We start from the raw sequence: 56570 nt of genomic DNA on the forward strand, positions 1-56570 counted from the left end.
CACGTCCGCCGGGGTCCCCCTGGACATCGACGGCGACGACCTGCCCCTGCGCCACGAACCGGCGGTGGCACCGCTCCTGACGGCGCTCCGAGCAGTGGCGACCGCTGCGGCGGGAGCGGGCGAGGAGCCGGGCACCCAAGGGACAGGGGACGGCGAGGGCGAAGACGCCGACGCCGGCCTGCCGGCGGCCACCGCCTGGCTCGGCACCGAAACCGCCCTCACCCTCCTCACGTCCCCCCTCGCAGGCATGGACGCCGCCGATCTGCGTCGCCTCGGCCGCGCCCTGCGCGAGGAGGAGCGGGCCGCGGGCAATCCCGTACCGCCGCCCTCGGACGAACTCCTGGCCCGCGCGCTGGCCGAACCCGAACGCCTGGTCGCCCACGACCCGACGTACGCACGCGGTGCCCAGCGCCTCGGCGCGCTGCTCGGGAAGGCACGGGAGCGCCTCGCGGGCGGCGGCACGGCCGAGGAGGCCCTCTGGGACCTGTGGAACGGCACACCCTGGCCGGGACGGCTGGAGCGGGCCGCCCGGCGCGGCGGCGCGGCCGGACGCAACGCCGACCGCGACCTCGACGCCGTGTGCGCGCTGTTCGCGACCGCCGCGCGCGCCGAGGAGCGCACCGGCGGCCGCGGCGCCCTCAACTTCCTGGAGGAGATCGACGCCGAGGACATCGCCGCCGACACCCTCACCCGCCGAGCCGTGCGCCCCGACGCCGTACGCCTGATGACCGCGCACCGCTCCAAGGGTCTCCAATGGCGCCTCGTGGTCGTCGCAGGCGTCCAGGAGGGTCTGTGGCCCGACCTGCGCCGCCGGGGCTCCCTCCTGGAGGCCGACCGCATCGGCCGTGACGGCCTCGCCGAACCGCTCACCCCGGGAGCGCTGCTCGCCGAGGAGCGCAGACTGTTCTACGTGGCCGCCACGCGCGCGCGTGAACGCCTGGTCGTCACCGCGGTGAAGGCTCCCGCCGACGACGGCGACCAGCCCTCCCGCTTCGTCACCGAACTCGGCGTCGAACCCAAGGACGTGACGGGCCGCCCGCGCCGCCCCCTCTCTGTCGCCGCCCTCGTCGCCGAACTGCGCGCCACAACGGTCGACCCGCGCGTGTCCGCCTCCCTCAGGGAGGCCGCCGCCCGCCGTCTGGCCCGGCTCGCCGCGCTCACCGACGAGGAGGGCCGTCCACTCGTGCCGTCGGCCCACCCCTACCGGTGGTGGGGCATGTACGAGCCGACCGAGAGCAAGGTCCCCCTGCGCGACCGCGACCAGCCCGTCGTGCTCTCCGGCAGCGCCCTGGACCAACTCGCCAACACCTGCGCCCTGCAGTGGTTCCTGGGCCGCGAGGTGAAGGCCGACGCCCCCGCGACCGCAGCCCAGGGCTTCGGCAACGTGGTGCACGTTCTCGCCGACGAGGTCGCCTCCGGACACACTCCCGCAGACCTCGCCGTCCTCATGGAACGCCTCGACTCCGTGTGGAACGCGCTCGCCTTCGACGCGCCCTGGAAGTCGACGCAGGAGAAGGAGCACGCGCGCGTGGCGCTCGAACGCTTCCTGACGTGGCACGTCGACTCCAGTCGCACCGGCCGCACCCCCGTCGCCAGCGAGCACGACTTCGACGTGACCCTCGGGGCAGGCGACTACGAAGTGCGGATCCGCGGTTCCATGGACCGCGTCGAGACCGACGGCGAGGGCCGGGCCTACGTGGTCGACTTCAAGACCGGCAAACAGACGCCCACCGCCGCCGAGGTGGCCCGCCATCCCCAGCTCGCCGTCTACCAGCTCGCCGTCCGTGAAGGTGCCGTGGACGATGCCTTCGACGGTGTGCGCCCCGAACCGGGCGGCGCGGAACTCGTCCAGTTGCGCCAGGGCGCGGCGAAGAGGGACGGCGGCGAGACGCTGCCCAAGGTGCAGGCACAGACTCCCCTGGAGGAAGGGGCGGAGGGGGAGTGGGTCGGTGACCTGCTGGCCACCGCCGCGGGCAAGGTGCTCGACGAACGGTTCACCCCGACCACCGGCCAGCACTGCGCGCACTGCTCCTTCCGGGCGTCGTGCAGCGCCCGCCCGGAAGGCCGACACGTCGTCGAGTGACACCGGCCCTGCCCCTGGGAAGGGGGCGTCCGTACGGGCGTGATGTACGGCACCACCTGTGCCGACCTGCGCTTCCGCTGATCCGGAGGGCGAACCTGGCCTCGACTGTCAGTGGCCGCCGCTAGCCTCTCTGACGTGCCAGCCAGTATCAGCGACCCCGAGCAGCTCAAGGAGCTCCTCGGTATCCCGTTCACCCCGGAGCAGACGGCCTGCATCATCGCGCCGCCCGCCCCGCAGGTGATCGTGGCCGGAGCCGGATCCGGCAAGACGACGGTGATGGCGGCACGCGTGGTGTGGCTCGTCGGCACCGGCCAGGTCGCCCCAGAACAGGTGCTCGGCCTCACCTTCACCAACAAGGCCGCCGGTGAACTGGCCGAACGCGTCCGCAAGGCGCTCGTCAGGGCGGGCGTCACCGACCCGGACGTCATCGACCCCGACAACCCGCCCGGCGAACCGGCCATCTCCACCTATCACGCCTTCGCCGGCCGCCTTCTGAAGGACCACGGCCTGCGCATCGGCCTCGAACCCACCGCCCGCCTCCTGGCCGACGCGACCCGCTACCAGCTCGCCGCGCGCGTCCTGCGTGAAGCCCCGGGCCCCTACCCCGCGCTGACGCGCTCCTTCCCGGACCTCGTCAGCGACCTCCTGACCCTCGACGCCGAACTCGCCGAACACCTCGTCCGTCCCGAGGAACTGCGCGCGTACGACGGCGAACTGCTGCGCGCCCTGGAGGGCGCCAAACTCACCAACGCGGACCTGCGAAAGGTCCCCGAGACGGCCGCGGCCCGCCGCGAACTCGTCGAGCTGGTGACCCGTTACCGGGCTGCCAAGGGAGAGCGCGACCTCCTCGACTTCGGCGACCAGATCGCCCTCTCCGCCGCGCTCGCCCGGATCCCCGAAGTGGGCCGCGTCCTGCGCGACGAGTTCCGGGTGGTGCTCCTCGACGAGTACCAGGACACCTCCGTGGCCCAACGAGTCCTCCTGGCAGGCCTGTTCGGCGACGGCACCGGTCATCCGGTGACCGCGGTCGGCGACCCCTGCCAGGCGATCTACGGCTGGCGCGGCGCCTCCGTCGCCAACCTCGACGACTTCCCCGAGCACTTCGCCCACGCCGACGGCAGCTCGGCGGCCCGTCAGTCGCTCAGCGAGAACCGTCGCAGTGGAGGACGCCTCCTCGATCTCGCCAACGGCCTCGCGGAGCCCCTGCGCGCCATGCACGCGGGCGTGGAGGCACTCCGCCCCGCACCCGGCGCCGAACGCGACGGCCAGGTGCGCTGCGCGCTGCTGCACACCCACGCCGAGGAGATCGACTGGCTGGCCGACTCCATCGCCCACCTCGTACGCACCGGCAAGGCACCCGGTGAGATCGCCGTCCTGTGTCGCACCGCCACCGACTTCGCCGAGATCCAGGGAGCGCTGGTCGCCCGGGACATCCCCGTCGAGGTGGTCGGGCTCTCCGGGCTGCTGCACCTGCCCGAGGTCGCCGATCTGGTGTCCGTCTGCGAGGTGCTCCAGGACCCGGGGGCCAACGCCTCCCTGGTCCGGCTGCTGACCGGCCCCCGCTGGCGCATCGGCCCGCGCGACCTCGCCCTCCTGGGCCGCCGGGCCCGTCTTCTCGTGTCCCACGCGCGCGTGGGCGACGCCGACGACCCGGACCGTCGGCTCGCCGAGGCCGTGGAGGGGGTCGATCCCGCCGAGGTGATATCGCTGGCGGACGCCCTCGACACCTTCCTGGAGACACCCCTGAGAGGCCAGGGCGACGACGACGGGCTGCCCTTCTCGCCGGACGCGCGCGTGCGCTTCGCCCGGCTCGCCACCGAGCTGCGCGACCTGCGCCGCTCACTCGCCGACCCGCTGATGGACGTACTGCACCGCGTGCTCGCCGTCACCGGCCTGGAGGTGGAGCTGTCGGCGTCCCCGCATGCCCTGGCCGCCCGTCGCCGCGAGACCCTTTCCAACTTCCTGGACATCGCCGCCTCGTTCGCCGCCCACGAGAGCGAGGCGAGCCTGCTGGCCTTCCTCGGCTTCCTGCGCACGGCCGCGCAGTACGAGAAGGGCCTCGACAACGCCCTGCCCGGCGGCGAGAACACCGTCAAGGTGCTCACCGCCCACAAGTCCAAGGGCCTGGAGTGGGACGTCGTGGCCGTCCCCGGCCTGGTCACCGGCACTTTTCCCAGCGACCGGGGCCGCGAGAAATGGACCTCCCAGGCCAAGGTCCTGCCGCACGAACTGCGCGGCGACACCGCCACCCTGCCCGACATCGAGGCCTGGGACTCCCGGGGCATGAAGGCCTTCCAGGAGGCGATGAAGGACCACCAGCACACCGAGGAACTCCGCCTCGGCTACGTCACCTTCACCCGCCCACGCTCCCTCCTGCTCGGCTCAGGCCACTGGTGGGGGCCCTCCCAGAAGAAGCCTCGCGGCCCCTCCGACTTCCTGCGGGCCCTCCACGACCACTGCACAGCCGGACACGGCGAGATCGAGGTCTGGGCGGACGAACCGGAGGAGGACGAGGAGAATCCAGCCCTGCACGCGACGACCGCCGACCAACTCTGGCCCCTGCCCCTGGACGACGCCGCGTTCCGCCGCCGGCGGGCCGCCGCCGAGACGGTCCTCGCCCACCTGGAGACCCTCGCCTCCCACGAGGACGGTCATCCCTCGACCGCACACGAACCCGACGCGTACGACGACCCGGACTGGCCCCCGCCGCCGGACGACGAGCCTCCGTACGGGGACGACGGATCCTTCGACGACGGCCCCCTCGACGAAGACGCCGCTTCCCCCGCCGAGGACGACGGCGACTGGGACGCCTGGAGCACGGACCGTCCCGAAGCGCCCGCACAGACCCCACCGCCCGCGCCTGCGCGGGCGACGCACACCGGACACGATCGCCCGCCCGTCGTGCCCCACGCCCGCAGACATCCCGCCGAAGCGGATCTCACACCGGAGGAAGCTCGCGCCGTCGCCTCCTGGGACCGCGACCTCGACGCGCTCACCGGGGAACTGCTGCGCGCGCGGGAGAGCGTCACCGACGTCACCCTGCCTCCCACACTGACCGCCACCCAGCTGATGCTCCTGGCCGCCGACCCGGACGCCCTAGCGCAGGAACTCGCGCGCCCCATGCCACGCCCACCGCAGCCCGCTGCCCGCCGGGGAACCCGCTTCCACGCCTGGGTCGAGGCCCGCTTCGAGGAGCTGCGGCTCCCCCTGCTGGAACCCGAGGAACTCCCCGGCAGCGACGCCGAGATCGCCGACGAACGCGACCTGCAGACCCTCAAGGACGCCTTCGAGGACACCGCGTACGCACACCGCACGCCCTACCGGGTCGAGACCCCCTTCCAGCTCGACATCGCCGGCCGTGTCGTAAGGGGCCGGATCGACGCCGTCTACAAGGAAGGCGACGGCGCGGAAGCGACATACGAGATCATCGACTGGAAGACCCACCGCGCCCACACCGCAGACCCCCTCCAGCTCGCCGTCTACCGTCTGGCCTGGGCCGAGCAGCAGGGTGTTCCCCCGGAGGCAGTCGGCGCCGCCTTCCTGTACGTACGCAGTGGCGAGATCGTCCGGCCGGACGATCTCCCGGACCGGGCCGCGCTGGAGCGGCTGCTCCTGGACGAGCCTGCCGCGTTCGAAGTACCGGACGAGGATGTCAGCGCGGGCCGATAAGCTCATGACCATGAGCCAGGCCCCGGACAGCGCCGTCCGTACGTACATCGAGCAGCACCGCGTCGCCTTCCTCGACGACCTCGCCGAGTGGCTGCGTATCCCCTCCGTGTCGGCCCAGCCCGACCACGCCGCCGATGTACGCCGCAGCGCCGACTGGCTCGCCGCAAAACTCAGGGAAACCGGCTTCCCCACCGTCGAGGTCTGGGCGACACCGGGCGCCCCGGCGGTCTTCGCCGAGTGGCCCGCCGACGACCCCGCCGCCCCCACGGTCCTCGTCTACGGCCACCACGACGTGCAGCCCGCCGCCCTGGAGGACGGCTGGGACAGCGACCCCTTCGAACCGGTCGTCCGGGGAAACCGCCTCCGCGCGCGCGGGGCCGCCGACGACAAGGGCCAGGTGTTCTTCCACACACTCGGCGTCCGCGCCCACCTCGCCACCACCGGCCGCACCGCACCCGCAGTCCATCTGAAGATGCTCGTCGAGGGCGAGGAGGAGTCCGGATCCGTCCACTTCCGTTCCCTTGTCGAGGACCACGCCGACCGGCTCGCCGCCGACGCCGTGATCGTCTCCGACACCGGCATGTGGGCCGAAGACACCCCCACGGTGTGTACGGGCATGCGCGGCCTCGCCGAGTGCGAGATCCAGCTCCACGGCCCCGACCAGGACATCCACTCCGGCTCCTTCGGCGGCGCCGTGCCCAACCCGGCGACCGCCGTCGCCCGCCTCGTCGCCGCTCTGCACGACGAGCACGCGCGTGTGACGATCCCCGGTTTCTACGACGGCGTCACCGAACCCACCACCCGTGAGCGCGAACTCCTCGCCGAACTCCCCTTCGACGAGGAGCAGTGGCTGCGCACCGCCAAGTCGTACGCCACTCACGGCGAAGCAGGACACACCACCCTGGAGCGCGTCTGGACGCGTCCCACCGCCGAGGTCAACGGCATCGGCGGCGGCTACCAGGGTCCCGGCAGCAAGACGATCGTCCCGGCCTCCGCCATGGTGAAGCTCTCCTTCCGGCTGGTCGCCGGCCAGGACCCCGACCACATCGAGAAGATCGTCCGCGACTGGACCGCGACCCGCGTTCCCGCCGGGATCCGGCACGAGATCACGTTCGCGGCGGCCACCCGCCCGTGCCTGACCCCCCTCGACCACCCCGCCCTGCAGTCCGTCGTACGCGCCATGAGCCGAGCCTTCGACAAACCGGTCCGCTACACACGTGAAGGCGGCAGCGGCCCGGCCGCAGACCTCCAGGACGTCCTTGGTGCCCCCGTGCTCTTCCTGGGTATCTCCGTCCCCTCCGACGGCTGGCACGCCCCCAACGAGAAGGTGGAGATCGACCTGCTCCTCAAGGGCGTCGAGACCACCGCCTATCTGTGGGGCGACCTGGCAGGGAACTGGCGCCATGACTCCTGACGACCCGATGCCGACCGGACCGGCAGCCGCCCCGGGGGAGACCGGAAGCACCGCCCCGCCTCCGCGCAAACCCACCCGGAAACCCCCGCCCTCCAAACGTCCCCGCCCACGTCCCGCTGAACCGCCCGCCGAAATATCCGTTCCACCGGGGGAGTTGGAAGCACCTGTGACCACCTGGACCGACCACACCGCCGACCGTCCCATCTCGCTCACCGCCCCCAGCGGCATCGACCGGGCCGCGCACCACCGGCTCGACGAGGCCTGGCTCGCCGCAGCGTGGAGCCACCCCACGACCCGCTGCTTCGTGGTCTCCGGCGGCCAGGTACTCATCGACGAGACGTCCGAGGGGCGTACCGAACTCGTCATGACCCCCTCCTTCGAAGCCCCGCTCACCGAAGCGCACCGCTACTTCCTCGGCAACGACGACGACGGCACCAGCTACTTCGCCCTCCAGAAGGACGCCCTGCCCGGCCGCATGGACCAGTCCGCGCGCCCCGCGGGCCTGCGTGAGGCCGGCCTGCTCCTCTCGCCCCGCGACGCGGGCCTGATGGTGCACGCCGTCGCCCTGGAGAACTGGCAGCGCCTGCACCGCTTCTGCTCCCGCTGTGGCGAGCGCACCGTCATCGCCGCCGCCGGCCACATCCGCCGCTGCCAGGCTTGTGGCGCCGAGCACTACCCGCGTACCGACCCGGCCGTGATCATGGCTGTCACCGACGAGGAGGACCGCATCCTCCTCGGCCGCCAGGTCCACTGGCCCGAGGGCCGCTTCTCGACGCTCGCCGGTTTCGTCGAGCCCGGCGAGTCCATCGAACAGTCGGTCCGCCGCGAGGTGTTCGAGGAGGCCGGCATCCACGTCGGCCAGGTCGAGTACGTCGCCAGCCAGCCCTGGCCGTTCCCGTCCAGCCTCATGCTCGGCTTCATGGCCCGCGCCGTCTCCACCGACATCGAGGTCGACGGTGACGAGATCCACGAGGCCCGCTGGTTCTCCCGCGAGGAACTGCGCGCAGGCTTCGAATCCGGCGAGGTCCTCCCGCCGTACGGCATCTCGATCGCGGCCCGACTGATCGAACTCTGGTACGGCAAGCCGCTGCCGAAGCCGGGCAGCGTGCTCTGACGCACGAGGGCGGCCTCTGAGCCGGTTCCGCCGACGTCCCGGGCACGCGAAGACCCCCGCACGGCCGCTGGGCCGGTCGGGGGTCTCTGACACGCGGGGTCAGGCGCCGAGAGCCTGTTTCACCTGCGCGAGGCTCGGGTTCGTCATCACGACCTCCGGGCCGTCGTTGGAGGGAATCACCAGCACCGTCGGAACCGTCTGGTTGCCGCCGTTCGCCTTCTCCACGAACGCTGCGGAGTCCGGGTCGTGCTCGATGTTGATCTCGTTGTACGCGATGCCCTCGCGGTCCATCTGGCTCTTCAGCCGACGGCAGTATCCGCACCACGTGGTGCTGTACATCGTCACAGTGCCCGGCATGTCTCTCGCGCTCCTCAGCAGTTCGGGGGACGGGTGCTCGCTGTGGTGGAACGTACGCGGCCCGGCCGCCATTCCCGCAGGGCGTTCCGACAGGGCGTCCCGAGGCGGGTGCCTGCCGCATTTGTACGACTGCAAGGGGCTGCCTGTGGACAACCGGCTCACCCGTCTCCGGCGACCTGGCAGCATGGCCGTGTGACAGCAGCAACGCACTCCACCCTCTTCCCGCAGGTTCCGGACTCGGCCGACGCGGTGCTCGACGGACTCGATCCCGAGCAGCGCGAGGTGGCCACCGCCCTGCACGGTCCGGTGTGCGTGCTTGCGGGCGCCGGCACGGGAAAGACACGGGCGATCACCCACCGCATCGCCTACGGCGTCCGCGCCGGAGTGCTCCAGCCCTCCAGCGTGCTCGCCGTCACCTTCACCAACCGTGCCGCCGGTGAGATGCGCGGGCGCCTGCGCCAGCTCGGCGCCGGCGGAGTCCAGGCGCGCACCTTCCACTCGGCCGCGCTGCGCCAGCTCCAGTACTTCTGGCCGAAGGCTGTCGGTGGCGCCATGCCCCGACTCGTCGACCGCAAGATCCAGCTCGTCGCCGATGCCGCCGCCGCCTGCCGCATCCGCCTCGACCGGGGCGAACTGCGGGACGTCACCGCCGAGATCGAATGGTCCAAGGTCACTCAGACCGTCCCGGCCGACTACGTGCCCGCCGTCGCCAAGTCCGGCCGCGTCGCCCCCCGTGACCCGGCCGAGATCGCCCAGCTCTACGCCACCTACGAGGACCTCAAGCGGGACCGCTCCGTCATCGACTTCGAGGACGTCCTGCTGCTCACCGTCGCCGTGCTCCAGGACCGGCACGACATCGCCGAGCAGGTCCGCTCCCAGTACCAGCACTTCGTGGTCGACGAGTACCAGGACGTCAGCCCGCTCCAGCAGCGGCTGCTGGAGCTGTGGCTCGGGGAGAGGGACAACCTGTGCGTGGTCGGCGACGCCAGCCAGACGATCTATTCGTTCACAGGAGCAACTCCTGACCATCTGCTCGACTTCCGTATCCGCCACCCCGGCGCCACCGTCGTCAAGCTGGTCCGCGACTACCGCTCCACCCCCCAGGTCGTCCATCTCGCCAACGGCCTGCTCGCCCAGGCCCGGGGCCGCGCCGCGGAACACCGCCTGGAACTGATCTCCCAGCGCGACCCCGGACCCGAACCCGCCTACACCGAGTACGCCGACGAACCCGCCGAGGCCGAAGGCGCCGCCCGCCGCATCCGGGACCTCGTCGCCGGCGGCGTGCCGGCCAGTGAGATCGCCATCCTGGTTCGGACGAACGCCCAGTCCGAGACGTACGAACAGGCACTCGCCGACGCCGGAGTCCCCTACCAGCTGCGTGGCGCCGAACGGTTCTTCGACCGGCCCGAGGTGCGCAAGGCGATCAGCGCGCTGCGCGCCGCCGCCCGCTTCGGAGCCAACGACTCCCTCCTGGACGACGTCGTCGACCTGCCCTCCCAGGTGCGTGCCGTGCTGTCGGGGGAGGGCTGGACCAGTCAATCGCCGGCGGGATCCGGGGCCGTCAGGGAGCGCTGGGAGTCGCTGGCCGCACTGGTGAACCTCGCGCAGGACTTCACTACTGCGAAACCGGGCGCCACGCTCGCCGATCTTGTCGCCGAACTCGACGAGCGGGCGAACACCCAGCACGCCCCGACCGTGCAGGGCGTCACCCTCGCCTCGCTCCACTCGGCCAAGGGCCTGGAATGGGATGTCGTCTTCCTGGTCGGAGTCGCCGAGGGCATGATGCCGATCACCTACGCGAAGACCGATGAACAGATCGAGGAGGAACGCCGCCTCCTGTACGTCGGAGTGACCCGCGCGCGCGAACGCCTCCATGTCTCCTGGGCCCTCTCCCGTGCGCCCGGGGGGCGGCCGAACCGCCGCCCCAGCCGCTTCCTCGACGGCCTGCGCCCCGGTTCCGTCACCACTGGCGTCCGGACGGGCGCGGCCGGCTCCGGCGGCATCGTGCGCGGCTTCGGAGGCGGCCCCGAAGCAGCCCCGCGCAGGACGCAGAGAACCCCGGCCCGATGCCGGGTCTGCGGGCGCACGCTGACCGACGCGGGCGAGATGAAGCTGATGCGCTGCGACGAGTGCCCCTCCGACATGGACGAGGGCCTCTACGAGCGGCTCCGCGAGTGGCGGGCGGTCCAGGCGACGCGCAGCGGGCAGCCGGCCTTCTGTGTCTTCACCGACAGGACCCTGATGGCGATCGCGGAGACCGTCCCGGACGAAGCAGGGGAGCTGGCCCGCATCCCCGGCGTCGGAGTCCGCAAGCTCAACCGGTACGGATCCGATGTTCTGGCCATCTGTGCAGGTCAGGAAGTAGAGGGGGTGGACGGCAGTGACTGATTCAAACTCGTCGGAAAAATAGTTTGCGCATGCCCCGGGAATCCCCATAGGTTCTTAGCCACGGGAACAGAGTCTTCTCAGAAGCCCTGGCCCTGTGCTGTACTTCATAGTCGTATATCCGTTGGACTGGTTCACCCCAGTCCCCCAAGACGCCGAGAGGAGGCGAGTCCAGTGATCAGCATCTACACCAGCTCTGTCAGCACGGTCAAAATGACCGATCTCTCGACCGCTTCCCTGTGCATGCTCGGCGTCTCGGACCTGGGCACCGGTCTGTCCGGCATTCCTGCCGTCCGGCCGGCGTCCACCGTGTCTCTCGCGGCTCTCCCTGTCCGTGAGCGCAATGAGCGACCGAGCAAGGCACTGGAAGCAGGAGCAGTAGAGGCAAAGGCCCCGGCCTATGCCTTTGCGGCCGGTGCCGGATCCCTCAAGCAGACGACGCAGCACCACACGATGTGGGCCTTCCGTGGGCCAGAACCCTGGAGTGATCCAGCCTGATCGATCAGGCCGGCGCCTTCAGGGCCGCGGAACCCCATCCGGGATCCGCGGCCCTTCTGTTTTCCCCGAACGGGGACGACGGAGCGAAGGGGCCTCGGGACAAGAGAAAACCCGCCGGTACCAGCCGCACCCGGCCCAACAGGGCCGGAACGACCAGACGAGGAAAACAACCCGTGCAACTCGAAGCGCACGCCCCGTCAGTACCGCCTTCCGAAACGATCCCCCCGCCCGGCCTCACGGAGGACAGCACCTTGATCCCGCTCACTGCGCTCACCGCGCTCGACGACGCCATCGAGAACCTCGGCGTACCCGTCCCCTGCCGCTCCTACGACCCGGAGGTCTTCTTCGCCGAGTCGCCGGCCGATGTCGAGTACGCCAAGTCCCTCTGCCGCACCTGCCCGCTGATGGAGGCCTGCCTCGCCGGCGCCAAGGAGCGGCGTGAGCCCTGGGGCGTCTGGGGTGGCGAACTGTTCGTCCAGGGTGTCGTCGTGGCCCGCAAGCGGCCCCGTGGCCGTCCGCGCAAGAACCCGGTCACAGCATGAACATCACAGGAACGATCGACCGCCCCTTCACGCACGACCCCAAGAAGCAGGCCCCGATGACGCCGACCACCAGCGAGCCCGTCGGCTCCGCGACCCCGGACTTCACCACCACCGGTGCGAACGACTCGCGCCAGAACAGGACCCGAGAGATGCAACTCATCCCAGAAGCCTTGGCTCGTGCGCATATGCACGACCGCCTTCAGGAGGCCGAGCGGGAACGCCGCGCGCACCGCGTGGTGACCGCCCGTCGGCTCCAGCGCCGAGCCGAGCGCGCCTCGCTGCGTGCCCGCCGTGCGCTTGCCATGGCGGTCATGCAGTAACGACCACGGCAGCTCCGCAGTAACAGCAGCCGCCTCCCGCGGGGGCCGGTCCGTCAGAACGGACCGGCCCCCGCGGTGCGTTGTCCCCTCCCGGGCGCCGGTCGCGGCGATATCGTCGCCGGGTGACGAGTTTTCCCGGTAGCAGTGACGGTCCCGGTGGCGGTGACGACGGCGGTTCCTCGACGGACCCCCGACCCGTCGTCTGCGCCCACTGCGGTACGCGGGCCGAGGGCCCGCCGCTGACCTGGACCTGCTCGGTGGAGAACGGAACGCGCCACTACCTCTGCGACACGTGTGCCCGGGAGAACCTCAGGGCGATCGAGGGGCGGCTCGACTCGGCCTGGTGGTGAATCGGGCTCACGCCTCGGCAGCCGCGCACTCCTCCTCGGCCTCCGGCAGGAATCCCGGCAGCCACTCCTCCAGCTCCGCGCGCATGCGAACCGTCGCTCCCAGTTGGCACAGGACACCGATGGTGCTCAAGGTCACCCGGTGTATCAGCAGGTACGACGGGGGCAGGTTGAGGCGCTTGCCCAGTTGGTGTGCGGGGGAGCGAGGGTCGGCTATGCGGGCCGCCTGGCTGCGCATCCAGCCCCGGGTGAAGGTGAACTCGTCCGCCTGGGCCGGTTCGATGATCGGCAGAAGGTAGTCGAGTACCGCGTCGGGGTCCAGGTCGATCGAGTCCTTGACGAAACCCTCCGCGCGGAGGGCCTCGTAGACCGCCTCGGCCCGGCCGTCCAGGGTCAGGCGAAGGGAGTCGCCGATGGTGGCGGGCAGCCCGCCCGGGAGGCGGTCGACCGTACCGAAGTCCAGCACGCCCAGACGCCAGTCGTCCTTGCCCGCCGGCCCGCCGGGCAGCAAGCGGAAGTTGCCGGGGTGCGGGTCGGCGTGCAGGAGGCCGGTACGGGCGGGGCCCGAGAAGAGGAACCGGGCCAGCAGTTGGCCGGCGCGGTCGCGCTGCTCCCGCGTACCGCTGGTGATCACCTCCGACATCGGTATGCCGTCGATCCACTCCGTCACCAGGACCTGCTCGCACTGGTGGACGACAGCCGGTACCACGACGTCCGGATCGTCCGTGAACTCCTCCGCGTGGGTCCGCTGGGCCTGGGCCTCCAAGCCGTAGTCGAGCTCCTCCGAGACGCGGTCCCGGAGTTCGGCGATGAGCGGCTTGATGTCCATCCCGGGGATGAGGGGCCCCAACAGACGGGCGAAGCGGCTCAGCTGGTTCAGGTCGGAGAGCAGAGCCTCGCCGGCGCCCGGATACTGCACCTTGACCGCGACCTCGCGTCCGTCGTGCCACACCCCTCGGTGCACCTGGCCGATCGAGGCCGCGGCGGACGGCTTGTCCTGGAACTCGAGGAACAGGTCCTGCCAGTCCGCGCCGAGCCGTGCCTCCAGCACCGAGTGCACCGTGCGTGTCGGCATCGGCGGCGCCGCTTCCTGGAGCTTCGTCAGCGCCGCGCGGTAGGGGCCCGCGACCTCCTCCGGCAGGGCCGATTCGAAGACGGACAGGGCCTGTCCGAACTTCATCGCACCGCCCTTGAGCTCGCCGAGCACCTTGAACAACTGCTCTGCCGTGCGCTGCTGCAGTTCGCGGCCGACGATGTCCGCCGACTCGCCGACGATCCGTTTGCCGAGTCCCCAGGTCGCCCGCCCGGCGATGCCGAGCGGGAGCGCGGCGAGCTTGGCGGTACGGGTGACCGCCTTCCGGGGAAGATCAGACATGAGCCCTCCAAGTTCCGGACAGCCGCGCCGCGTGTGCCTTACGGCGTAACTCCGTCGACGGCCGTTGCTCGGCCATTGTCTCGTGCGACTCCCCGTCCTCCGAGGTGTGTTCCTCCTTCTTACTCTTCTCCTCGGCACCGCAGGGGCATGCAGGGTGTGCCCAGACCGGGCGGGCGTGCCAGTCGAGCCCGGGTACGGAGACCTCCCAGCGGGCGCCCGCGGTGGACGGGGTCCTGCCATCCAGGAAGGCGAGCGCGTGGCTCGCGGTCAGGCCCGCGACCGTAGTCGCCAGGGCCAGGTCACATGCTCTGACCTGGCGTGGACGTGCGGAACGCCACTGTGCCACCAGGCGCGGCCAGACAGGGTCCCGGTCGACTCGCCACCGCTCCAGGCAGCCCGCGCAGGCCGTCTCGCCCGGCAGGACCAGCGGGCCCACGATGCCGGTTCCCTCCACGACGCCCGCGTACAGATGCGGTGTGCCCGAGGTCACGAGTTGTTCTGCGGCTGCCGGGTCCGGGGCATGCACCGCGAGGTCGTCGCGAGGGGCGAGGATCACCAGGGAGAGCCCGGGGTCGTGCTCGTCGGGAGGCGACTGAGCGGCCGTACGCCGTGGTGCGCGGTCCGGGGCCGCGCGGCGGACCGCGCGCCGCGCTGACTCGTCGCGGCGTTCGCCGACGGAATCGACGGACAGGCCACCCGGCGCGACGTCCCACGGCTCGACCACGCCGCCGTCGCGCACATCGACATGGCCCACGCCCGCGCCCGCGAGCAGTGCGGCCACCACTGCGCCCACCCGGCCGGCGCCTCGGACCTGCACACGCAGCGACCGGCGAGCGGCCAGCCGTGCCATCGCCTCGCCCGGTGCCGGTGCGACGAGGGAGAGGGAGGCCAGATCGGGACCCAGCCGCTCCAGAACCTTCTTCTTGCCGCGCAGCGTCTCGACGGCCGGGCCGCCGCCTGTCGCGTCGTCGAGGAGACCGGCCTCGCTCAGCCGCTCCACCAGTCCGTCGACATGGGCGGCCGGCAGATCCATGCGATGCCCTTCGTCGTGGAGACGCGGCAGTCCGCGAGTGCCGTCGAGCAGGCTCAGGAAACTGCCCGTCGCCGTGTCCATCGGGCCGAGTGTCATCGCATGGGCTGGTGTCATCCCGAACTGCACCGTGTTCAGATCCCGCCAGCCGCTGCGCAGCGCGCCCTTCATCATCGGGTGAGTGACACGCGGGCGGGTCTCACCCGAGTGGCTCGTGGCAGGCAGCGCGACAGCTGTGCCCGACGCAGTTGCAGGTGTGGTGGTCGATCGCATGGCAGGCCCCCGTAGCCAGAGAGAATCCTCGTTCAAAGTCCTTGTTTGTCGGTGGATGTCAGTGCTCGTCCGCCGATGAATGCCAGCATGACCGGTCTGCTCATCGGGCGTCGAAAGTTGTCCACAGGTGGTGTGTGTTCGTCGTACAAATCAAACGCATGGTGGGGATCGCCGCCGAACCGTGCCGGAGTCAAGACTTCCCCCGTGTACAGCGGGTAACGTCGTGCCGTGCCCGCCGACCCACTGCACCGCGCCGGAAACCCACAGCGCAGTACGACGAGCCAGCCGCCGAGCGGCTCGGGGGCGAGCGCGATCGAGGTTCGCAGGAGCGACCGGCGACGCCGGACGGTCTCCGCGTACCGCGAGGGCGATCGCACCGTCGTGCTCATCCCCGCCCGGATGTCCGAGGCCGAGGAAAAGCGCTGGGTGACTGTCATGCTCGACAAACTGGCCGCCCAGGAGAGCAAGAACAAACGGGTGCCCGGTGACAGCGAGCTGGCCGAGCGCGCCGAGCAACTGTCGGCCCAGTACTTCGACGGCCGCGCCCGGCCCACCTCGGTGCGCTGGGTCACCAACCAGAACACGCGCTGGGGCTCGTGCACCCCGGCCGAGGGCAGCATCCGTCTGTCGCACCGGCTGCAGGGCATGCCCGAGTACGTCGTGGACTACGTCCTCCTCCATGAGCTGGCGCATCTGCTGGTGCCGGGGCACGGGCCCCGTTTCTGGCGGCTCCTGGACGCGTATCCACGGACCGAGCGGGCCCGTGGATACCTCGAAGGAGTGGTCGCCGCCGACCGGCTGCCGCATACGCCGTCCGCGCGCGGGGACTGACCTCCGGGCCGTGGGCGCGTGGTGGTGACGGGGCGTTGTGTACCGGGTTTGTACCGGCTCGGGTCACGTCCGGAATTAGCCGTTAGCCTGACCCGACGCATTCGGCATTCGGGATGGGGGACGGTCGGTACGCATGGCCAGGGAATTCCAACGCGGCCACAAGGCCAGGATCAGTGATCTCACAGCGGGCACGGATCTGTACGTAGGCGTACAGATCTCCGGACCGGGGCTGACCTTCGACATCAGCTGCTTCGGCCTCGACGCCGACGAGCGGCTCTCGGACGACCGGTACTTCGTCTTCTTCAACCAGCCGAAGTCCCCCGAGGAGTCCATCCAGATCCTGGGCGCCCAGGCGGGCGACACGGAGTCCTTCCGCGTCACGCTCGACCGGATCCCGCCGCAGATCCAGAAACTGTCGTTCACGGCCACACTCGACGGCGCCGGACAGATGTCGCAGGTCGCCCCCGGGTACATCCGCATCGTCGCAGGCGGCGAAGAGGTGGCCCGCTACTCCTTCAACGGCTCGGAGTTCACCACCGAGCGTGCCGTGATGCTGGGCGACTTCTACCTGAAGGACGTGTGGCGGTTCGCCGCGGTCGGACAGGGTTTCGACGGCGGCCTCGACGCGCTGCTGAAGAACTTCGGCGGAGAGGTCGCCGAGGAGGAGACCCCCGCTCCGCAGCAGGCCCAGACCGGAGCCGCTCCCGGCTTCGCGCCGCCCGCGTTCGGTGCTCCGGCGCCGGTTCCGGCCGCTCCGCAGCCCGCCGCCCAGGGTTTCGCGCCCCCTCCGGGAGCCACCGCGCCCCCGGCTCCGGCCCCCGCGCCGTCGATGCACGTGGCCCCCACCATTGTCGCGCCCCTGGCACCGCCCGGCGGCGCCCAGGTGCCGCCCCCCGCCCCGGCGCCCGCGCCCTACGCGCAGCCGCAGCATCCGCAGGCCCCGTACGGCCAGCCGCCCGCCCAGACCGGGTCACTGCCCCCCGGCTACGGCCAGCCGCAGGCACCCCAGGCCCCGCCCGGCCCGCCCGGTTACGGGCAGCCGACTCCGCCCCCGGGCTACGGCCAGCAGCCGCCGTTCGGGCAGGTCCCCGGCCAGCAGGCCACCTACGGCGTGCCCCAGGGCGTACCGCAGGGTGCCGGGCAGGGCGCCGGGGTCACAGCCGCGCTCCAGCAGTTCAAGGAGACGCCGACCGGGCAGCGCTGGACCCAGCAGAACAAGAAGCTGATCCGCGTCGACCTGGGGATGGGCGGTCAGCCCGTGCTGGCCCGGCAGGGCAGCATGGTGCTCTACCAGGGCAAGGTCGACTTCAGCTACAAGGGCGCCGGATTCGCAGGCCGCGTCGTGGGCGGTGCGACCGGCCAGGAGATGCAGCTGATGCGCTGTACCGGCCAGGGCCAGGTGTTCCTCGCCGACAACTCCACGATGCTGCACCCCATCGAACTGCAGGGCGACGGCATCTGCGTCTCCGCCGAGAACGTCCTCGCGTTCGACGAGAGCCTCCAGTACGAGGTGCGTCGCGTCGAGGGACACGGCATTCCCGGCGGCGCTCTGTTCACCATGCTGTTCACGGGCACCGGCACCATCGTCGTGAAGACGCACGGCGTCCCGGTCGTCCTGCCCGTCACACCCACCACGTTCGCCGACTGCAACGCCGTGGTCGCCTGGTCCGCCGCCTCCCAGGTGGTCGTCTCCAGCCAGGTACGGATGCGTCGCAACGCCTACCCCGGCGACACCGGAGAGGGCGTCAACCTCCAGTTCCGAGGCGCGCCCGGCAACTTCATCGTCGTCCAGCCGTACGAGGTCTGAGGGAGCCCGTCATGAACCAGCCACTCGCGGGCTACGCTCCCGCACCCGTCACCGCCCGCATGGAGAACCACGGCAACCACATGCTGAAGGTCGCCATGCAGACCGGAAACGACCTCCTCGCGCGCGTGGGGTCGATGGTCGCCTACGAAGGGTTCGTCCAGTACGAGCCCAACCCGCCGGCCGTACGCCAGATCGCCAAGGACTGGATGACCGGCGAGGGCGCACCCCTGATGAAATGCTCGGGGGACGGCCTGCTCTACCTCGCCGACTACGGCGCGAACGTGGTCGTGATCAACCTCAACGGCGACGGCATCTCCGTCAACGCCACCAACCTGCTCGCCTTCGACGCGCACCTCACCTGGGGCGTCGAGCGCGTCAAGGGGCTGGCGAAGTTCGCCGGGCAGGGTCTGTGGAACACCAAGATCTCCGGGCAGGGCTGGGTCGCGCTGACCTCCCGGGGCAAGCCGATCGTCGTCGACTGCGGTGGTGGCGACGACGAGACGTACGTCGACCCGGACGCGCTCGTCGCCTGGTCCCCGAACCTCAAGGTGAAGGGCAAGCGCAGCTTCAAGGCGCAGTCGCTCATCGGCCGGGGCAGTGGCGAGGCCTTCCAGATGGCCTTCTCCGGTCAGGGCATCGTCGTCGTCCAGCCCAGCGAGGACAGCACCGACCGTCTCCGGTTCCGGGGCTGAGGGGGAGCCAGAACGCCATGCAGAGCCCACTTTTCGCGCACAACGACTCGCAGACCCAGGAACGCTGGAGTCTGCAGAACAAGCAGATGCTCCGGGTCACCCTGGAGGGCCACGACGACATCCTCGCCCGCAAGGGCACGATGGTCGCCTACCAGGGTCTGATGGAGTTCGACGCCGAGTACCAGAGCAACAACCAGGGCCGCTCTCGCGCGCACACGGGCGAGGGCCTGGACCTGATGCGCTGCCACGGGCAGGGCACGGTCTATCTCGCCAACCTCGCCCAGCACATCCACATGGTGGACGTGGAACAGGACGGACTGACGGTCGACAGCAGTTACGTGCTGGCGATGGACTCCGGGCTGCACCACGAGGTCATCGCCGTCGACAGCCTGTACGGCATCTCCGGCTCGGGGAAGTACCAGCTCAACATCACCGGCCGCGGCAGGGTCGCCCTGATGACCTCGGGTGCGCCGCTGATGATGCAGGTGACGCCGGACAAGTACGTCAACTGTGACGCCGACGCGATCGTCGCCTGGTCGACCGGCCTGCGCGTGCAGATGCAGGCCCAGACGCACACCTCCGGAGTGTGGCGGCGCCGCGGCAACACCGGCGAGGGCTGGGAGCTCAGCTTCATGGGCAGCGGCTACGCGCTGATCCAGCCCAGCGAGTTGCTGCCGCCGCAGAACGCCCAGATCGGCCAGGGCGCCGCCGCCCAGTTCGGTATGGGACAGCACGGGGCCCGGGCGCAGAACCAGGGCAACGCCTGGAGCTGACCGCCCGGAAAGCAGATGTGTAAGGGGCGACCGCCCATGGCGGTCGCCCCTTACACGTTCACAGTCTGGCGCGGGTTGCTTCCAGCAGTCGTACGACTGAGTCGTCCGCTACGCCCGCCACCTCGGAGTAGGCGAACCAGCGCAGGTCCAGGGACTCGTCGCTGATCGCCTCGACGGCTCCCCGCGGGGCCACGGCGGCGTACTGCACGTCCAGGTGCCAGGCACAGGGCGTGTGATGCCGGTCCAGACGGACCGGAGTGCTCTGGAGCAGACGCAGCGAGGGGATGCCGGACTCCTCCGTGGCCTCGCGGAGCGCGGCGCCGGCGAGCGTGTCGTCGCTCGGCTCGCAGTGCCCGCCCATCTGGAGCCACATCCGCAGCTTCTTGTGGAGTGTGAGCAGGACCCGCTCACGCTCCGGGTCGATCACGAGAGCGCTGGCCGTGATGTGTCCGTCCTCGCAGCCCTTCCACATCCCGTCCGGATGGCCGTCCAGGTGGTCCAGGTAGACCTGTCGGAGATCTCGCTGATCCTCGTACTTCTCCAGCACCTGGACCGCGTTGCCGTGGAGAGTCACTCGGAGTCGTCGTCCTTCTTCAGGTTCGGCTTCTCGGCGGAGCCGCTCGCCGCCTCGCCGAGCATCTTGTCCAGCTCGGAGAAGTCGAGCTGCTCGCGGTGCACGAAGCCGTCCGGGTCGTCCAGGTCGGAGGCCGTCGGCAGCATGTCCGGGTGGGCCCACAGGCCGTCCCGGCCGTCGACACCGCGCGCGTCCGTGAGCGACGCCCACAGACGCGAGGCGTCGCGCAGACGGCGCGGGCGCAGCTCCAGGCCGATCAGGGTGGCGAACGTCTGCTCGGCCGGGCCACCCGTGGCACGGCGGCGGCGCAGCGTCTCGCGCAGTGCGTCCGCAGACGTCAGACGGGGCTTCGCCGCCGCGTGCACCACCGCGTCCACCCAACCCTCGACGAGGGCCAGCGCCGTCTCCAGACGGGCCAGAGCGACCTTCTGCTCCGGGGTGTCCTCCGGCTGGAACATGCCCTGCTGAAGCGCGTCCTGCAGCTGCTCCGGGTTCTGCGGGTCGAACTGGCCGACCACGTCCTCCAGCTTGGCCGTGTCGACCTTGATCCCGCGCGCGTAGCCGTCGACCGCGCCGAACAGGTGCGAGCGCAGCCACGGCACATGGGCGAACAGACGCTGGTGGGCCGCCTCGCGCAGGGCGAGATACAGCCGCACCTCCTCCTGCGGCACACCCAGGTCCTTGCCGAACGCCTCGATGTTCGCCGGCAGCAGCGCGGCCCGGCCCGCCGGACCCAGCGGCAGACCGATGTCCGTCGAGCCCACGACCTCGCCCGCGAGCACCCCGACGGCCTGTCCGATCTGCGTGCCGAACATGGCGCCGCCCATCGAGCGCATCATGCCGATCAGCGGGCCCGCCATGGCCTGCATCTCCTCGGGCAGCACATCGCCCATGGCCGCGCCGACACGCTCGGCGACCGGGTCGACCAGTTCCTTCCAGGCGGGCAGGGTCGCCTCGACCCACTCCGCGCGGCTCCACGCCACGGCGGAGCCGGCACCGGACGGCAGCGACGTCGCGTCGTCCAGCCACAGGTCCGCCAGCCGGACGGCCTCCTCGACCGCGGTGCGCTCGGCGGGACCGATGCTGGAGTCCTTGACGCCGTCGGACGTCCCCTGCGACACCGTCTGGCGCGCGATCTGCTTGGCCATGTCCCAGTTCACCGGACCGCCCTCGTACGAGAGCATCTGGCCCAGCTGCTGGAACGCGGCGCCGAGGTCGTTGGGGTTCAGGGAACCGAACATGGCTGCGAGCGGATTGTCGCCTCCGGGACCGCCGAAGCCGGCAGGTCCGAAACCGAACGGTCCCTGACCACCACCGCTCTGCTGGTCCTTCTTCTTGCCCTCGTCGCCGTTCTCCGGCTCCTCCGGCGGAAGGCCGAATCCGAATGGGGTGTCACTCACGGGATTCCTCGGCTGGTAAGGCCGTCGGCTCTTCGACGGCGGCTGCCCGACAACACCACCCAGCCTAGACACCGTGGCCGGTTGGGGGCTCGGTGCTTCGCCGACTCCTGGCCTGCGGCAGGATGGATGTCACCTGGTACGTACGCGTCACGCGCGTCCTTACTGAAGACAACCGCTGGAGACGCCGGTGAGTTCCCCAGATCCGCAGGTTCGCGCAGCGCGAAACCACTCAACCAATCCGGCCATACGCGGGCCGGTCGTCGCGGTCACCGGCGCCGCGACGGGCATCGGAGCGCTGCTCACCGAGCGGCTCGCCGCGTCCGAGGAGATCAAGCAGGTCGTCGCCATCGACGAGCGCCGCGGCGAGTGCGCGGCGGCGCAGTGGCACATCCTCGATGTACGGGATCCGGCCATCGCCGAGAAGCTGCGAGGCGCCGACGTCGTGGTCCATCTGGCCCTCGATCTGGACCTGGAGACGGACGGGGCGGCCCGTACGGCGTACAACGTGCGAGGAACACAGACCGTGCTGACGGCAGCCGCCGCGGCCGGGGTGCACCGGGTCGTCCTGTGCACGTCCGCGATGGTCTACGGGGCGCTGCCGGACAACGAACTGCCGCTCGCGGAGGACGCCGAGCTGCGGGCGACCGCCGAGGCTACGGGTGTCGGGGACCTGCTGGAGATCGAGCGGCTCGCCCGGCGCGCACCGCGGGCGCATCCCGGGCTCAACGTGACGGTCGTGCGGCCCGCGGTGTTGATCGGAGGCACGGACACCGCTCTGACCAGGTACTTCGAGTCGCCTCGGCTGCTTGTCGTGGCAGGGTCGCGGCCCGCCTGGCAGTTCTGTCACGTCGAGGATCTGTGCAGCGCTCTGGAGTACGCGGTGCTGGAGAAGGTCGAGGGGGAGCTGGCTGTCGGGTGCGACGGGTGGCTGGAGCAGGAGCAGGTCGAGGAGATCAGCGGGATCCGGCGCATGGAGCTGCCGTCCGCTGTGGCGCTGGGCGCGGCGGCCCGGCTGCACCGGATCGGGCTCACACCCTCTCCGGCCGGGGACCTGGCGTACACGATGTATCCCTGGGTGGTGAGCGGGAGCCGGCTGCACGATGCCGGGTGGCGGCCTCAGTGGAGCAACGAGGAGGTGCTCGCGGAACTGCTCGCGGAGGTTGCCGGGCGGCACACGGTGGCCGGGCGGCGGCTCGGGCGGAAGGACGCGACGGCGGCGGGGGCCGCGGGGGCGACGGTGGCGTTGTTGGGTACGGCAGCGCTGGTGCGGCGGGCTCGGAAGGCTCGGCGGCGGATCTGAGGGGTGGGTTGCGGGCGGAGTTTTCTCGCCCCCGCCGCCCCTCCCCGTCCCATCCCGTACCTGGGAGCTGTGCCCCCAGATCCCCCTTTCGCGCTGAAGGCGCTCGTCCTCAAACGCCGGACGGGCTGGGTGCGCCGGGCGTGGCACGATGGGCATATGGCATCCCTCAATGATCATCCCGGTGAGCAGGCGGCTCTGGAGCCCATCAAGCTTGTTGCCGTTCGGGACGAGCCGCTCTCGCTGGATGAGGTTTTCCGGGCTGTGGGAGACGACTCCGCCGGGGGGACCGCCCTGTTCGTGGGGACCGTACGGAATCACGACGGCGGTGCCGACGTCGACGCGCTCGGCTATTCGTGTCACCCCAGCGCCGAGGCCGAGATGCGGCGTGTCGCGGAGAAGGTCGTCGCCGAGTTTCCGGTGCGGGCGCTCGCCGCTGTGCATCGGGTCGGAGACCTGGCCGTGGGGGACCTCGCTGTCGTGGTCGCTGTGTCCTGCCCGCACCGGGGTGAGGCCTTCGCGGCCTGCCGGAAGCTGATCGACGACCTCAAGCACGAGGTGCCCATCTGGAAGCATCAGACGTTCTCCGACGGCACCGAGGAGTGGGTCGGCGCCTGCTGAGCCGGGCGAGTGACCCTGTGCGTGGGGCGTCTCCGGTTGCGTAACCGCCCCCCGGGCGTGAGCGTTGACACGGCGGAGGTTAATCTGCTGATCAGTCAGTTGCGGTCGCTCTTTGGGGTTGGGAGGTCGGCATGGCGGCACTTGCCTGGTTGCTGATTCCGCTTGTGGCTGCGATCGGCGCCGGTCTGTGGGGCAGTTGGGCCAACAGGACGCGCAGGACGCGGGGTGACGGGCCCGAGCTCGACGGCTACGTGCGGTTCCGCGAGGCCATGGAGAAGTCCCGGACCTGAGAGATCGTCCGGGCGGCCCTGACGGTGGGCCGACAGGACCGTCCCGTACTGTCTTGCCATGCCACGCCGCACCGCGACGATGCTCGCCTCCACCCTGATGCTGATCACGCTCCTTTGCGCCGGAGTGTTCATCACCGTGCCGTATTCGGAGATGTCGCCGGGGCCGACCGTGAACACTCTCGGGGACCACGGCGGCGAGCCGGTGCTGCAGATTTCGGGGCGCAAGACCTACGCGACGACCGGGCACCTGAACATGACCACCGTTCGGGTCACCAGCGCCGACTACCGGATGAACCTCGTCGAGGCCGTGTACGGGTGGCTCTCGCACGACAACAAGGTCGTGCCGCACGACACGCTCTACCCGGACGGCAAGACCGAGGAGCAGTCGACCCAGGAGAACGCCGAGGAGTTCAGTCAGTCCCAGGAGAGCGCAAAGGTCGCGGCTCTGAAGGAACTCGGCGTCCCGGTGCAGTCCTGGGTGATCGTGGCCACCGTCCTGAAGGGGTCCCCGGCCGAGGGCGCGCTGCACGCCGGTGATGTCATCAAGGCCGTCGACGGTACGACGGTCAAGGAGCCCGGTGACGTCGCCAAGCTGGTGACCGAGCACAAGGCCGGCGAGAAGGTCGTCTTCACCATCGTGCCCGCCGCGGAGCAGGCCGCCGCCGAGAAGGCGAACCGGGCGGCCACCAAGACGCAGGACGTCACGATCACGACCACGAAGTCCGTCGACGACGGTGCGGAGCGGGCCATCGTCGGGATCTCCGCCGGGACCGACCACACCTTCCCGTTCACCATCGACATCAAGCTCGCCGATGTCGGAGGGCCCAGCGCGGGGCTCATGTTCGCCCTCGGTATCTACGACAAGCTGACGCCCGGAAGCCTCACCGGCGGCAAGTTCGTGGCCGGTACCGGCACCATCGAGGACGACGGCAAGGTCGGCCCCATCGGTGGGATCGAGATGAAGACCGTCGGCGCGCGGGACAAGGGAGCTCAGTACTTCCTGACCCCGGCCGACAACTGCGCGGCGGCCGCCAAGGACACCCCCGAGGGGCTCACGCTCGTCAAGGTGGGCACCATCGGCGATGCGCTGGACGCTCTCAAGGACATCCGCTCCGGCGACACCGGTGATCTGCCGAAGTGCGGTAAGAAGTAGGCGGGAATTTCGGGTGAGCAGTCCTGGGGACCGCTCACCCGCACCTCGTTCCTCCGCTAGTCCGCGAACGTCGCCGACAGTGCCTCCGCCAGGCCCGGCACCAGGCCCGAGCCCGTGAGCACCTCGGTCGCCGCGTCCTTCTCGCGCAGGCGCACCGCCGAGTCCCGTGTGCCGTCGCGCAGGACCGCGACCGTCATCCGGACCTCCTGACGGTCCGGGTGCGCGGCGACCCAGGCCGCCAGCTTCTTGTCGCTCAGTCCTGCCGGAACCGACGCCTCGGCGGACGGCGGGAGCATCAGGCGCTCGACGGTGAGGGCGCAGCCGACCACCGCGTCCGGCCAGGCGATGGTGGCGAGGAACTCGTCCAGCGGCTTGCCCGCCGGGATCTCGTCCTGCTCGATCGGGGTGAGACCGGTGGTCGCCTGCTCGTCCGCCAGGCCGAGCTGGGCTGCGAGAGTGGGTTCCTGGACCCGCAGTCGGGCGGTGTCTACGAGGGCGAAGAGGCGGGCCGGCTGGTCCCAGCCGAGGCCGGAGGCGTACTCGTCGATCTCGAGTACGGCCCGGGTGAGCGGGTTCGCCGCCATGGGAGTGTTGGACATGGTCACAATCCTGCCTCGTTCATGGCCCGAAGCGGGAACCGAGTAAAGCGTGAGTAAGTTGCATAGGTGAGGCCTCTACGATCACGAGGCCTGACGGATGGTCCGCGATCACGGGGGCCTGACGGACCGACAGCGACTTTTGAGGTGCCGACCTTGGCTTTCCAGATGCCGGACCGCGGCGGAGGCCCGCAGGGGCCACGGATCAGAGTGGGCCGCCCGTCCCGGCGCGTCCGGACCCTGCTCATGACATTGGGCGTCCTTGCCGTACTCGGCATGGCGTTCATCATGTTCGCGGGCTTCTGGACTGACTGGCTCTGGTACCGCTCGGTCAACTACTCATCGGTCTTCACGACCACGCTGTGGACCAAGATCGGTCTTTTCTTCGTCTTCGGTCTGCTGATGGCGACCGCGGTGGGGGTGAACATCTGGCTGGCGCACCGGCTGCGCCCGCCACTGAGCGCCATGTCGATGGAGCAGCAGAGCCTCGACCGGTACCGCATGGGCATCGCCCCGTACAAGAAGTGGCTGCTGCTCGGTATCACCGCCCTGGTCGGCCTCATCGCGGGCGCGTCGGCGTCCGGGCAGTGGCGGACCTGGCTGATGTGGGTCAACGGAGTGTCCTTCGGGCAGAAGGACCCCCAGTTCGGTCTGGACGTGTCCTTCTACGCCTTCGACCTGCCCTGGTACCGCTTCATGCTCGGCTTCGGCTTCGCAGCCGCGATCCTCTCCCTGATCGCCGCCGCCCTCACCCACTATCTGTACGGCGGGCTGCGCATCACCAGCCCGGGGGCCCGCGCCACGGCTGCGGCGACCGGTCACCTGTCCGTGCTGCTGGGTATCTTCGTCGCCCTCAAGGCGGTCGCGTACTGGCTCGACCGGTACGGCCTCGCGGTGAAGTCGAGCGACTTCAAGGCGACCGGCAACTGGACGGGTCTGCGGTACGTCGACGCCAACGCCTACCTGCCGGCCAAGACGATCCTGTTCTGCATCGCCATCATCTGCTCGCTGCTATTCTTCGCGACCCTGTGGCGGCGCACCTGGCAGCTGCCCGTCATCGGCTTCGGACTGATGGTCCTCTCGGCCATCCTCATCGGCGGGCTGTACCCGGCGATCGTGCAGAAGTTCCAGGTCCAGCCGAACGAGCAGGCGAAGGAAGCCCCGTACGTCGAGAAGAACCTGAAGGCGACGCGCGAGGCGTACGGCATCGACGGCGCCAAGGTCAGCGAGTACGCCGGCCGCAGTGACACCGAGGACAAGACCAAGCTGCGCGACGACGTCGACGCCACGGCGAGCATCCGCATCGTGGACCCGAACATCGTGTCGCCGACGTTCCAGCAGCTCCAGCAGATCAGGAACTACTACGCGTTCCCGACCAACCTGGACGTCGACCGGTACAGCAAGGACGGCAAGGACCAGGACACGGTCATCGGTCTGCGTGAGCTGAACCTCAACGGCATTCCGAAGAACAACTGGATCAACGACCACTTCCGCTACACGCACGGATTCGGTGTGGTCGCGGCCAAGGGCACGACGGGAGACGCCCAGGGCCGCCCGGTCTTCACCGAGTCCGACCTGCCGTCCACGGGCGACCTCGGGACGTACCAGCAGCGGATCTACTACGGCGAGAAGACCAGCCAGTACTCGATCGTCGGCGGTCCCCAGAAGGAGATCGACTACTCCGACGACACCGGTGAGAAGACCACCAGCTACCGGGGGAAGAGCGGCGTCAGCCTCTCCAACCCGATAAACCGTGCCGCGTACGCCGTCGCGTTCGGTGAGCCGCAGATCCTCTACTCCGGTGCCATCGGTGAGGGCTCGCGGGTTCTGTACAACCGCACGCCCAAGGAGCGCGTCGAGGCGGTGGCCCCCTGGCTGACCATCGACGGTGACGCCTACCCGGCCGTCATCGACGGTGAGATCCAGTGGATCGTCGACGCCTACACGACGACGAACGGCTATCCGTACGCCTCTCGCACCACCCTGGGCGACACGACGGCCGACTCGCTCACCGCCAGCAACAACCAGCGCGCGGTGGTGGCCCAGCAGAACCAGGTCAACTACATCCGCAACTCGGTGAAGGCGACCGTCGACGCGTACACCGGTGAGGTCAAGCTCTACCAGTGGGACACCAAGGACCCGGTTCTGAAGACCTGGATGAAGGCCTTCCCGAACACGGTCGAGCCCAAGAGTGACATCTCGGCCTCGCTGATGGCCCATCTCCGGTACCCGCAGGACCTGTTCAAGGTCCAGCGCGAGCTGCTGACCCGCTACCACGTGGCGGACGCCGAGACGTTCCTCAGCGGTTCCGAGGTGTGGCAGGTGCCGGACGACCCGAGCAACAAGTCGGGCGACGCGGTGCCGCCGTACTACCTGAGCATGAAGATGCCCGACCAGCAGGCGCAGGCGTTCTCCCTGACGACGACGTTCACGCCGAACGGCCGGGACAACCTGAGTGCCTTCATGTCCGTCAACGCCGAGGCGGGGACGAGCGATTACGGCAAGATCAGAATCCTGAAACTGCCGACGAGCGGAACCGTCAGCGGACCCAAACAGGTCCAGAGCCAGTTCAACTCCGAACAGGACATCGCCGAGACCATCAGGCTGCTGAGAGGCGGGGACTCGGAGATCGAGTACGGCAACCTGCTCACCGTGCCGCTCGACGGAGGGCTGCTGTACGTGGAGCCCGTCTACGTACGAGGCAGCGGACTCAAGTACCCGCTGTTGCGCAAGGTGTTGGTGACCTACGACGGCCAGACCGCCTTCGAGGACACCCTTGACGCCGCGCTCGACAAGGTCTTCGGGGCGGAGGGTACGACCACCGAGCCACCGGACGAGGGCGGAGGTACGACGACGCCGCCACCGTCGTCCGACAACCCGACGGTCCAAGAGGCCCTCAACGATGCCCAGAAGGCCTTCGACGACGGCCAGGCCGCTCTCAAGAAGGGCGACTGGGAGGCGTACGGCAAGGCGCAGACAGCCCTTGAGGACGCGCTCAAGCGGGCTGAGGAGGCGCAGGCCGCGGCCGACAAGAAGACCGGCAGCGGTAGCGGCAGCGGTTCCTCCGGTAGTGCGAGCCCCAGTCCCAGCGGTAGTCCGAGCAGCAGTCCAAGCAGCAAGCCCAGCAGTACTTCCACCAGTAGTTAGTGCTGGTCGGGGCCCTGCTGAGGCTGTGGCTCCTGCTCCTCCCGCGCCGTGGTACGGTTTGAACACAACGGCGCGGGGTGGAGCAGCTCGGTAGCTCGCTGGGCTCATAACCCAGAGGTCGCAGGTTCAAATCCTGTCCCCGCTACTGAACGCGAAGGCCCGGATCCTCCAAGGATCCGGGCCTTTGTGATGTGCGAACGCATGTGCCGACCTGGTGAAGGCCGCGCCCACCCGGGGCAGTTGAGGGTATTTGTGTTTCACTTGTCTCTCTGTGGGCATGTCGACAAAACGCTGTAGAGACCTCACTGGCTGCGGTATACCAGGTGTACCCAGGTTGCAGGTGGTGCGACGATGGACGTTATGGGGGACAAGGCAACTCTGTTGGAGACAGGGCGATTTGTGCAGCCTTCCGACCGGGACGAAACCGGCGAGGCGGTAGAAGAGGCACGCACGCGGCTCGCGGCCGAAGCAGGCGACGTCGAGGCGATGAGTGTCCTCGGAGCCATGCTGCTGCGCCGCGGTGATCTCGACGGAGCCGAGCCTCAGCTGCGTGCCGCCACCGCCGCCGGTGACCGTGCCGCGGCCAACAACCTCGGCGTCCTCCTCCACCAGCGCGGGTACGCCGACGACGCCGCCGGATGGTGGCGGATCGCCGCCGTCGCCGGCTCCGCCCCCGCCGCGCACGCGCTCGGCCGCCACCACCGCGAGCGCGGTGACGAGCCGGCCGCCGAGTACTGGCTGCGCCAGTCCGCCGAGCAGGGGCATGTGCTGGGCGCGTACGCCCTCGCCGATCTGCTGGAGCACCGCGGGGACGCGGCCACCGAGCAGTGGATGCGGGTCGCCGCCGAGCGGGGGCACCGGGAGGCCGCGTACCGGCTTGCCCGTGCGCTCGACCGCAAGGCCGCGGAGGGTGCGGAGAGCGCGGGCGTCGAGGACGGTGCGGGTGACAGCGGTGCCGGGGAGGTCGAGCAGTGGTACCGGCAGGCCGCCGCTCGCGGGCATCAGCGGGCCGCACTGCATCTCGGGTCCATTCTGGAGAGGCGTGGTGAGCTCAAGGAGGCCGGGCGCTGGTATCTGACGTCCGCCAAGGACGGCGAGGCACGGGCAGCGTGTGCGCTCGGGTTCCTGCTGCGCGACGCGGGGGACGCCGAGAGCGCCGCCGTGTGGTGGCTGCGGGCTGCCCAGGACGGGGACGGCAACGCCGCCAACGCGCTGGGAGCGCTGCACGCCGAGCGCGGTGAGACCCAGACCGCCGAGCGCTGGTACCGGGCGGCCATGGACGCCGGGGACGTGAACGGCGCGTACAACCTCGGCCTGCTCTGCGCCGAGCAGTCGCGGAACGCGCAGGCCGAGCAGTGGTACCGGCGGGCCGCGTACGCCGGGCACCGCGAGGCGGCGAACGCGCTGGCCATTCTGCTGTTGCAGGGTGGGGACGCGGCGGGGGCCGAGCCGTGGTTCTCCAAGGCCGCCGAGGCGGGCAGTGTCGATGCCGCCTTCAACCTGGGGATTCTGCACGCCGGGCGGGGCGAGGACGTGGCCGCGCTGCGGTGGTACGAGCGGGCAGCCGGCGCCGGGCACACCGAGGCGGCGCTCCAGGTCGGGATCGCCCGGCTGCGGGAGGGCGACGAGCGGGAGGCCGAGCGGTATCTGCGGTGCGCGGCGGGCGGGGGGAGCCCCGAGGCCGCGTACCGGCTGGCCTCCGTGCTCGACGCGCGGCGTCCGCAGGCGCCCGCGCACGAGCTCGGGGAGATCGCGCACGAGAAGACGGAGTGCGAGGAGTGGTACGAGCGGGCGGCTTCCCAGGGGCATCGGCGGGCGCAGGTGCGGGTGGGGATGCTGGCGTCGGCTCGGGGGGACGTGGTGGAGGCGGCTCGGTGGTATCGGGCGGCGGCCGAGGCCGGTTCTCGAAACGGGGCGTTCAACCTGGGGCTGTTGCTGGCCCGTGAGGGGAGTGAGCCCGAGGCCGCGGTGTGGTGGGCTCGGGCGGCCGAGGCGGGGCATGGGCGGGCCGCGTTGCGGCTGGCGCTGGTGTACGCGCGGCGGGGGGAGTTGGCGGAGGGGCAGCGGTGGGCCGATCTGGCGGTGTCGCTGGGGCCGGGGGAGGTTGCGGAGCGGGCGGCTCGGTTGCGGGACGCGTTGCGGGAGGAGCTCTCTGCTTGAGCGGGGGGTGTGTGGTGGGGGTGGGCGTTGGCTTTTTCGCCCCCGCCGCCCCTACCCGTCCCATCCCGTTCCTGGGGGCTGTGCCCCCAGACCCCCCTTCGCGCTGAAGGCGCTCGTCCTCAAACGCCGGACGGGCTGGAAGGTGCCGGCCGGTGCTGAAAGTAAGGGATTTGCCTTTGTCGGTCGGGCTGACGTAACGTTGGGTTTACCGACGCGGGGTGGAGCAGCTCGGTAGCTCGCTGGGCTCATAACCCAGAGGTCGCAGGTTCAAATCCTGTCCCCGCTACTTGAGGCCGAGGGCCGGAGTCCGATACAGGACTTCGGCCCTCGGTGCGTTTTCCGTTCAGGCGGGCGCGTGCTGTCGTAGCGGGGCCCAGCAGCGGATGATGTCGCGGACCGAGACGATGCCCGTGGGCTCGCCGCCGTCGAGGACGATGAGGTGGCGGAAGCCGCCGTGGGCCATCGCGTGTGCGGCCTCCTCCAGGGTCCAGGAGGGCGTGGCGAAGACGACGTCGTTGGTGGTGTGGGCGTGGGCGCGTTCCGCGTCGGGGCTCTGGCCGCGGCCGACGGAGTTGAGGATGTCGCGTTCGGTGAGGATGCCGATCGCGCCGGCGTCCGGGTCGAGGACCACCGCCGCGCCGATACGCCGCGCGGCCATCAGCGAGGCCGCCTGGCGGAGTGTGTGATCGGGGCCGATGGTGAGGACCACGGTGCTCATGGCGTCACGTACGAGCATGGGGTGGAGCCACCTCCTAGAGAGTTCCCGCCCCCTGTTCATTTTTTCACAAGTTCACAAGTGGGGGGAGCTTCAGGGTGGCAGGTAAAGCGACGGTCAACAAGGGGGCGTGTGTGGCTGTTACAGGGCGTACGGGGGCCGGGGCCGGGATCTAGTAGCGCTGATTCAGGTATCCCAGCATCTCGTCGTGCAGGTGGCCGTTCGATGCCGCCGCGTCTCCGCTGTGCGGGCCGGGGCGGCCGTCGAGGCCGGTGAACGTGCCGCCGGCCTCCGTGACGATGATCGCGTTGGCCGCCATGTCCCACAGGGACAGCTCCGGCTCCGCGCAGATGTCGATCGCGCCCTCGGCGACCAGCATGTACGGCCAGAAGTCGCCGTACGCGCGGGTGCGCCACACCTCGCGGGTCAGGTCGAGGAAGCCGCCCAGCACGCCGCGGTCCTCCCAGCCGGTGAGCGACGAGTACGCGAACGACGCGTCCGTCATCTTCGAGACGTTCGAGACGCGCAGCCGGGACGACGAGGAGAGGCTGCGGCCGGTGAACGCGCCGTGGCCCTTCGCCGCCCACCAGCGGCGGCCCAGGGCCGGAGCGGAGACCAGGCCGACCACCGGCTGGTAACCGCCCTCGCCCGCCTCCATCAGGGAGATCAGCGTGGCCCAGACGGGCACCCCGCGGACGTAGTTCTTGGTGCCGTCGATCGGGTCGATCACCCAGCGGCGGGGGCCGGTGCCCTCGATGCCGTACTCCTCGCCGAGGATCGCGTCGCGCGGGCGGGCCCGCTGCAACTGGCCCCGGATCAGGTCCTCGGCGGATTTGTCCGCCTCGCTGACCGGCGTCATGTCCGGCTTCGTCTCGACCTTGAGGTCGAGTGCCTTGAACCGGCCCATCGTCGTGGCGTCGGCGGCGTCCGCCAGCACATGGGCAAGGCGCAGGTCATCGAGATAGTCGGGCATAGGCGAACCGTATCTTTCACGGCTGCCGCCGGGCTACAGGGGGAGGCGGCCGGGAAGATCCGCAGTCGGCCGGCGCTGCCGATGCCGTCGGCTCTGCCCGGGGGTGCGAATGTCGATACACGCCCCCCGGCGCTGTCGCGAACCCTTGACAGTGACTCCGTGCGCGTCAAACCTGGGGCCCAGAGCCGCTCGCCCCTGGGAGGCGAATGATGCCTGGAGCGCGGGATTCCCTGCTGGATGCCGCTTACACGGCGCTCGCGCGTCGTCCGTGGTCCGCGGTGCGCATGGTCGACGTCGCGGCGGCGGCCGGAGTGTCCCGGCAGACGCTGTACAACGAGTTCGGCAGCAAGGAGGGGCTCGCCCGGGCGCTGGTCCGCAGAGAGGCCGACGCCTACCTCGCGGGCGTCGAGCGCGCTCTGACCGGGCCCGCCGACCTCGGTGCCGGTGCGCGGGAGCGGCTCACCGCGGCTGCCGAGTGGACCGCGTCGGCAGCCCGCGACAACGTCCTCGTACGGGCCCTGCTGACCGGCTCCTGGAGCGAACGGCTGCCCTCGCCGACGCTGTCCGCCGTGCCGTCCTCCGCCGTGGTGCCCGCGCAGCGACGGGCCGACGGGCCGCTGCCCTCGCCCGGCGACTTCGTGGCGCTCGTCCGGGACCGCGCCGTGATCGTGCTGTCCGGCGCCGGGGCCGCCAAGTCGGACGTGGCCGAGATGTCCCGTACCTGCGAACTGGCCGTCCGGCTCGCCCTGTCCTGTGTCGCCGCGCCCCCGGGGGAGGGCGGCGTCGCCGGCCTCGTACGGAGCGTGTGGCAGGGGTCGGAAGGTGCTGCCGTGTGGAACTGAGGGCGCGGGCCGCGCTGCCTAGTGCGACGAGCCCGAGAGCTGGAGACCGATCACACCGATGATCACCAGGCTGATCGAGACGATCTTCAGGACGGACACCAGGTCGTCCAGGAAGACCATTCCGTAGATCGCGGTGCCCGCCGCGCCGATGCCGGTCCACACCGCGTACGCCGGGCCCACGTCGAGCTTCTTCAGGGAGAGGGTCAGCAGGCCGAAGCTGCCGAGGGCGAAGATGCAGAAGGCGACCGTCGGCCAGAGGCGCGTGAAGCCGTGGGACAGCTTCAGGCAGACCGCGAAGCCGACTTCCAGGAGCCCCGCCACAACGACCAGCAGCCACGCCATGTCTTGTCCCTCCCGTGTGCCAACGACTGCTTCGACTGCTTCGTCCCGCTCGGATCCGGCTCGGTGCGATTATGCACTTACCGGCTGTCGACCCGGCCAAACAACGCGGAGGTCAGTCGCCTTCCGTCCGCTCTCGCGTCGACAGCAGCCGGCGCAGGGAGTAGAGCCGCGCCGGATCGGCGTGCCCCTTCTCCACCCACTCGTCCAGCGCGCAGTCGGGCTCGTCGTGACTGCACGCGCGCGGGCAGCCCTCCGTACCCGGTTCCAGGTCGGGGAAGGCGTGGATCACGAGGGACGGGTCGACATGGTGCAGCCCGAACGAACGTACGCCCGGGGTGTCGACCACCCAGCCCGCGTCGCCCGAGAGAGGGAGGGCCAGGGCGGAGGTGGTGGTGTGGCGGCCCCGGCCCGTCACCGCGTTGACGATTCCCGTCGAGCGCCGCCGGTCGTTCGACACCAGGGCGTTGACCAGGGTCGTCTTGCCGACCCCCGAATGACCGACGAACGCCGTGATCTTGCCGTCCAGTTGCTCGCGTACGCGGGCCACGGCGGCCCCGCTCTCCAGCTCCTGGCGGCTCGTGACGACGTACGGGATGTCCAGGGCGCCGTACAGCTCCAGGAGCTTGTCGGGCGGGGCCAGGTCCGACTTGGTCAGGACCAGGAGCGGGGTCAGGCCGCCGGCGTACGCGGCCACCAGACAGCGGTCGATGAGGCGAGGGCGGGGTTCGGGGTCCGCCAGGGCCGTCACGATGGCGAGTTGGTCGGCGTTGGCGACGACCACCCGCTCGTAGGGGTCGTCGTCGTCCGCCGTGCGGCGCAGGAGCGAGGTGCGCGCTCCGATGCGGACGATGCGGGCCAGGGTGTCCTTCTTGCCGGAGAGGTCGCCGATGACGGACACGTGGTCGCCGACCACCGCGGCCTTGCGGCCCAGTTCGCGGGCCTTCATCGCCATGACGATCCGGTCGTCGACCAGGACGGTCAGCCGGCCCCGGTCGACGGTGAGGACCATGCCGTCGGCCGCGTCCTCGTGCTTCGGGCGGATGTTCGTACGGGGTCGGTTGCCCTTGGGGTTCGGGCGGGAGCGGATGTCGTCCTCGTCGGTGTTCTTGCCGTAGCGGCGCATGATTCCGGTCCGCCCGTCAGTTCCCGAGCATTCCGGCCCACAGATCGGGGAAGTCCGGGAGGGTCTTCGCCGTCGTCGCCACGTTCTCGATCCGTACGCCCTCCACCGCCAGACCGATGATCGCGCCGGCCGTCGCCATGCGGTGGTCCTCGTACGTGTGGAAGGTTCCGCCGTGCAGGGGGCGCGGGCGGATCTGCAGGCCGTCGGCCGTCTCGGTCACATCGCCGCCGAGTTCGTTGATCTCCTTCGTCAGGGCCGCCAGGCGGTCCGTCTCGTGGAGGCGCAGATGGGCCACCCCGGTGAGGGTGGAGGGGGAGTCCGCGAGGGCCGCCACCGCCGCGATGCCCGGGGTCAGCTCGCCGACCTCGCTCAGGTCCACGTCGATGCCGTGGATCGCGCCGGATCCGGTGAACTCCAGTCCGTACTCGGTGAGTTCGCAGGAGCCGCCCATCTCCGTGAAGATCTCGCGGAGCCGATCGCCGGGCTGGGTGGTGCGGGCCGGCCAGTCGGGGATCGTCACCTTGCCGCCGGTCACCAGGGCCGCCGCCAGGAAGGGCTGGGCGTTGGAGAGGTCCGGCTCGATCGTCAGGTCCCGGCCGAGCAGTGCGCCAGGGGTGACCCGCCAGACGTTCGGTTCGCCGCCCGACTCGGGGGTGTCGACCTGGGCGCCGACCGCGCGCAGCATGTCGACCGTCATCCGGATGTGGGGGAGCGAGGGCAGGGTCGCGCCGGTGTGGCGGACCTCCACGCCCTGGTTGAAGCGGGGGGCGGAGAGGAGCAGGGCGCTCACGAACTGCGAGGACGAGGACGCGTCGATCGACACCGGGCCGCCGTCCAGGGCGCCGCTGCCGTGAACCGTCAGCGGGAGTGCGCCACGGCCGTCGTCGTCGATACGGGCGCCGAGGGACCGCAGGCCGTCGATCACGCCGTGCAGCGGACGCTCGTACGAACGCGGGTCGCCGTCGAAGCGGATCGGGCCGTCGGCGAGGGCGGCGACCGGGGGCAGGAAGCGCATCACGGTGCCGGCGTTGCCGACGTCGACCGTGGCGGGGCCGTGCAGGCCGGAGGGGATCACGCGCCAGGCCTCGCCGGAGCCGTCGGGGGCCCCCGCGACGGAGGAGTTCGAGGACACGGTCTCCTCGATGCCGACGCCCATCGTCCGCAGGGCGCCTGCCATCAGGAGGGTGTCGCGGGAGCGGAGCGGGCGGCGCAGCCAGCCGGGCTCCGAGGCGAGGGCGGCGAGGATGAGGGCGCGGTTGGTGACGGACTTGGACCCGGGCACGTGGACCGTCGCGTCGACGGCTCCGCGTGCGGTGGGGGCGGGCCAGAGGGCGGGGTCTTCGGGGTTTGGGGCCATGGCTTTACTTTAGTGGGCGGTCGTTCTTCGGGTGCTGCGCCGTTGTGGCTGGTCGAGCCCGGCGGCGGAGCCGCCAATAGTTACAGCCCCGCGCCCCTGGACGGCGCCCCTTCGGGGCGCGTCTAGACCTCCAGCAGCCACCTGCCCCCGCCGATCAGCGAGCACAGGCTCACCGCGTGGAACAGGAAGAGCCACAGGCCCGCCGGTACATGCGTCAGTCGGGACAGCTGGTCCGCGTCCGAGTCGCCGGCTCCACCCCTCCTGCGCTTGGCCTGGAGTTCGAAGGCCGGGCGGACTCCGCCCAGGAGCAGGAACCACACCACCGCGTAGGCGAACGCCGCCTGGATCTGGGGGCCGGCGAGCCAGGACACCACCACGAAGGTGCCGCCGGAGACGAACACGGTGAGGGCGCCGTACGCGTTGCGGATCATCACCAGCATCGCCAGCAGCAGTGCCGTGGCCAGCCACAGGAGGGCCGTGATGTGGCCGGCGGCGAGGAGGGCGGCGCCGCCGAGGCCGAGCAGCGGGGGAGCGGTGTAGCCGAAGGCGGCCGTGAGGATCATGCCGATGCCGTGCGGCTTGCCCCGGCTGACGGTGAGGCCGCTGGTGTCGGAGTGCAGACGGATGCCGGTGAGGGTACGGCCGGTCAGCAGCGCGACCAGACCGTGGCCGCCCTCGTGCGCGATGGTGATCGCGTTGCGGGAGAGGCGCCACAGCGGGTGCGGGACGATCACGGCGAGCGCGGCCACCATGGTCGCGATCACCACCCACAGGTCGGGGTCGGGCTGGCTGCCGAATATCTCGTCCCAGAGGCCGGCCAGCGAGGTGGATGCGGTGCTGTCCATTGTCTGCGGAGGCTCCCTAGCGTCGCTTCGAATCTGGCAGTGTGGCACGTATGTGCGGTAGGTATGCAGCGAGTCGTGCGCCCGAGGATCTCGCAGGAATCTTTGAGGTCGACAAGTGGGAGCCCGAGGAGACACTCGCCCCTGACTACAACGTGGCCCCGACCAAAGAGGTCTACGCGGTCCTCGACCGTCCTCTCAAGGACGCCGAGGATCCGCATCCGGTTCGGCAGCTGCGGAAGCTGAAATGGGGGCTCGTCCCCTCCTGGGCCAAGACGCCCGAGGGCAGCGCGCGGATGATCAACGCGCGCGCGGAGACGGTCCACGAGAAGCCCTCGTTCCGTCGCGCCTTCACCACCCGGCGCTGCATCCTGCCGGCCGACGGCTACTACGAGTGGGTCACCGCGGCCGGCGAGCGGGAGCTGGAGGTCGAGGGCAGGAAGAAGCGGCCGCGAAAGCAGCCGTACTTCGTGACGCCCGCCGACGGGTCGGTGTTCGCGATGGCGGGCCTGTACGAGTTCTGGCGGGACCGGACCCTGCCCGACGACCACGAGCTGGCCTGGTGGGTGACCTGCTCCGTCATCACCACCGAGGCCGAGACCACCCCGCTGGCGGCAGCCCCCGCCGAGGGCCCGCGCGCCCTGGCCGACATCCACCCCCGGATGCCCCTGATGCTCACCCCGGACCACTGGGACGCCTGGCTCGACCCGGCCCGCACCGACGTGGACGACCTGCGCGAACTGCTCGCGCCGCCGCCCACCGGGCTGATGCGCGCCTACCCCGTTTCCACGGCCGTGAGCAACGTCCGCAACAACGGACCGGAGCTGCTGACCGAGCTGGAGGGGCCGGAGGAGGGCACACTCTTCTGACGTGAGCCCTTCTGACACACGTACCGAGACCGTCGAGACCGACACGGGCACCGCCCGCATCACCTGGCGTCCGGCCGCGAAGGCCCGGTTCGTCCTCGCCCTCGGCCATGGCGCCGGTGGGGGCATCGAGGCGCGGGACCTCCAGGCGCTCGCCGGTGAGCTGCCCGCGCACGGTGTCACCGTGGCGCTCGTCGAGCAGCCCTGGCGGGTGGCCGGGAAGAAGGTGGCGCCCGCGCCGAAGACGCTGGACGCGGGGTGGCGGGGAATCTGGCCCGCGCTCGCGAAGCCCGGGCTGCCGGTGATCGCGGGCGGGCGCAGCGCCGGGGCCCGCGTGGCCTGTCGTACGGCCGGGGAACTGGGCGCCGTGGCCGTGCTCGCGCTCTCCTTCCCGCTGCACCCTCCAGGGAGCCCCGAGAAGTCGCGGGCCGCCGAACTGCTCGGGGCCGGGGTGCCCACCCTGGTCGTCCAGGGCGGCAACGATCCGTTCGGGAAACCGGCCGAGTTCCCGCCGGGGCAGCACGAGCTGGTGGAGGTGCCGTACGGCGATCATGGTTTCGTCGTGCCGAAACGGGCACCCATCGGACAGGAGGAGGCGCTGGCGGTGATCACCGGGCGGGTCGTGGAGTGGACCGTGTCACTCGGGTGAGGGCCGGGAATGCCGGGCGGCGGACCGATGTTGTGCGGATCAGACACCACGAGCGTGTGGTGACCGTCCGTACGAGAGGAAGTCCGCCGCATGGGTTCGACCATCTGCCCGAATCGCCGCAGCAGCACTGACCTGGACTGGACGGTGCTGCACGCGACGAAGACCGCCCCTATTCGGGCGGCGGGCGGACACGATGTTCGTCTATCCTCCGATTCGAGTGGGATCGGTTTCGGTCCCACCACGGCACTGGAGGAGGTGGGTCCGGTCACTGGGACCGACGCAGGGACCGAACACGGTCAGGCGGAGCAGCCCGAGGGCCCGGGCAGGAGTGAGTCGACCGCCGAGCGCAGCGCGCGCTTCGAGCGGGACGCGCTCGAATTCCTCGACCAGATGTACTCCGCCGCGCTGCGCATGACACGCAACCCGGCCGATGCCGAGGACCTGGTGCAGGAGACGTACGCGAAGGCGTACGCGTCCTTCCACCAGTTCCGTGAGGGCACCAACCTCAAGGCGTGGCTGTACCGGATTCTCACGAACACGTTCATCAACTCGTACCGCAAGAAGCAGCGCGAACCCCAGCGCAGTGCTGCCGAGGAGATCGAGGACTGGCAGCTCGCGCGTGCCGAGTCGCACATGTCGACCGGTCTGCGCTCCGCGGAGTCGCAGGCGCTCGATCACCTGCCCGACTCGGACGTCAAGGAAGCGCTGCAGGCGATCCCGGAGGAATTCCGGATCGCGGTGTATCTCGCGGACGTAGAGGGCTTTGCGTACAAGGAGATCGCGGACATCATGGGGACACCCATCGGCACGGTGATGTCCCGGCTGCACCGCGGCCGTCGTCAGCTGCGCGGCATGCTGGAGGACTACGCCCGTGACCGTGGCCTGGTCCCGGCCGGTGCCGGAGAGTCGAACGAAGCGAAAGGCTCGGGCTCATGAGCTGCGGAGAGCCGCACGAGACGGACTGCAGTGAAGTACTCGATCATCTCTACGAGTTTCTCGACAGAGAGATGCCGGACTCGGACTGCACCAAGTTCGAGGTCCACTTCGAGGAGTGCTCTCCGTGCCTGGAGAAGTACGGGCTCGAACAGGCGGTCAAGAAGCTCGTCAAGCGCTGCTGCGGTCAGGACGACGTGCCGACCGACCTGCGCGCGAAGGTCATGGGGCGGCTCGACATGATCCGCTCCGGGCAGGCCGTGCCCGACCACGATGTGGCTGCCGAGAGCTGACATCGCCGTACGTCGTCGGCCCCGCGAAAGCGGGGCCGATCGTCGTTTCTTCCTTTGATCTTTTCTTCCGGGCCCGGAACCTCAGACGTCCAGGCCGTTCTCGATCCTCTTCAGGCTGTGCCGGGCCAGCGCCAGGTTGCTGCGCGACCGGTCGAGCGCGATGTACAGGAAGAGCGCGCCCTTGCTGCTGGCCAGGGGGCGGATCAGGTGGTACTGCTTGCCCAGCGTGATGAGGATGTCCTCGATGCTGTCGTTCATGTCCAGCGAGGCCAGCGTGCGCATCTTGGCCCGCACGACCTCGGTGTTGCCCGCCGCCGCGAGTTCCAGGTCCAGGCCCGGGCCGCCGCCGAGGGTGCCGAGCGACATGCCGCTGTCGTAGTCGACGAGGGCCACTCCGAGCGCCCCGTCCACGGTCATGGCTTCCTTGAGCGCTGTCTCGATGTTCATTCTGCTGCCCCAATTCCTCAGTGACGCTGACCGGTCGCTGTCCGTGCAACTACGATCGAACTCAGGCGACTTGCGGGTCACAAAACATCAACTTTGTTGTGCGTTACGAAAGTTGTCGCTCAAAGTACTGCGCAGTGGTCGTACGCGAAGGGGGAATGGCGAAATGTCGACGGCAGTTGAGACTTCGCTGGCCAGGTTCCTCGACTCCCCCGGCGTCACCGGTGTCGCCCTCGTCGACGCCGTCACCGGCCTCACCTACGGAGTGGCGGGCGACACCGCCGAGGCCGGGGACGGTTCGGAGAGCTCCGAGTTCGCCGCGCTCGTCGCCGAACGGCTGGGCCGGGCGGGCGCCGAGGGCGAGCTGGAGAGCGTCGTCACGACCAGCCTGCGACGCCACCAGGTCCTGGTCACGGTGGGCCGCCCGGCCGGCGACCCGCTGCTGCTGACGGCCGGACTCGACCGGGAGCGGGCCAACCTCGCACTCGCCGCGCGGAGCATGGGCGACCTGGCCGGCGAGGTGCTGGCATGACGGGCCCGACCGGCAGAGCCTGCCCCACCCGTACGACCGGTACGAGAGCGCGGGTGAGTGCATGAGGGCATCCGCCGCGCGCAATCTGCCCGCACTGCTGCTGGGGCTGCGCGAAGAGGGGTTCAGCGGCACGGTACGGGTCGCGGGCACCCCGGGCGGCACGCTCCATCTGCGCGACGGTCTGGTGGGCGCGATCGAGACACCCGGTGCGCCGACCACCACCTCGACACTGCTGACCTCGGGCCGGATCGGCGACGAGGACTGGCTCGCCGCGTGCGCCGCACAGCGCGACGCGGACCTGCTCGGTGAACGCCTGGTCGCCGACGGACTGGTGGGCGCCGCCGAACTCGAAATCATCTGCACGGCCGCCGTGTTCGACGCGGCCTTCGCCATGTCGCTGGGCGCGCCGGGCAGTTGGGAGCTGAGCGACCCGGAGCCGACGCTTCTCGCCCGACCGGGCGTGGAGCCACGGCAGTTGACCGCCGAGACCACTCGACGCATCGCGCTGCTCATCCGCCTGTGGGGACCGCCGGGCGAACTGACCCGCGTGCGCCCCGTACCGGGCATGGGGGTTGTGGAGGGGCCGCTGTCCGGTCGGCACGAGGATGTTCTGAACCAGGTCAACGGGCGCCGTACGGCCCGGGACATCGCCTTCGCGCTGGGGCGCGGGCTGTACGCCGTGATGCTGGACCTGATCCGCATGCAGACGCTCGTGTTCCTCCGGTGGGAGACCCCGACCGTCCCCGGCGGTCGGTCCAGTACGGCGCCGCGGGTCACCCCTGGCCGTACGCCGGCCACCGGCTCGCCGCCGGTGCCGTCGAGAACCGAGCCGCTGCCGAGGCGCATGCCCCGCGGCGGAGAGAAAGGGGGGAAGTGAGTGCGGACGATGGAAGAGATGACCCAGGCACGGACCGAAGTGCTGACCGAGGCACCGACCGAAGCGCTGACGGAAACGACGAGGGACACGAAGACGGAAACGACGAGGGACGCGATGAGGGAAACGCGGACCGCGACGACCCGGGTGTGAGCGCACCCTCCCTGCCCGTGCGGAAGCCGCTTCCCGTACGGGGTGCCGCGAACCCTGCCCTGCTGGGCCCTTCGGCCGAAGAACTGGCCGCCGACCAACCCTCTGTCGAGACGCTGCGGCGGGTCCGCCATGCGTTGGGTGCTCTTCCTGAGCCCGACTGACCGCAAGGAGTACGTCCCATGGGTCCCCTGAGCCCTCCGAGTCCCCTCAGCGACAATTCCGAGTCTCCCCAGTCTTCCCGCTCCTCCCAGCTGACGGACATCCTGACCTCGTTGCGGGACCGGGTGATGGGAGTCTCCGAGAGCGTCCTGTCCACGGTGGACGGACTTCTCGTCGTGGCCGACGCGGACACCGTGCACCCCGAGTCGGTCGCGGCGCTCGCCGCCGCGACGCTCGGGGTGAGCCGCCGGATCGCCGAGCAGGCGAAGGTCGGAGCCCTGCGCGAGGTGGTCGCCCGGTGCGGCTCCGGGCATGTCATCGTGCTGGCCGTCGGCGAACGCGCGCTGCTGACCGTCATGGGTGACGACGGGCTGGACATCGCCGCGTTCCAGCGTGAATCCCCGGCCACGGTCGAGGAGTTGACCAAGGTCCTGGCGGCGGATGTGGCGTACTGAGCCGATATGGCGGCGGCTCACGGCGGCTCCGGAACCTCACCCTAACGGGCTAATCTGCGGCTCCTGAGGCCTGAGATTCGGTCGATGCCTCCGTACGGCCGCCGCCGGCCGCCCTATCCTCCATGTCCCGGAGCCTGAACAGGCTTGTGTCAACGTCAGCCCGGCCGGCCCCGGTCCGGGACACGGGGGAGGGAGCGCCATGCGCTCGATCACGCCGTGGGCGCGTGTCTACGTCATCGCCGTCGCCGTGGGGGCCGTCCTCTGCGCGGCGCCCGTCCGGTTCGCGCACGCTCCCTGGGGCGCCGTGGCGCTGTTCGCCGCGCTGTGCGCGGCCTGCGAGCAGCTCGCGGTCGGCCGGTTCGGCGGGGGCCGGGGGTACGAGGGCACCGGCGCCGCCGGTCCCGGGGGCGCGGGCGGCGGGCCGCCCCGCTGGCACACGCCCGTCCTGCTCGCCGGCGCCTTCCTGCTGCCACCCGCGGCTGCCGCCCTCGTGCCGCTGCCGGGTGCGCTGCTGGTGCGGGGCGGTGAGCGGACGCCCTGGCCGCGCCGGCTCTGGCGGGCCGGACAGCTCGGGATCGGCGCCTGGACGGCCTCACGGGTGCACTGGTCGCTCGGCGGACCGGACGCGGTCGACTCCTCCGGGTTCCCGTACGCGCTGGTCACCGCCGGGGTGGCCGTGGTCGCGTTCTGCCTGGTCCTGGCCCTGCTTGACGGAGGCATCCTGGCGCTCGCCGAGCGGGTGCCGGTGCGGCTGGCCTGGCGGGGGCTGTTCGTACGGTCACTGGTGCCGGTCGGGGTGCACGGGCTCGCCGGGCTGATGATGGCCGTCCTGTGGCGCGGCCCGTACGGGCCCGTGGCCGCGTTGCTCGTGCTGCTGCCGATGTGGGTGTCGTGGTGGGTGTTCGCGCAGTACCACCGGGAGCGGGCGGCGCACCAGGCGACGATCAGGGCGCTCGTGCAGGCCGTCGACATCAAGGACGGGTACACGCGCGGGCACAGCGAGCGCGTCGGACAGGCGTCGGTGATGATCGCGCGGGAACTGGGCATGGACGACGAGCGGGTGGAGGTACTGCGCTTCGCCGGGATCCTGCACGACGTGGGCAAGCTGGGCGTTCCCACCCGACTGCTGCGGAAGGACGGGCCGCTGACCCCGGAGGAGCGGCGGGTGATCGAGCTGCACCCGGAGTACGGGCACGAGATGGTCCGGGGGATCGGCTTCCTGGGGGAGGCCCGGTCGGCGATCCTGCACCATCACGAGCGGCTGGACGGGAGCGGGTACCCCTACGGGCTCGTCGGCAGCCAGATCCCGGAGTTCGCGCGCGTGGTCGCCGTCGCGGACGCGTTCGACGCGATGACGTCGACGCGGTCGTACAGTCGGGCCCGGCCGGTGCGGGTTGCTCTGGCGGAGTTGCAAAGGTGCGCGGGGACTCAGTTCGATCCGGTGATGGTGGGGGCGCTGGCGCGTGCGCTTGGCCGACGGGGTGGCTGGCATCCGGCGGTGACAGCGGACGGGGTCCGGTCCCGTCGTGATCACCCGGCCACTCCGCCCGACTCCGGTCGGACTCCAACGCACCCTGATCCCGATCCCGGCCCCACCCTCGGTCATGGCCCCGACCTCGACCCCGTTCCCCTCCCCCTTCCCGGCTCAGGCAGCCTTCCCCTTCCCCTTCCCCTTCCCATGCAGGTTCGTGGCGAAGGTGGGGTGACATGAGACGTCTCGTTCACGCCGTCGCCGCCCTCCTCACGCTCCTCTCCCTCGCCCACACCCTCTGGTCCGGCCTCGACGGGCGTGCCGTCGCGCTCGCCTTCGGGCTGCTGGTCACGGTCGGGGAGCTGACCCGGTGGAGCGGGCCCGAGTCGCGGGAGGCGGCGCCGCTCGCCGCCGCCGGGGCACTGTCCTACGCGCTGCTCGGGGAGGACGCGGGGCGGGCCACGCACCACGGTGCCCTCCAGGTCGTGGCCGTCGTCGTCGCGGCCACCCTCGTCGGCTGCGTCCCGCACGTCGCGCGCGGGCAGGGGCCGACCGCCGACCACCTCGCTCGCCGGGTGCTCACCGCCGGGTTCGCCGCCACCTGCTTCCAACCCCTGTACAACCAGGGCGTGTTCGAGGCCTGGGGCGGCCCCGCGTACGTCCTGCTGCTTGTCGCGCTGCTCGTGCTCACCGCGCTCTGCGACGCCGTACTCGCCGCCGCGCTCGCCCACTCGCGGACCGGCTGGCCCTTCGGTCCGCTGCTGCGGGACGAGCTGCGGGCCGTGCTGGGGATCGGGACCGCCGTGTGCGCCACCGGGGTGGTCATGGCGCTCGCCGTCGCCGTTGTCGGGCTCTGGGCGCTGCCCGTCTTCTCGCTGCCGCTGCTCCTCACGCAGGTCGCCTTCCGGCGGTACGCGGCCGTGCGGGCCACCTATCGGCAGACGATCGCCTCCCTGGCCCGCGCCACCGAGATCGCCGGGTACACCCCGGCCGGGCACGCCCGTCGCGTCGCGGTGCTCAGCCGGGCGGTGGGTCGGGAGCTGGGGCTGTCCGAGGCGGAACTGACCGTGCTGGAGTACGCGGCCCTCATGCACGACATCGGGCAGCTCAGCCTTGTCGACCCGGTACCGGCCGGGGCCACGGCCGTACTCCCCCTGGCGGAACAGCGCCGGATCGCGCTGCTCGGCGGGGCCGTCGTACGGCAGACGGGAGTGGCCGCGGCGGTCGCAGTGGTCGTGGAGCGGCAGGCCGATCCCTACCGGGAGCAGCCGGTCTCCGCGCGCATCGTGCGGGCCGTCAACGCGTACGAGGAGAAGGTGCGGGACGCCGGAGCGGGCGGTCCGCTGCGGGCTCTGGAGGAGCTGCGGCTCGGAACGGGACGGGACTATCAGCCCGAGGTGGTGGAGTCCCTCGCCCGGGTGCTCGCCAGGAACGGCGGAGTCGTCCGGGAGCGCATCGGTTGAAGATGGTGGTGGGAGAGGGGTGGACGGTCTTACGCTGCCCTCGGTTGGGTAACCCATGGGTAATGAGCGCCCCTCCAGCGGTCCGTGGTTGGATGCGAGGGAGAGGCTGTACGGGGGCAGAAGCCGGCCCACTCCACGGCACTGGCAGGCGGGAATCGTGAGGATCTTCGGCAAGGGGCGGCACCGGCCCTCCGCCTCATGGCGGCAGGCCACCGACCGGGCGTTCACGCTGATCGGCGACGGGCGGTACGAGGACGCGGGCGCGTTGCTTACACGTGCCGCCGATCTTGAACCCTGGCTGTCCGAGTCCTGGTTCAACCTCGCCCTGCTGCACAAGTTCCGGCACGACTGGGAGCAGGCGAGGGCCGCGGGACTCCGTGCCGTCGCGCTGCTCGACCGGGAGACCGGGGCCCCCGATTGGTGGAACGTGGGCATCGCGGCCACCGCCCTGCAGGACTGGCCGCTGGCCCGGCGGGCCTGGCAGGCGTACGGGCTGCGGGTGCCCGGGGGCGCCACCGCCGCCGGTGAGCCGGTCGGGATGGACCTGGGCAGCGCGGCCGTACGGCTGTCGCCCGAGGGTGAGGCCGAGGTTGTGTGGGGGCGGCGGCTGGACCCCGCCCGGATGGAGGTGCTGTCGATTCCGCTGCCGTCCTCCGGGCGGCGCTGGGGCGAGGTCGTGCTGCACGACGGCGTGCCGCACGGTGAGCGGACCACCGTGGCCGGGCACTCCTACCCCGTGTTCGACGAGATCGAGCTGTGGGCGCCCTCGCCGGTGCCCACCTGGGTGGTCCTCCTGGAGGCCGCCGCCGAGGAGGACCGGGACGCGCTGGAGCGGCTGGCGTCCGACGCGGGGTTCGCTGCCGAGGACTGGTCGTCGTCGGTGCGGTTGCTGTGCCGTATGTGCTCGGAGTCCCGGATGCCGTCCGACGAGGGGGACGGGGAGCATCTCGATCCGCACGATCACAGTGAGCCCGGTCATCCCGGGCCGCTGGGGCATCGTACGGACGGGCAGCTGTGGGCGCCCGAGCGGGAATGTGGCATTGCTGCGCCTGCCTCGCTTGTGCGGGGGTTGCTGGACGGGTGGGTTGCCGACAGTCCGGAGACTCGGGACTGGCGGGATCTGGAAGAGGTTTGCTAGGTACCTCGCCGACTGCGGGTCCGTCGTGGCTTGTCGCGCAGTTCCCCGCGCCCCTGACGGGCGCGCCCCTGCGGGGCGCTGCCCGTACCCTGTATCAGCAACTCTCCCCCCGTTTGTTTGAGGAAGGCATCGTCGGTCATGGCGCAGCAGGACACCGATCAGCAGCACGTGGGCGTGCTTCCCGTGGACGACGAGGGCTTCGTCATCGACACCGAGGACGGCGAGGAGCGCGAGGCCGCCTGGCGTGAGCGCGGGACCTCGCGGCCCATCACGGTCGTCGGCAACCCGGTGCTGCACAAGGAGTGCCAGGACGTGACCGAGTTCGGCGCGGAGCTGGACCAGCTGGTCGCGGACATGTTCGCCAGCCAGCGCACCGCCGAGGGCGTCGGCCTGGCCGCCAATCAGGTCGGCGTCGACCTGAAGGTCTTCATCTACGACTGCCCCGACGACGAGGGCGCCCGGCACACCGGTGTCATCTGCAACCCGAAGCTTGTCGAGCTGCCCGCCGACCGGCGCCGGCTCGACGACAGCAACGAGGGCTGCCTCTCGGTGCCCACCGCGTACGCGCCGCTCGCCCGGCCCGACTATGCCGAGGTGACCGGGCAGGACGAGAAGGGCAACCCGATCAAGGTGCGCGGCACCGGCTACTTCGCGCGCTGTCTGCAGCACGAGACCGATCACCTGTACGGGTACCTGTACATCGACCGGCTCTCCAAGCGCGAGCGCAAGGACGCCCTGCGGCAGATGGCTGAGAACGAGCCCCGGTACCCCGTGGTCGCGAACGACTGACAACTTCTGACAACCTCTGAGGCAGCGGTACACGCGAACGGCTCCTGGTCAGGATGATGTCCTGACCAGGAGCCGTTCGTGTGTCTGTCGTACGTTCGATCGAAACATGGACTCAAGTACGTCTTCAGTGATCCAGAACCAGTCAGTTGAGAGGCGAATCTCGGCAGCTTGGGGTAGTGAAGGAAGCAAATCCGTTCCCAGAACGGTCAGTTGTGGTGCTGAATGGGAACTGCGGGGATACGCAACGGCGCACGCCCGGCACAGCGGGAGGGGTGTTGCGCCAACTCGCGGCTGAGAGGGGTTTGTTCGTGCCTGCTTTCCCACACAGCACCTCACCGGCGACACCAGCGGTAGCGATCCCACCTTCACTGGCCTTACCGATGATCGAGGCGGCGTTTCCCCGGCAACTGCATCCGTATTGGCCCCGACTGCAGGAGAAGACCAGGGGCTGGCTGCTGGAAAAACGCCTCATGTCGGCAGGCAAGGTCGCAGAATATGCCGACGGACTTTGCTACACCGACCTCATGGCGGGGTACTACCTCGGCGCCCCGGACGACGTACTCCAGGCGATAGCGGACTTCAGTGCCTGGTTCTTCGTCTGGGACGACCGTCACGACCGGGACATCGTGCACGGCCGGCCCGCCGCCTGGCGGCATCTCAGGGGTCGGCTCCATGCCGCGCTGGACGCACCCGGGCTGTACCTGTACCACCGGGACCCGCTGGTCGCGGGGTTCGCGGACAGTGTGCTGCGCCTGTACTCGTTCCTGGGCAGGAGGTGGAACGCCCGCTTCGCGCGGCACTTCCACGAGGTTATCGACGCGTACGACCGGGAATTCCGAAACCGCACAAACGGAACCGTGCCGAAAGTCGAGGAGTACCTAGAACTTCGGCGGCTCACCTTCGCGCACTGGATCTGGACCGATCTTCTGGAACCGAGCGCGGGATGTGAACTCCCTGCCGTGGTGAGGAAACATCCCGCATTCCATCGGGCGGCGCTGCTGAGCCAGGAATTCGCCGCCTGGTACAACGACCTCTGCTCACTCCCGAAGGAAATCGCGGGCGACGAGGTGCACAATCTCGGGATCAGTCTCATCCGGCACGAGGGGCTCACACTCGAAGAGGCCATCACGGAAGTCAGGAGCCGGGTCGAGGGGACCATTCTGGAATTCCTCTCGGTGGAACAGGAAGTGCGCAGGTTCGCCGAATCGCTCGACGACGGCAGCGCACGGGGAAAGCAGACAAGCATCGCCGTCGGCGCCTGCCTCGGCAATATGCGGAACTGGTTCAGTTCCGTCTACTGGTTCCACCACGAGTCCGGCCGCTACATGGTCGACAACTGGGACGACCGCTCCACACCCCCGTACGTCAACAACGAAGCGGCAGGTGAGAAATGACCGTCGAATCAGTACGTCCCGTGTCCCTCCACACCAGGGAGCTGCCCGATCCGCCCTTCGCGGGCGGCGGTGTCCCGCTCCTCGGCCACGGCTGGCAGCTGGTCCGCGACCCGCTGGGCTGGTTCGCCCGGCTCCGCGACCACGGCGACGTCGTACGGCTGAAACTCGGCCCCAAGACGGTGTACGCCGCCACCGCGCCGGAACTGGTCGGGGAACTCGCGCTGAACCCCGACTACATCATCGGCGGTCCGCTGTGGGAGTCCCTCGAAGGGCTGCTCGGGAAGGAGGGCGTGGCCACCGCCAACGGTCCCACCCACCGGCGTCAACGGCGCACCATCCAGCCCGCGTTCAGGCTGGACGTCCTCCCCGAGTACGGGCCGATCATGGCGGAGGAGGCGCAGGCGTTCGCCCGGCGCTGGCAGCCGGGTGAGATCATCGACTGCACCGCCGAGTCCTTCCGGATCGCCGTGCGCATCGCGGCCCGGTGTCTGCTGCGCGGCGACTACATGGACGAACGGGCCGAACGCCTGTGCGCCGCGCTCGCCACGGTGTTCCTGGGGATGTACCGGCGCATGGTGATCCCGGCGGGACCGCTCTACCGGCTTCCGCTGCCGGCCAACCTCAAATTCAACCGGGCCCTGGCCGATATGCATCTTGTCGTCGACGAGATCGTGGCCGAGCGCCGGGCATCCGGTCAAAATCCGGACGATTTGCTGACGGCGCTGCTGACGGCGAAGGACGGGAATGGCGACCCCATAGGCGAACAGGAGATCCACGACCAGGTCATCGCCATAGTCACCCCGGGCGCCGAAACCGTCGCCTCCACGATCATGTCCCTGCTCCAGGTCCTCGCCGAACAGCCGGAACACGCCGACAAGGTCGCAGAGGAGGCCGAATCGGTCGGGGGCAACCGGCCGGTAGCATTCGCGGACGTCCGCAAGCTGGCGCACACGAACAATGTCATCGTCGAGACGATGCGTTTGCAGCCGCCCGTCTGGATATTGACGCGGCGGGCGGTGGCCGAGACCGAGCTGGGCGGCTATCGGATTCCGGCCGGTGCCGATCTCGTGTACAGCCCGTACGCGATACAGCGTGATCCGCGTTCGTACGAGCGGAACACCGAGTTCGACCCCGACCGCTGGCTTCCGGAACGTGTCAAGGACCTGCCCAAGTACGCGATGACCCCGTTCGGCGTGGGCAACCGCAAGTGTCCGAGTGACCATTTCTCGATGGCCATGCTGACCATTCTCACGGCCGAGGTGGCGCGGAAGTGGCGCTTCGAACGGGTGCCCGGATCGCGCGACGCGGTCCGCGTGGGCATCACCCTGCATCCGGACCGGATGCTGCTCCGGGCGGTACCCCGCTGAAGGGGTTCGGGCGGTGGAGCAGGCGTACGTTCAGGCGGCCTCCGGGCCCTTGAACGTACGCCGGTACGCCTGCGGGGTGGTCCCCAGCGACCGTACGAACTGGTGGCGCAGCGCCGCCGCGTTGCCGAACCCGGTGCGCCAGGCGATCGCGTCCATCGTCTCGTCCGTGGCCTCCAGCAACTGCTGTGCCAGCAGCACGCGTTGCCGCAGGATCCAGCGGTAGGGCGTGGTACCGGTCTCCTGCTGGAAGCGGCGGGCGAAGGTGCGGGGCGACATGTGGGCGCGCTCGGCGAGTTGCTCGACGGTCACCTCCTCGTCGAGATGGCGCTCCATCCACACCAGCACGTCCCCGACGGTGTCGCACCGCGACCTGGGCAGGGGCCGCTCGATGTACTGGGCCTGCCCGCCGTCCCGGTGCGGCGGTACGACCATCCGGCGGGCGATGGCGTTGGCGACCTCGGGCCCGTGCTCCTGCCGTACGAGGTGCAGACAGGCGTCGATCCCGGCGGCCGTACCGGCGGAGGTGATCACCGGTCCCGCGTCGACGTACAGCACGTCCGGCTCGACCCGGGCCCTCGGATAGCGCCGGGCCAGCTCGTCGGCGTGCCGCCAGTGCACCGTGCAGCGTCGGCCGTCCAGCAGTCCCGCGGCGGCGAGCACGAAGACCCCGGAACAGACGCTGAGCACCCGCGCCCCGCGCTCCACGGCCCGCCGCAGCGCGTCCAGCAGCTCCGGCGGATACTCCCGGTCCGCATAGGTCTGCCCGGCCGGTACGGCGATCAGGTCGGCCGTCTCAAGACGCTCAAGCCCGTGTTCCGTAGCCACGGAGAAGCCCGCGTGGGTGCTCAGCGTCGGGCCCTCGGCCGAGGCGACGGCGAAGTCGTACACCGGCAGGCCCTCGTCGCTGCGGTCGAGGCCGAAGACCTCGCAGACGACGCCGAGTTCGAAGGGATGCACTCCGTCGAGCAGTACGACGGCCACGTTTTCGAGCATGCTGCCAGTGTGCCTCGGTATTGGCAGGAAATCGAGGGTGTGCGGCAGTCCTGCCACTGACGGTCAGGAGTGTTCGGCGCGAGACTAATGTCCATGAACACAGCAACGGACAGCATCGTCGGAACACTCGTCGTCGTCGCGATCTTCGTGGTCCTCGCCCTCCCGTCCCTGATCGGGCTGGCCCACGACCGGCGCATCGACCGCCAGCTCCGCGAGGCCCGGCGGACCCGCCGGGAGATCGAGCGAGTCGGCCCCAGGGCGCTCCCCGCACGGCGGCAGCGCTACTTCACCACCACCGTGACCCGCCACTCCTGAATCCCCCGGCACGAGACCTGGCCGGTCCGGGCGGCGCACAGTGGCCGCGTGGACTCCAGCCGGGTCCTGCCTGCCGATACGGCCTTGAAGGCGGCGCTCGCGTCGCCGGGTGGCAGGACGAGCCCGCTGTTGGTGGCCGTCAGGCCGGGACCGCTCAGGGTGACCGGTTTCCAGGGCCGCTCGGAGGTTCCGTCCAGGCTGATGCGGACCGTGTCGCCCACCGCCAGGCACACCGTACGGCCGCTGTCGCGGGCGCCGAGCGTTGTCACCGCCGTACAGCCCACGGGAGTCGGCGCGCTGTTGCCGCCGTCCTTGCCGCTGTCGGTCCGGTCGGCGCAGCCTGCGACGGTGAGTGCGAGGGTGAATGCCACGAGGGCGAGGGTCGTGCGGCGGCGGGTCGTTCGGCACATGGGTGGGCCTCCTCTTTCCTTCGACGTGTCACCCGCACGTCCGGATCCCACACCTGTCCCTCACGTGTCCCACGACTGACCCCACACCGGAGCCCCGGCCGCGAAGGCGGCGACCGGGGCCCGGGGTGCGGTGGTGGTCAGCTGGTCGTGACGGCGGTGTCGTCGAGGACGAAGCTGGTCTGGAGCGAGGAGTCCTCGACACCGCTGAACTTCAGGGTGACGGTGGAGCCGGCGTACGAGGACAGGTCGAAGGACTTCTGGGCGTAGCCCGAGGCGGCGTTGAGGTTCGAGTACGTCGCCAGGGTGGTCGAGCCGGCGGTGACCGTCAGCTTGTCGTAGGCGGTGCTGGTGGAGGTCTCCTTGGTGTCGACGTGCAGGTAGAAGGTGAAGGTGGCCTTGCAGCCGCTGGGCACGGTCACCGACTGGGACAGCGTGTCGGTGTGCGCGGAGCCGTAGCCGTCCAGCCAGGCGTAGTACGAGCCGGCGTGCGCCGCCTCGCTGGTGGAGTTGCCGATGACGCTGGTGGAGGCGGTCCAGGTGGTGTTGCCCGACTCGAAGCCGGGGTTGCCGAGCAGCTGGGACGAGGTGCAGGTGCTGCTGCTCGACCCGACGGTCCAGCTGAACGAGGCGGAACCGGAGGCGCCGGTGCTGTCGCTCGCGGTCACGGTGACCTGGTAGGTGCCCGCGGTGGACGCCGTACCGGAGATCAGGCCGGTCGAGCCGTTGATCGACAGCCCGGTCGGCAGACCGCTCGCGCTGTAGGTGAGGGTCGCCGACGCACTGTCGGTCGCGCTGATCTGCAGGCTGACCGCACTGCCGGTGGTGGTTGTCCGGGTGCCCGGGTTCGTGACGGTCACCGTGTTGCCCGTGCTGGTGGAGCCCGAGGTGAAGGCGGTGGTGCCGTTGGGGGTGCCCCAGCCGGTCGGACCGTCGTAGCCGGTGGCCGCGGTGCAGAAGTACGAGGTGGTGCAGGAGCCGTTGTTGCCGCTGGTGACGTCGTACAGGTTGCTCGTGTGGCTGTAGGGGTACTTCGCCGGGTAGTCACTGGAACCCGGGGTGCCGGCCAGTGCGTACACGCCCGCGATGATCGGCGCCGAGGCGCTCGTGCCACCGTAGACGGCCCAGCCGGAGCCGCCGTAGGTGTCGTAGACGGCCACACCGGTGGCGGGGTCGGCGACGGCGGAGACGTCCGACTCCATGCGCTTGGCGCACCCGGTGTCGGTCTGCCAGCTCGGCTTGGCGTCGTACGCCGAGCAGCCGGATCCGGTCCCCTCGGTGCTGCTGGTCTTCCACACGGACTCGGTCCAGCCGCGGGAGTTGGAGGACGTGGAGAGGGCGGTGCCGCCGACGGCGGTCACGTACTGGGAGGTTGCCGGGTACTCGGCGCCGTACGCGCTGTCACCCGCGCTGACCGTGATCGCGACACCGGGGTGCTTGAAGTACGAGGTGTCCTCGGTCGTCTGGGAGGACGCCTCGTCGCCGCCCCAGCTGTTGGACACGAACTTCGCGCCGAGCGCCACGGCCTCGTTCTCGGCGGTGCCGAGGTCGGAGTCGGTGGCGGAGTTGGCCTCGACGAGGATGATGCTGCAGTTGGGGCAGACGGCGCTGACCATGTCGATGTCGAGCGCCTCTTCGCCGGCCCAACCGGTGTCGTTGGTCGGCAGCGAGGTCGTCGAACCCGTCTGACTCACCTGCTTGAAGCAGCCGTTGGCCTTGGTGCAGGCGGACAGACCGTACGTCGAACGGTAAGTGGCCAGGTCCGACTCGGCGTTGGGGTCGTTGTACGCGTCGACCACGGCAACTGTCAGGCCGGAGCCGCCCGTTGAGGGGAGGTTGTAGGCGCTGTGCAGATTGGCCGGGCTGAGCCCGGAGGGCGCGGCGGCGACCGCGGCGGCCAGTCGCTGCTTGATGTCGGTCCGGCGCTGGGCGAAACAGGACACCTGGCCGGGCTTGGCGGTGGCGCAGAGATGCGTGGTCGGCACCTTCTGGCCGGCCTTGCCGGTCGAGTGGAACGTCTGCCGGTCCGGGGAGGTGAGGGCCTTGGAGTTCTGGGTGACGTGCGAGGTGGGCGCGGTCGTGTGCGCCGCGGGCGCCGCGTGTGCCGGCACCGCGACGAGTCCGGCGAGGCCGAGGGCGGCGGGTACGGCGGCGACCAGGAGTCTTCGCAGGCTCCGGCCGGGCTTACCGGTGGGTGTCTCACGCATGGGGGTACTGCCTCCGTCGTGGGAGTGGGGTTCTCGACGCTGGTGGCAGGCCTGTGACGCGCGTAGCGGCAGCAGTGCGCGTTATCGTCAGGGGCATGACACTTTGAACGGTCCGTGATGCCGTTGTGCGCATGACAGGTTGGCCAGAAAGTAGCCGGGGCCCACGAGACCGGAACAGATGCGCCGGAAGAACTTTGCCGCTCCATAGGAGGTCCATGGACGGCCGATGGACGGTCCATGGACCAGGCCCCGCGCTTCATGGTGCCGGGCTTACTCTTCGGTAAGCCCGGCACCATCAGTGACGTGGCGTCAGAAGTCCTCGTCGAGGTCGACCGTGCCCTCCACGGCCACCTGGTACGCCGACGGGCGTCGCTCGAAGAAGTTGGTCAGCTCCTGGACCCCTTGCAGCTCCATGAAGGAGAAGGGGTTCTCGGAGCCGTACACCGGGGCGAAGCCGAGGCGGGCCAGCCGCTGGTCGGCGACGCACTCCAGGTACTGGCGCATCGACTCGGTGTTCATCCCCGGCAGGCCCTCACCGCACAGGTCGCGGCCGAACTGGAGCTCCGCCTCGACCGCCTCCCGCATCATGTCGGTCACCTGCTGCTGAAGCTGCTCGTCGAACAGCTCCGGCTCCTCCTTGCGGACGGTGTCGACCACCTCGAACGCGAAGCTCATGTGCATGGTCTCGTCCCGGAAGACCCAGTTCGTGCCGGTGGCCAGGCCGTGCAGCAGACCCCGGCTGCGGAACCAGTAGACGTACGCGAAGGCCCCGTAGAAGAACAGGCCCTCGATGCACGCGGCGAAGCAGATCAGGTTGAGCAGGAACCGGCGGCGGTCGGCCTGTGTCTGCAGGCTTTCCAGCTTCTCGACCTCGTTGATCCACTTGAAGCAGAACTCCGCCTTCTCGCGGATGGACGGGATGTTCTCCACCGCGTCGAACGCAGCGGCCCTGTCCTCCGGGTCGGGGAGATACGTGTCCAGCAGCGTCAGATAGAACTGGACGTGCACGGCTTCCTCGAACAGCTGCCGGCTCAGGTAGAGCCGCGCCTCGGGGGAGTTGATGTGCTTGTACAGCGTCAGCACCAGGTTGTTGGCCACGATCGAGTCGCCCGTCGCGAAGAACGCGACCAGCCGGCCGATCATGTGCTGCTCGCCCTCGGACAGCTTCGCCAGGTCGGAGACGTCCGAGTGGAGGTCGACCTCCTCGACGGTCCAGGTGTTCTTGATGGCGTCCCGGTAGCGCTCGTAGAAGTCCGGGTAGCGCATGGGGCGGAGGGTCAGTTCGAAGCCCGGGTCGAGAAGGTTCTTTTCGGCGTGGGTGGAGCTCATTACTGGCAGGCCTCGCAGGACTCGGGGTTTTCCAGGGAGCAGGCGACGGCGTCGGGGTCGGCGGCCTGCTGGACGGGGATGGTCTTCTCGGGCTGCGCCTGGGCCTGCGCGGCACGGGCGATGCGGGTCGCCGGGCGCGAGCGCAGGTAGTACGTCGTCTTCAGGCCCGACTTCCAGGCGTACGCGTACATCGAGGAGAGCTTGCCGATGGTCGGCGTCTCCAGGAACAGGTTCAGGGACTGCGCCTGGTCGAGGAACGGCGTCCGGGCGGCGGCCATGTCGATCAGCCCGCGCTGCGGGATCTCCCACGCCGTGCGGTACAGGGCCCGTACGTCGGCCGGGATCCACGCGAAGTCCTGCACCGAGCCGTTCGACTCGCGCAGCGCCTCACGGGTGCGGGCGTCCCACACGCCGAGGTCCTTCAACTCCCGTACCAGGTACGAGTTGACCTGGAGGAACTCGCCGGACAGCGTCTCGCGCTTGAACAGGTTGGAGACCTGCGGCTCGATGCACTCGTACACCCCGGCGATCGAGGCGATGGTGGCGGTGGGCGCGATCGCCAGGAGCAGGGAGTTGCGCATCCCGGTCGCGGCGATACGTTCCCGCAGCGCCGACCAGCGCTCGGGCCAGGTCAGCTCCACGTCGTAGTGGTCGGGGTGCAGCACACCGCGGGCCGTACGGGTCTTCTCCCAGGCAGGCAGCGGGCCGTTGCGCTCGGCGAGGTCGGCGGAGGCCTCGTACGCGGCGAGCATGATCCGCTCGGCGATGCGCGTGGAGAGGGCCTTGGCCTCGGGCGAGTCGAAGGGGACGCGCAGCTTGAAGAAGACGTCCTGGAGGCCCATCGCGCCCAGACCGACCGGACGCCACCGCGAGTTGGAGCGGCCCGCCTGCTCGGTCGGGTAGAAGTTGATGTCGACGACCCGGTCGAGGAAGGTGACGGCGGTACGGACCGTCTCGTCCAGCCGCTCCCAGTCGATGTCCCCGTCGACCACGAACGCGCCGAGGTTCACGGAGCCCAGGTTGCAGACCGCGGTCTCCCCGTCGTCCGTGACCTCCAGGATCTCGGTGCACAGGTTCGAGGAGTGGACGACACTGCCGGGCTCGGCCGTCTGGTTGGCGGTGCGGTTGGCCGCGTCCTTGAAGGTCATCCAGCCCTGGCCGGTCTGCGCGAGCGTACGCATCATGCGGCCGTACAGATCACGGGCCGGGATGGTCCTGCGGGCGAGCCCGGCCTCCTCCGCCTTGCGGTAGGCAGCGTCGAACTCGTCGCCCCACAGGTCGACCAGCTCGGGCACGTCGGAGGGGGAGAACAGCGACCAGAGGGCGTCCGCGTTCACCCGGCGCATGAACTCGTCCGGGATCCAGTGCGCGAGGTTCAGGTTGTGCGTACGGCGGGC

At 70.2% G+C, this 56570-nt stretch carries 54 protein-coding genes and 2 tRNA genes (2 of these 56 cut by a window edge); 38 read left to right on the top strand and 18 right to left on the bottom strand.

The window, feature by feature from the left end; all coding sequences use genetic code 11:
• From OHN74_RS29165 to nudC, 4 genes are all read left to right on the top strand, one after another.
• Window positions 1-2083, top strand: partial view of an ATP-dependent helicase gene (locus OHN74_RS29165; RefSeq protein ID WP_327697554.1) — the 3' portion only. Its footprint begins 1283 nt before the window's first position; only the last 2083 of its 3366 coding nucleotides appear in the window; its start codon lies off the left edge, out of view; the stop codon is at window positions 2081-2083.
• A 135-nt stretch (window positions 2084-2218) separates the two neighbouring features.
• Window positions 2219-5752 (top strand): ATP-dependent DNA helicase, encoded by a 3534-nt coding sequence (locus OHN74_RS29170; RefSeq protein WP_327697555.1) that lies wholly within the window; start codon window positions 2219-2221, stop codon window positions 5750-5752.
• 4 nt (window positions 5753-5756) lie between these two features.
• Window positions 5757-7166, top strand: a complete 1410-nt coding sequence (locus tag OHN74_RS29175) for a dipeptidase (protein ID WP_327697556.1) — start codon at window positions 5757-5759, stop codon at window positions 7164-7166.
• A gap of 166 nt (window positions 7167-7332) precedes the next feature.
• On the top strand, window positions 7333-8280 hold the full coding sequence (gene nudC / locus OHN74_RS29180; RefSeq protein WP_327697557.1) for an NAD(+) diphosphatase: 948 nt from the start codon (window positions 7333-7335) through the stop codon (window positions 8278-8280).
• A 99-nt stretch (window positions 8281-8379) separates the two neighbouring features.
• On the opposite strand, the gene OHN74_RS29185 is transcribed toward nudC, so the two are convergent.
• Window positions 8380-8637 (bottom strand): glutaredoxin domain-containing protein, encoded by a 258-nt coding sequence (locus OHN74_RS29185; protein WP_327697558.1) that lies wholly within the window; start codon window positions 8635-8637, stop codon window positions 8380-8382.
• A 192-nt stretch (window positions 8638-8829) separates the two neighbouring features.
• Here OHN74_RS29185 and OHN74_RS29190 point away from each other — a divergent pair, with 192 nt between their 5' ends.
• The 5 genes from OHN74_RS29190 (at window position 8830) to OHN74_RS29210 (ending at window position 12732) form a co-directional block, all read left to right on the top strand.
• On the top strand, window positions 8830-11025 hold the full coding sequence (locus OHN74_RS29190; RefSeq protein WP_327697559.1) for an ATP-dependent DNA helicase UvrD2: 2196 nt from the start codon (window positions 8830-8832) through the stop codon (window positions 11023-11025).
• 171 nt (window positions 11026-11196) lie between these two features.
• Window positions 11197-11520, top strand: coding sequence for a hypothetical protein (locus OHN74_RS29195; RefSeq protein WP_327697560.1), 324 nt, complete (start codon window positions 11197-11199; stop codon window positions 11518-11520).
• Between the two features lie 173 nt (window positions 11521-11693).
• The gene (locus OHN74_RS29200) at window positions 11694-12062 is read left to right on the top strand and encodes a WhiB family transcriptional regulator (protein ID WP_020119791.1); all 369 of its coding nucleotides are present in this window, start codon (window positions 11694-11696) and stop codon (window positions 12060-12062) included.
• On the top strand, window positions 12059-12382 hold the full coding sequence (locus tag OHN74_RS29205) for a hypothetical protein (protein ID WP_164409200.1): 324 nt from the start codon (window positions 12059-12061) through the stop codon (window positions 12380-12382). The genes OHN74_RS29200 and OHN74_RS29205 overlap by 4 nt, the downstream gene beginning before the upstream one ends.
• Window positions 12383-12504: 122 nt before the next feature.
• A complete protein-coding gene (locus tag OHN74_RS29210; protein WP_327697561.1) occupies window positions 12505-12732 on the top strand; it encodes a hypothetical protein in 228 nt (75 codons plus the stop codon).
• Between the two features lie 7 nt (window positions 12733-12739).
• On the opposite strand, the gene OHN74_RS29215 is transcribed toward OHN74_RS29210, so the two are convergent.
• Together OHN74_RS29215 and OHN74_RS29220 are read right to left on the bottom strand one after the other, a co-directional pair.
• Window positions 12740-14104 (bottom strand): ABC1 kinase family protein, encoded by a 1365-nt coding sequence (locus OHN74_RS29215; protein WP_327697562.1) that lies wholly within the window; start codon window positions 14102-14104, stop codon window positions 12740-12742.
• On the bottom strand, window positions 14097-15308 hold the full coding sequence (locus tag OHN74_RS29220; protein ID WP_327697563.1) for a TOMM precursor leader peptide-binding protein: 1212 nt from the start codon (window positions 15306-15308) through the stop codon (window positions 14097-14099). The genes OHN74_RS29215 and OHN74_RS29220 overlap by 8 nt, the downstream gene beginning before the upstream one ends.
• Window positions 15309-15635: 327 nt before the next feature.
• On the opposite strand from OHN74_RS29220, the gene OHN74_RS29225 reads away from it, so the two are divergent.
• From OHN74_RS29225 to OHN74_RS29240, 4 genes are all read left to right on the top strand, one after another.
• The gene (locus tag OHN74_RS29225; RefSeq protein WP_327697564.1) at window positions 15636-16238 is read left to right on the top strand and encodes a M48 metallopeptidase family protein; all 603 of its coding nucleotides are present in this window, start codon (window positions 15636-15638) and stop codon (window positions 16236-16238) included.
• Between the two features lie 133 nt (window positions 16239-16371).
• Window positions 16372-18045 (top strand): TerD family protein, encoded by a 1674-nt coding sequence (locus tag OHN74_RS29230; RefSeq protein WP_327697565.1) that lies wholly within the window; start codon window positions 16372-16374, stop codon window positions 18043-18045.
• 11 nt (window positions 18046-18056) lie between these two features.
• Window positions 18057-18737, top strand: coding sequence for an AIM24 family protein (locus OHN74_RS29235; protein WP_327697566.1), 681 nt, complete (start codon window positions 18057-18059; stop codon window positions 18735-18737).
• Between the two features lie 17 nt (window positions 18738-18754).
• Entirely contained in the window at window positions 18755-19510 is a 756-nt protein-coding gene (locus OHN74_RS29240) for an AIM24 family protein (protein ID WP_327697567.1), read from the top strand.
• A 58-nt stretch (window positions 19511-19568) separates the two neighbouring features.
• Here the strand turns inward: OHN74_RS29240 and OHN74_RS29245 are convergent, their stop codons facing one another.
• Complete coding sequence (locus OHN74_RS29245) at window positions 19569-20084, bottom strand: NUDIX hydrolase (protein ID WP_327697568.1); 516 nt, start codon at window positions 20082-20084, stop codon at window positions 19569-19571.
• Window positions 20081-21484 (bottom strand): zinc-dependent metalloprotease, encoded by a 1404-nt coding sequence (locus tag OHN74_RS29250; protein WP_327697569.1) that lies wholly within the window; start codon window positions 21482-21484, stop codon window positions 20081-20083. The genes OHN74_RS29245 and OHN74_RS29250 overlap by 4 nt, the downstream gene beginning before the upstream one ends.
• Before the next feature lie 187 nt (window positions 21485-21671).
• Between OHN74_RS29250 and OHN74_RS29255 the strand changes: the two genes are divergently transcribed.
• The 4 genes from OHN74_RS29255 (at window position 21672) to OHN74_RS29270 (ending at window position 24845) form a co-directional block, all read left to right on the top strand.
• Window positions 21672-22784, top strand: coding sequence for an SDR family oxidoreductase (locus OHN74_RS29255; RefSeq protein ID WP_327697570.1), 1113 nt, complete (start codon window positions 21672-21674; stop codon window positions 22782-22784).
• 156 nt (window positions 22785-22940) lie between these two features.
• Window positions 22941-23402: a molybdenum cofactor biosynthesis protein MoaE gene (locus OHN74_RS29260; protein WP_327697571.1), complete on the top strand. Its 462-nt coding sequence runs from the start codon at window positions 22941-22943 to the stop codon at window positions 23400-23402.
• 131 nt (window positions 23403-23533) lie between these two features.
• Window positions 23534-23692: a hypothetical protein gene (locus tag OHN74_RS29265; RefSeq protein WP_189147013.1), complete on the top strand. Its 159-nt coding sequence runs from the start codon at window positions 23534-23536 to the stop codon at window positions 23690-23692.
• A 58-nt stretch (window positions 23693-23750) separates the two neighbouring features.
• Entirely contained in the window at window positions 23751-24845 is a 1095-nt protein-coding gene (locus OHN74_RS29270) for a YlbL family protein (RefSeq protein ID WP_327697572.1), read from the top strand.
• Window positions 24846-24901: 56 nt separating this feature from the next.
• On the opposite strand, the gene OHN74_RS29275 is transcribed toward OHN74_RS29270, so the two are convergent.
• Complete coding sequence (locus OHN74_RS29275; RefSeq protein WP_327697573.1) at window positions 24902-25444, bottom strand: PPA1309 family protein; 543 nt, start codon at window positions 25442-25444, stop codon at window positions 24902-24904.
• Window positions 25445-25609: 165 nt separating this feature from the next.
• Here OHN74_RS29275 and OHN74_RS29280 point away from each other — a divergent pair, with 165 nt between their 5' ends.
• The 4 genes from OHN74_RS29280 (at window position 25610) to OHN74_RS29295 (ending at window position 31034) form a co-directional block, all read left to right on the top strand.
• On the top strand, window positions 25610-28588 hold the full coding sequence (locus tag OHN74_RS29280; protein WP_327700324.1) for a UPF0182 family membrane protein: 2979 nt from the start codon (window positions 25610-25612) through the stop codon (window positions 28586-28588).
• Between the two features lie 71 nt (window positions 28589-28659).
• Window positions 28660-28733 (top strand) — tRNA-Met (locus OHN74_RS29285).
• A gap of 206 nt (window positions 28734-28939) precedes the next feature.
• Complete coding sequence (locus tag OHN74_RS29290; protein WP_327697574.1) at window positions 28940-30748, top strand: tetratricopeptide repeat protein; 1809 nt, start codon at window positions 28940-28942, stop codon at window positions 30746-30748.
• A gap of 212 nt (window positions 30749-30960) precedes the next feature.
• Window positions 30961-31034, top strand: a tRNA-Met gene (locus tag OHN74_RS29295).
• Between the two features lie 57 nt (window positions 31035-31091).
• Here the strand turns inward: OHN74_RS29295 and OHN74_RS29300 are convergent.
• Both OHN74_RS29300 and hisN read right to left on the bottom strand, forming a co-directional pair.
• Window positions 31092-31484 (bottom strand): CBS domain-containing protein, encoded by a 393-nt coding sequence (locus OHN74_RS29300; RefSeq protein WP_327697575.1) that lies wholly within the window; start codon window positions 31482-31484, stop codon window positions 31092-31094.
• 151 nt (window positions 31485-31635) lie between these two features.
• Window positions 31636-32436 (bottom strand): histidinol-phosphatase, encoded by an 801-nt coding sequence (hisN, locus tag OHN74_RS29305; protein ID WP_327697576.1) that lies wholly within the window; start codon window positions 32434-32436, stop codon window positions 31636-31638.
• 209 nt (window positions 32437-32645) lie between these two features.
• Between hisN and OHN74_RS29310 the strand changes: the two genes are divergently transcribed.
• Window positions 32646-33278, top strand: a complete 633-nt coding sequence (locus OHN74_RS29310; protein ID WP_327700325.1) for a TetR/AcrR family transcriptional regulator — start codon at window positions 32646-32648, stop codon at window positions 33276-33278.
• A gap of 18 nt (window positions 33279-33296) precedes the next feature.
• Here the strand turns inward: OHN74_RS29310 and OHN74_RS29315 are convergent, their stop codons facing one another.
• From OHN74_RS29315 to OHN74_RS29330, 4 genes are all read right to left on the bottom strand, one after another.
• A complete protein-coding gene (locus OHN74_RS29315; protein WP_327697577.1) occupies window positions 33297-33620 on the bottom strand; it encodes a DMT family transporter in 324 nt (107 codons plus the stop codon).
• Window positions 33621-33732: 112 nt separating this feature from the next.
• Window positions 33733-34743: a ribosome small subunit-dependent GTPase A gene (gene rsgA / locus OHN74_RS29320; protein ID WP_319092081.1), complete on the bottom strand. Its 1011-nt coding sequence runs from the start codon at window positions 34741-34743 to the stop codon at window positions 33733-33735.
• Between the two features lie 16 nt (window positions 34744-34759).
• Complete coding sequence (gene aroA / locus OHN74_RS29325) at window positions 34760-36100, bottom strand: 3-phosphoshikimate 1-carboxyvinyltransferase (RefSeq protein WP_327697578.1); 1341 nt, start codon at window positions 36098-36100, stop codon at window positions 34760-34762.
• Between the two features lie 122 nt (window positions 36101-36222).
• A complete protein-coding gene (locus tag OHN74_RS29330; protein ID WP_327697579.1) occupies window positions 36223-36945 on the bottom strand; it encodes a M50 family metallopeptidase in 723 nt (240 codons plus the stop codon).
• A gap of 50 nt (window positions 36946-36995) precedes the next feature.
• Between OHN74_RS29330 and OHN74_RS29335 the strand changes: the two genes are divergently transcribed.
• The 4 genes from OHN74_RS29335 to rsrA all read left to right on the top strand — a co-directional run bounded on the left by OHN74_RS29335 (window position 36996) and on the right by rsrA (window position 39683).
• Complete coding sequence (locus OHN74_RS29335) at window positions 36996-37811, top strand: SOS response-associated peptidase (RefSeq protein ID WP_327697580.1); 816 nt, start codon at window positions 36996-36998, stop codon at window positions 37809-37811.
• Between the two features lies 1 nt (window position 37812).
• Window positions 37813-38457 carry an alpha/beta hydrolase family protein gene (locus OHN74_RS29340; RefSeq protein WP_327697581.1) on the top strand — a complete coding sequence of 215 codons (645 nt, stop codon included), beginning with the start codon at window positions 37813-37815 and terminating at the stop codon, window positions 38455-38457.
• A gap of 255 nt (window positions 38458-38712) precedes the next feature.
• Window positions 38713-39393 (top strand): RNA polymerase sigma factor SigR, encoded by a 681-nt coding sequence (gene sigR, locus OHN74_RS29345; RefSeq protein WP_055524911.1) that lies wholly within the window; start codon window positions 38713-38715, stop codon window positions 39391-39393.
• Window positions 39390-39683, top strand: coding sequence for a mycothiol system anti-sigma-R factor (gene rsrA / locus OHN74_RS29350; protein WP_327697582.1), 294 nt, complete (start codon window positions 39390-39392; stop codon window positions 39681-39683). Before sigR ends, rsrA begins: the two co-directional genes overlap by 4 nt.
• 81 nt (window positions 39684-39764) lie before the next feature.
• On the opposite strand, the gene OHN74_RS29355 is transcribed toward rsrA, so the two are convergent.
• Window positions 39765-40130, bottom strand: a complete 366-nt coding sequence (locus OHN74_RS29355) for a hypothetical protein (RefSeq protein WP_164322534.1) — start codon at window positions 40128-40130, stop codon at window positions 39765-39767.
• 163 nt (window positions 40131-40293) lie between these two features.
• Here OHN74_RS29355 and OHN74_RS29360 point away from each other — a divergent pair, with 163 nt between their 5' ends.
• From OHN74_RS29360 to OHN74_RS29410, 11 genes are all read left to right on the top strand, one after another.
• Window positions 40294-40659, top strand: a complete 366-nt coding sequence (locus OHN74_RS29360; protein ID WP_327697583.1) for a hypothetical protein — start codon at window positions 40294-40296, stop codon at window positions 40657-40659.
• A gap of 61 nt (window positions 40660-40720) precedes the next feature.
• Window positions 40721-41536 carry a hypothetical protein gene (locus tag OHN74_RS29365; RefSeq protein ID WP_327697584.1) on the top strand — a complete coding sequence of 272 codons (816 nt, stop codon included), beginning with the start codon at window positions 40721-40723 and terminating at the stop codon, window positions 41534-41536.
• A gap of 18 nt (window positions 41537-41554) precedes the next feature.
• Window positions 41555-41686 carry a hypothetical protein gene (locus OHN74_RS29370; RefSeq protein ID WP_327697585.1) on the top strand — a complete coding sequence of 44 codons (132 nt, stop codon included), beginning with the start codon at window positions 41555-41557 and terminating at the stop codon, window positions 41684-41686.
• Complete coding sequence (locus OHN74_RS29375; protein ID WP_327697586.1) at window positions 41683-41847, top strand: hypothetical protein; 165 nt, start codon at window positions 41683-41685, stop codon at window positions 41845-41847. The genes OHN74_RS29370 and OHN74_RS29375 overlap by 4 nt, the downstream gene beginning before the upstream one ends.
• An 18-nt stretch (window positions 41848-41865) precedes the next feature.
• Window positions 41866-42300 (top strand): roadblock/LC7 domain-containing protein, encoded by a 435-nt coding sequence (locus OHN74_RS29380; protein ID WP_327697587.1) that lies wholly within the window; start codon window positions 41866-41868, stop codon window positions 42298-42300.
• 199 nt (window positions 42301-42499) lie between these two features.
• A complete protein-coding gene (locus tag OHN74_RS29385; protein WP_327697588.1) occupies window positions 42500-44011 on the top strand; it encodes an HD-GYP domain-containing protein in 1512 nt (503 codons plus the stop codon).
• Window positions 44008-45234, top strand: coding sequence for an HD-GYP domain-containing protein (locus OHN74_RS29390; protein ID WP_327697589.1), 1227 nt, complete (start codon window positions 44008-44010; stop codon window positions 45232-45234). The genes OHN74_RS29385 and OHN74_RS29390 overlap by 4 nt, the downstream gene beginning before the upstream one ends.
• A gap of 157 nt (window positions 45235-45391) precedes the next feature.
• Complete coding sequence (locus OHN74_RS29395) at window positions 45392-46372, top strand: tetratricopeptide repeat protein (protein WP_327697590.1); 981 nt, start codon at window positions 45392-45394, stop codon at window positions 46370-46372.
• 138 nt (window positions 46373-46510) lie between these two features.
• Window positions 46511-47161 (top strand): peptide deformylase, encoded by a 651-nt coding sequence (gene def / locus OHN74_RS29400; protein ID WP_189146994.1) that lies wholly within the window; start codon window positions 46511-46513, stop codon window positions 47159-47161.
• A gap of 308 nt (window positions 47162-47469) precedes the next feature.
• Window positions 47470-48555: an epi-isozizaene synthase gene (cyc1, locus tag OHN74_RS29405; protein ID WP_327697591.1), complete on the top strand. Its 1086-nt coding sequence runs from the start codon at window positions 47470-47472 to the stop codon at window positions 48553-48555.
• Complete coding sequence (locus OHN74_RS29410; protein ID WP_327697592.1) at window positions 48552-49922, top strand: bifunctional albaflavenone monooxygenase/terpene synthase; 1371 nt, start codon at window positions 48552-48554, stop codon at window positions 49920-49922. The genes cyc1 and OHN74_RS29410 overlap by 4 nt, the downstream gene beginning before the upstream one ends.
• Window positions 49923-49952: 30 nt before the next feature.
• Here the strand turns inward: OHN74_RS29410 and OHN74_RS29415 are convergent, their stop codons facing one another.
• Complete coding sequence (locus tag OHN74_RS29415) at window positions 49953-50915, bottom strand: GlxA family transcriptional regulator (RefSeq protein WP_327697593.1); 963 nt, start codon at window positions 50913-50915, stop codon at window positions 49953-49955.
• Between the two features lie 93 nt (window positions 50916-51008).
• Between OHN74_RS29415 and OHN74_RS29420 the strand changes: the two genes are divergently transcribed.
• Window positions 51009-51230, top strand: a complete 222-nt coding sequence (locus OHN74_RS29420; RefSeq protein WP_327697594.1) for a hypothetical protein — start codon at window positions 51009-51011, stop codon at window positions 51228-51230.
• On the opposite strand, the gene OHN74_RS29425 is transcribed toward OHN74_RS29420, so the two are convergent.
• The 4 genes from OHN74_RS29425 to OHN74_RS29440 form a co-directional block, all read right to left on the bottom strand.
• On the bottom strand, window positions 51197-51640 hold the full coding sequence (locus OHN74_RS29425; protein ID WP_327697595.1) for a hypothetical protein: 444 nt from the start codon (window positions 51638-51640) through the stop codon (window positions 51197-51199). The genes OHN74_RS29420 and OHN74_RS29425 overlap by 34 nt on opposite strands.
• 137 nt (window positions 51641-51777) lie before the next feature.
• On the bottom strand, window positions 51778-53844 hold the full coding sequence (locus OHN74_RS29430; RefSeq protein WP_327697596.1) for a putative Ig domain-containing protein: 2067 nt from the start codon (window positions 53842-53844) through the stop codon (window positions 51778-51780).
• A gap of 309 nt (window positions 53845-54153) precedes the next feature.
• Window positions 54154-55173: a ribonucleotide-diphosphate reductase subunit beta gene (locus OHN74_RS29435; RefSeq protein ID WP_327697597.1), complete on the bottom strand. Its 1020-nt coding sequence runs from the start codon at window positions 55171-55173 to the stop codon at window positions 54154-54156.
• Window positions 55173-56570: the 3' portion of a ribonucleoside-diphosphate reductase subunit alpha gene (locus tag OHN74_RS29440; protein WP_327697598.1), read on the bottom strand. 981 nt of this gene lie beyond the right edge of the window; 1398 of the gene's 2379 nt are visible here — the last part of the coding sequence; its start codon lies beyond the right edge, outside the window — the gene reads right to left on this strand; it ends in the stop codon at window positions 55173-55175. The genes OHN74_RS29435 and OHN74_RS29440 overlap by 1 nt, the downstream gene beginning before the upstream one ends.

The organism is Streptomyces sp. NBC_00459 (assembly GCF_036013955.1).
In the GTDB taxonomy this organism is placed as follows: Bacteria; Actinomycetota; Actinomycetes; order Streptomycetales; family Streptomycetaceae; genus Streptomyces.

Bases quoted from the DNA above. Each gene is read 5' to 3' on its own strand.
- OHN74_RS29175 (WP_327697556.1), top strand. From the start codon at position 5,757: ATGACCATGAGCCAGGCCCCGGACAGCGCCGTCCGTACGTACATCGAG.
- OHN74_RS29185 (WP_327697558.1), bottom strand. From the start codon at position 8,637: ATGCCGGGCACTGTGACGATGTACAGCACCACGTGGTGCGGATACTGC.
- OHN74_RS29205 (WP_164409200.1), top strand. From the start codon at position 12,059: ATGAACATCACAGGAACGATCGACCGCCCCTTCACGCACGACCCCAAG.
- OHN74_RS29215 (WP_327697562.1), bottom strand. From the start codon at position 14,104: ATGTCTGATCTTCCCCGGAAGGCGGTCACCCGTACCGCCAAGCTCGCC.
- OHN74_RS29220 (WP_327697563.1), bottom strand. From the start codon at position 15,308: ATGATGAAGGGCGCGCTGCGCAGCGGCTGGCGGGATCTGAACACGGTG.
- OHN74_RS29230 (WP_327697565.1), top strand. From the start codon at position 16,372: ATGGCCAGGGAATTCCAACGCGGCCACAAGGCCAGGATCAGTGATCTC.
- OHN74_RS29235 (WP_327697566.1), top strand. From the start codon at position 18,057: ATGAACCAGCCACTCGCGGGCTACGCTCCCGCACCCGTCACCGCCCGC.
- OHN74_RS29240 (WP_327697567.1), top strand. From the start codon at position 18,755: ATGCAGAGCCCACTTTTCGCGCACAACGACTCGCAGACCCAGGAACGC.
- OHN74_RS29260 (WP_327697571.1), top strand. From the start codon at position 22,941: ATGGCATCCCTCAATGATCATCCCGGTGAGCAGGCGGCTCTGGAGCCC.
- OHN74_RS29265 (WP_189147013.1), top strand. From the start codon at position 23,534: ATGGCGGCACTTGCCTGGTTGCTGATTCCGCTTGTGGCTGCGATCGGC.
- OHN74_RS29270 (WP_327697572.1), top strand. From the start codon at position 23,751: ATGCCACGCCGCACCGCGACGATGCTCGCCTCCACCCTGATGCTGATC.
- OHN74_RS29275 (WP_327697573.1), bottom strand. From the start codon at position 25,444: ATGTCCAACACTCCCATGGCGGCGAACCCGCTCACCCGGGCCGTACTC.
- OHN74_RS29280 (WP_327700324.1), top strand. From the start codon at position 25,610: ATGCCGGACCGCGGCGGAGGCCCGCAGGGGCCACGGATCAGAGTGGGC.
- OHN74_RS29290 (WP_327697574.1), top strand. From the start codon at position 28,940: ATGGACGTTATGGGGGACAAGGCAACTCTGTTGGAGACAGGGCGATTT.
- OHN74_RS29300 (WP_327697575.1), bottom strand. From the start codon at position 31,484: ATGCTCGTACGTGACGCCATGAGCACCGTGGTCCTCACCATCGGCCCC.
- hisN (WP_327697576.1), bottom strand. From the start codon at position 32,436: ATGCCCGACTATCTCGATGACCTGCGCCTTGCCCATGTGCTGGCGGAC.
- OHN74_RS29310 (WP_327700325.1), top strand. From the start codon at position 32,646: ATGCCTGGAGCGCGGGATTCCCTGCTGGATGCCGCTTACACGGCGCTC.
- OHN74_RS29315 (WP_327697577.1), bottom strand. From the start codon at position 33,620: ATGGCGTGGCTGCTGGTCGTTGTGGCGGGGCTCCTGGAAGTCGGCTTC.
- rsgA (WP_319092081.1), bottom strand. From the start codon at position 34,743: ATGCGCCGCTACGGCAAGAACACCGACGAGGACGACATCCGCTCCCGC.
- aroA (WP_327697578.1), bottom strand. From the start codon at position 36,100: ATGGCCCCAAACCCCGAAGACCCCGCCCTCTGGCCCGCCCCCACCGCA.
- OHN74_RS29330 (WP_327697579.1), bottom strand. From the start codon at position 36,945: ATGGACAGCACCGCATCCACCTCGCTGGCCGGCCTCTGGGACGAGATA.
- OHN74_RS29335 (WP_327697580.1), top strand. From the start codon at position 36,996: ATGTGCGGTAGGTATGCAGCGAGTCGTGCGCCCGAGGATCTCGCAGGA.
- rsrA (WP_327697582.1), top strand. From the start codon at position 39,390: ATGAGCTGCGGAGAGCCGCACGAGACGGACTGCAGTGAAGTACTCGAT.
- OHN74_RS29355 (WP_164322534.1), bottom strand. From the start codon at position 40,130: ATGAACATCGAGACAGCGCTCAAGGAAGCCATGACCGTGGACGGGGCG.
- OHN74_RS29360 (WP_327697583.1), top strand. From the start codon at position 40,294: ATGTCGACGGCAGTTGAGACTTCGCTGGCCAGGTTCCTCGACTCCCCC.
- OHN74_RS29365 (WP_327697584.1), top strand. From the start codon at position 40,721: ATGAGGGCATCCGCCGCGCGCAATCTGCCCGCACTGCTGCTGGGGCTG.
- OHN74_RS29370 (WP_327697585.1), top strand. From the start codon at position 41,555: ATGACCCAGGCACGGACCGAAGTGCTGACCGAGGCACCGACCGAAGCG.
- OHN74_RS29380 (WP_327697587.1), top strand. From the start codon at position 41,866: ATGGGTCCCCTGAGCCCTCCGAGTCCCCTCAGCGACAATTCCGAGTCT.
- OHN74_RS29385 (WP_327697588.1), top strand. From the start codon at position 42,500: ATGCGCTCGATCACGCCGTGGGCGCGTGTCTACGTCATCGCCGTCGCC.
- OHN74_RS29390 (WP_327697589.1), top strand. From the start codon at position 44,008: ATGAGACGTCTCGTTCACGCCGTCGCCGCCCTCCTCACGCTCCTCTCC.
- def (WP_189146994.1), top strand. From the start codon at position 46,511: ATGGCGCAGCAGGACACCGATCAGCAGCACGTGGGCGTGCTTCCCGTG.
- OHN74_RS29410 (WP_327697592.1), top strand. From the start codon at position 48,552: ATGACCGTCGAATCAGTACGTCCCGTGTCCCTCCACACCAGGGAGCTG.
- OHN74_RS29415 (WP_327697593.1), bottom strand. From the start codon at position 50,915: ATGCTCGAAAACGTGGCCGTCGTACTGCTCGACGGAGTGCATCCCTTC.
- OHN74_RS29420 (WP_327697594.1), top strand. From the start codon at position 51,009: ATGAACACAGCAACGGACAGCATCGTCGGAACACTCGTCGTCGTCGCG.
- OHN74_RS29425 (WP_327697595.1), bottom strand. From the start codon at position 51,640: ATGTGCCGAACGACCCGCCGCCGCACGACCCTCGCCCTCGTGGCATTC.
- OHN74_RS29430 (WP_327697596.1), bottom strand. From the start codon at position 53,844: ATGCGTGAGACACCCACCGGTAAGCCCGGCCGGAGCCTGCGAAGACTC.
- OHN74_RS29435 (WP_327697597.1), bottom strand. From the start codon at position 55,173: ATGAGCTCCACCCACGCCGAAAAGAACCTTCTCGACCCGGGCTTCGAA.